Here is a 57671-nt window from a genome sequence, read left to right as displayed (position 1 = left end):
GTCCTGGGTCCGGCTGACATTGTCACAGACCCGTTCCAGCATGGCCCGGCTGCGGACGAAGGGCAGCAGATCAGGATGATAGACACCGCCGCGCTGCGACCAGGCCAAATGCTCGGACATCAGAAACGGCTGATAGCGATCGGACAGGGCTTTCAGCCGCGCCAGATGATCCGGGTCCGGGGCCTCATCGGCCGCCAGCGACAGCCCGACCCCGTGCAGCGACAGCGGCTTGTCACGGCGTATCGCCTCCAGCCAGGCCAGCCGCGGTCCGCCCTCGACCATGTAGTTCTCGGCATGGACCTCGAACCACAGACCGACCGCCGGACAGGCCAGCGCCTCATCATAATGCCGGGACTTGAGTCCCAGCCCGGCGCTGACCTCGGGGGAGGCACCGACGGTCGGTCTGCGGGTCATCGTTGATCCGCCGTCTAGCGCGCGACCGGCGTCAGCGAGCCGTTGCCGGCCGGCGTACTGATCGATGTGCAGGTCCCGGCGGGAACATGCTTCCAGGCATTACCCTGATAATCACGGACCGACGTTCCGGCGCAGGTGGTACCCGGCCCGGCGGCACAATCGTTCTTGCCGGCCAGGGCCACGCCGTAGCATTTCTCCATCGCCGGCTGGGTCGACTGCATGTCGTGGCTTTGGGCGTGGGCCAGGCCCGCACCGGCCGTCAGGGCAAGAGCGGCGGCACCGGCAGCGGTCAGGTGAACTCGGTTCATGGTCGTCTCCATCGGGGGAATGCGGTCACAATGACCGGACACCAGACCATTCGCCCCGGACCCCGGGTGAGTTACAGTGACGCTGTTCGATTTTGACGGGAGGCGCGCGACCACGCGTGACGCACACCTCAAAGCCTTGGTGCTACGCGACCTTCAGAGCGACGTCGGGAATCCGGATCGCCCGTGCTGGAGTCCCGGTCCGCCCGTTGATGCACCGGCTTGATCGAATGCGTCAGATTGAATGCTGAATTGACCAGACCGACATGTGAAAAGGCCTGCGGAAAATTGCCGGTCAGTCGACCTGCCACGGGGTCGTATTCCTCGGCCAGAAGCCCCAGGTCGTTGCGGAGCGCCAGCAACCGCTCGAACAGGGCTTCGGCCTCGGCGCGCCGTCCGGTCAGCAACCAGGCGTCCACCAGCCAGAAACTGCAGGCCAGAAAGGCCCCCTCCCCCTCCGGCAAACCGTCGTCGCTGTTTCCGGAATCGTAGCGCAGCAGCAATCCGTCCCGCATCAGCACCCGCTCGACGACCTCGACGGTGCCGCGATAGCGGGGGTCGTCTCCCTCGAGAAAGCCGACCGATGCGAGCAACAGCAGGCTGGCGTCCAGTTCCGGCCTCCCGAACGCCTGGGTGAAACTTCCCAGACCGGTGTCGAATCCCTTCTGGCAGATTTCCGCATGCATCCGGTCACGCAAGATCCGCCAACGGTCAACCGGCCCGTCCAGGTCGAACATCTCGACCCCCTTCACCGCCCGATCGACAGCGACCCACGCCATCACCTTGGAAAAGGTGAAATGCCGACGCTCCCCACGCACCTCCCACATGCCGTCATCCGGCTGGTCCCATGTCGCCTCGACATGATCCATCAGCACCTTTTGCACCTCCCAGGCCGCTGCGCTGGGGGGCAATCCCCCCTTGCGGGCCTGATGCAGCGCATCCATCAGCTCGCCGTAGACATCCAGCTGGAACTGGTTGTGGGCCGCATTGCCGATGCGAACGGGCGTCGCCCCTTCATAGCCGGGCAACCAGTCGGCGACCCACTCCATCAGCCGTCGTTCGCCGCCCAACCCGTACATGATCTGCATCTGCTCGGGAGCCCCCGCCACGGCCCGCAACAGCCAGTCGCGCCAGGCCAGTGCCTCCTCGAAACAGCCCGCGTTCATCAGGGCCAGCAGGGTCAGGGTGGCATCCCGGATCCAGCAGTAGCGGTAGTCCCAGTTCCGCACCCCACCCGGTTGTTCAGGCAAGGAGGTCGTGGCGGCGGCGATGATCCCGCCGGTCGGTGCATGGGTCAGGGCCTTCAGCGTAATCATCGACCGCAAGATGGGGTCGGCGTAGATCCCCGACACATTGGTCCTCCCGATCCAGTCGGACCAGAAGGCTTCGGTGTCCGCCAGGGCTGCTGTTGCATCAACGGCCCGGGGTGGCTCGAGATGCGAGGGGGCCTGCGTCATCACGAATGGCACCGTCTCACCCGCCTCCACGATGAACTCTGCAGTCGTGGTCATGCCCTCCCCATGCAGGTCGACCGGCGTCCGCAAAACGACCCTGTCGGGTCCCGCCACAGCGCTGAACGTGCCGTCGTCGAGGGTCGTCACCCACGGCACCACACGGCCGTAACCGAAACGCAGCGTCAGATCGACCCGCATCGACACCTGCCCACGCTCACCGATCAGGATCCGGATCAGGTCGGACGCCTCACCCCGCGGGGGCATGAAATCTACCAGTCGAACCCGCCCGTCGGCCGTCTCGAACACCGTCTCCAGGATCAGGCTGTTGGGGCGATACCGGCGGGTAATCGTCACGGAATCGGCGACGGGAGCGATCTTCCACCTCCCGTTCGATGGATCCCCCAACAGGGCGGCGAAACAGGCGTCCGAATCGAACCGTGGCCAGCACAGCCAGTCGATCGACCCGTCACGCCCGACAAGCGCCGCGGTCTCGCAATCCCCGATCAGTCCATACTCCTCAATCCAGCCGCGCATCATGCGGTGGCCTCGAAATCGATGACCACCTTCACGTCGTCAGGCTGTCGCTGATACGCCTCCCGCCAGCGCGTCAACGGCACGCGTCGCGAGATCACCCGATTCAGCCAGGCTGGCTCCGCCCCGGCCAGGGCTTCGGCGGCCAGTTCATAATGCGTACGATTGGCGTTCACCGATCCGAATATCACGTCGTTCTCCAGCACGAGCGATCGGTTCAGACCGGCGGCATCCAGTTCTATTTTGCGCCCCCCCGAGGACAATCCCGTCAGACAGACAATGCCATTGCGCCCGGATATCTGCATCATGGCCAGCACCACCGGACCTGCCCCGGTACACTCGACCACAATATCCGGAGCCAGCGGGGTCAGCGCTTCCAGACCGTCATGATGGTAGGTCGCCCCCAGCTCCCGCACCAGCGCCGGTTTCAGTCCGTCCTCGACCCGATCATAGACATGGGTGTCAAATCCCCGCTGCCGCGCCAGCAATGCGGCCAGCAGCCCCACTGGACCCGCACCGGTGATCAGGACACGCCGCGGGGCCCAGGACCGGGTCCGGTGACCGATCCGGTCGATGTGATCCCAGGCCTTCGCCACCACACTGGTCGGCTCGAGCAGAACCCCCGACAGACCCAAGCCGGGGTCGACCTTCACCGCAAAGGCCGGGGCGAGCCGGAACCGTTCCGCACCGTATCCATCGCGCCCCTTGATGCCGCGTTCGCTGTAGAGCCCATTCTCACACATGTCCCACTCACCATGGCTGCAGGCACGGCAAGGAACGGGGTCAGGTCGCCGAACGATCCCGACCACCCGGTCACCCGGTGAAAAGCCGCTATCATCCGGCGCTTCCAGAACCCTGCCCAGGGACTCATGTCCCAACACCATCCGCTCCCGCCCGGGCGGGGAAGCCCCGTGTGATCCGTTCAGGATCTCCGCGTCGGTTCCACAGATTCCCAGTGCGACCGTCTGCACCAGCAAGCTTCCATCGACGGGATCGGGTTCTGGCAGATCGTCCAGACGTTGAGAATCCCGTTCGCCGGGGGCGACAGTAATGGCGCGCACGGACTTGCTCCTTTGCGACCTGTCCCCTCCTGTAAACAACGCGCGGGCCGTAAAATAGCTTCACAGATAACGATCCAGACACGGGACAACCCCACCGGTCCCCATCCACGCCTCCGGTCACCCTGTCCGGCTCATGGCGCATTCGCGCCGGGACGGAAGAAGGTTAAGCTGACGCACGCCGTTTTTTCGACGTTCCTGCCCTTTAGCTGTAACCTTTGGCCTTGAACGACGAATGACGGGAGACGCGTGACCGACCGTGAAACCCATCTCAAATCCCTGATGCTACGTGGGCTGGATGGCGACGCGTTGGCTTGGCGCGTGCTGCTCACCGAAACGGGCGCGCACCTGCGTCCCTTTTTCACGCGCCGCCTGTTCGACGGTGGCGCAGACGCCGAGGACCTGGTGCAGGAAACCCTGATCGCCATTCACGCCAAACGGGCCACATGGGACCGGCATCAAGCCTTCACGTCTTGGGCCTTCGCCATCGCACGCTACAAGCTCATCGATCATCTGAGGCGGCAGGGTCGACGACCCACGGCCCCCCTCGAGGATGCCGCCGAGCTGATCGCCGACCACACAGTCGAGGACGGAGCCACCCATCATGACCTTGGACGTTGTCTGTCGTTGTTGCCGGCCCGACAGCGCGCCCTGATCGAGGATGTTCGTCTTAGAGGCCTGTCGGTGGCCGAGGCCGCCGCACGTCACGGCTATTCCGTTTCCGCCGCCAAGGTCAGCCTGCACCGCAGCCTGAAGAGCCTGATCGCCCACTATGCTCCCACGCCCCTCGATGTCGGGAGTTCCGCCGATGAAGACTGATGACCTGATCGCAGCCTTGGCAGTCGAGCTCCCCCCCGCCCGGGCCGGCCAGATCGAGCGCCACCTGCTGCTGATGATGGTTCCGGCTGCGGGCCTGGTTCTGGTTGGCGTCGTCTTGTGGCTAGGCGTGCGCGGCGACCTCGCAACCGCGATGACAGGCCCCGTTTTCTGGAGCAAGGCGGCCTACACGACCCTAATCGCCGCGACCGGTTTCTGGTTGCTGGACCGGCTGGGACGCCCGGACGCGGATGTCCGGCCGCCCCTGATCCTGCTGGCCGCCATTGGATCGACGGCCCTGATCCTGGCGGGGACCCTCTTCGCGACGGCCGCCGCCGGCGATCGGATGACTCTGCTCATGGGCAGTTCGGCCCGGGTATGCCCAACCAACATCCTGGTTCTGAGTGCCTTGGCCGCACCTTTTATCTTTGTCGCAGGACGGCGATTCGCTCCGGATCGTCCAATGGCCGCCGGAGCCGCCGCGGGCCTGCTTACCGCCGGACTGGCCGCCACCCTGTATGGTCTGCATTGTGCCGAGGTCTCGGCCGTGTTCGTAGCGGTCTGGTACAGCCTCGGCATGACACTGGCTGCGGGTGTCGGCGCGATCCTCGGGCGGTTCGCCTTCCGCTGGTAGGTTCCGTTCCGACGATCACGGCCATCAAACCGCCCTTCCCGGTCTCTACGATTTGCCCAAACCGGGCGTGGCGGCTACATCCCGCGCCTAACTCCCCCCACCGATCAGACGACAGGGCGCACCGCACCTCATGGCGCAGCAATATATTTTCCAGATGCAGGGTCTCACCAAGACCTTCCCCGGCGGCAAGAAGATCTTCGAAAACATCTGGCTGAGCTTCTATGCCGACGCCAAGATCGGTGTTGTCGGCGTCAACGGCTCGGGCAAGTCGACCCTGCTGAAGATCATGGCCGGGCTCGACAAGGAATTCGTCGGCGAGGCCAAGGCCGCCGACGGCATCAAGCGCGGCTACCTCGAGCAGGAGCCTCACCTCGACCCGACCAAGACCGTCTGGGAAAACGCCATCGCCTGGTGCGAGGAAAAGCAGCTGGTCGACCGCTTCAACGCCGTCGCCATGGAACTCGGTGAAAACTACACCGACGAGCTGATGGAGGAGATGACCGCCCTTCAGGAGAAGATCGACGCCGGCGACCTGTGGGACATCGACAGCCGCGTCGAAATGGCCATGGACGCCCTGCGCTGCCCGCCCAACGACTGGGCGGTCGACAACCTGTCCGGCGGCGAGCAGCGTCGTATCGCCCTCGCCCGCCTGCTGCTGTCCAAACCCGACATGCTGCTGCTCGACGAACCGACCAACCACCTCGACGCCGAGTCCGTGGCCTGGCTGCAACATCACCTCGAGGCCTTCCCCGGCTGCGTCATCCTCGTGACCCACGACCGCTACTTCCTCGACCTCGTCACCAAATGGACGCTGGAACTCGATCGCGGCAAGGGCATCCCCTACGAGGGCAACTACTCCAGCTGGCTGGAGCAGAAGACCAAGCGCGTCGTGCAGGAGCAGTCGGAATCCGAAGCCCGCCAGCGCGCCCTGACCCGCGAACTGGAATGGGTCCGCTCGGGAGCCAAGGCCCGTCAGGCCAAGTCCAAGGCCCGTCTCGCCGCCTATGAGCGCATGGTCACCGAACAGGAAGGCCAGCGCGGAGCCCAGACCCACGCGGTCATCCAGATCCCGCCGGGCCCGCGTCTGGGCAATGTCGTGCTGGAAGTCGAGGGGCTGGAGAAGTCCTACGGCGACAAGCTGTTGTTCAACAACCTGACCTTCAAACTGCCGCCCAACGGCATCGTCGGCGTCATCGGCCCCAACGGGGCCGGCAAATCGACCATGTTCAAGCTGATCACCGGCCAGGAACAGCCTGACGGCGGCACCATCAAGGTCGGCGAGACGGTCAAGCTGGCCTATGTCGACCAGAGCCGCGACGCCCTCGATCCCAACAAGACCATCTGGGAAGAGATCTCGGGCGGCACCGATGTGATGATGGTCGGCAAGCGCGAGATCAACACTCGCGCCTATGTCGGCAGCTTCAACTTCAAGGGCGGCGACCAGCAGAAGAAGGTCGGCCAGCTGTCCGGCGGTGAGCGCAACCGCGTCCACCTGGCCAAGACCCTGGCCACCGGCGGCAATTTGATCCTGCTCGACGAACCGACCAACGACCTCGACATCGAGACGCTGCAGAACCTCGAGGAGGCGCTGGACGGCTTCGCCGGCTGTGCCGTGGTCATCTCCCACGACCGCTGGTTCCTCGACCGTCTGGCGACCCACATCCTCGCCTTCGAGGGTGACAGCCACGTCGAATGGTTCGAAGGCAACTTCGAAGCCTATGAGGAAGACAAGAAGCGCCGCCTCGGCGTCGAGAGCCTGATCCCCCACCGGATCAAATTCCAGAAGTTCGGGCGCTAGACCGCTCCGGACCGGCTGGCCGTCTCCCTGCGAGATGGTCAGCCGGTTCTTCACGCGATCCGCGTTCGAAATCTGATTTGCTAGCAGGCCCCGGGGCTGGTGTAGGATCGCTCCATGACCCACCGCCCCGCCATCCTGATCATGCAGCGGCACCTGGCACCGCTGACCTCCTTCCTTGAGGCGACCTATACGGTATACCGCTTTTGGGAAGGCCCGCCGGTCGAGGCCCGCGACGATATCCGGGCCATGATCGTGGCCGGCGAATATCCGCTGGACAAACACCTGATCGAGAGCCTGCCTAACCTGCAGCTGCTGGCCTGTTTCACCTCGGGCTATGACGGCATCGATATCGACTGGTGCCGCGCCCGCGGCCTGCCGGTGACCCACGCCCCCGGCGTCAATCACGAAGACGTCGCCGACCACGCGGTGGGACTGATCCTGGCCGCGCGCCGCCAGATCGTGGCCGGGGACCGGCAATTGCGTACCGGCGGCTGGGTCGCCGATACCCGGACCATCACGCCATCGCTCAAGGGTCAACGGGTCGGCATCGTCGGTCTGGGTTTGATTGGTCAGGCCGTGGCCCGCCGTCTTGTTTCCCTGCGCATGCCCATCCAGTGGTGGGGACCGCGCGACAAGCCCGCCGACTGGCCGCGCGCCTCTTCCCTGCTGGAGCTGGCCCGCGACAGTGATGTGCTGGTCGTGGCCTGCAAGGCCGATGACAGCAACCGGGGCCTGATCTCACGCGAAATCATTGATGCGCTCGGTCCCGATGGCCTGCTGGTCAACGTCGCCCGCGGTCAGCTGGTCGATGAAACGGCGATGATCGAGGCCCTGCACACAGGACGGCTGGGCCAGGCGGCTCTGGACGTCTTCGAGCAGGAGCCCACCGACGCCGCCCGCTGGGCCAATGTGCCCAATACTGTGCTGACCCCGCATACAGCCGGGGCCACGACCGAAGGGGTCCAGGGCATGCTGATGCTGCTGCTCCAGAACCTGCAGGCTTCCTTTGCCGAAGAGCCCCTGAAGTCACCGGTCCCGGACTAGCGGTCACCCGCAAAAAACCAACGCACGGAATTTCCTTGCGCGGTCATATAAGGATATCTTTATATGATTGCCTGTAAGCAGGGACCCATGACACTGACCGCTGACCAGATCGTAGACATTTTGCGCGCCGCCGGGGAGCCGACCCGCCTGCGCGTGCTGTCGCTGCTGGCCGGTGAGGAGCTGTCGGTGATGGAGCTGTCACGCATCCTGGATCAGAGTCAGCCCCGGGTCTCGCGCCATCTGAAACTGATGACCGAGGCCGGACTAATCGAACGTTTCCCCGACGGCGCACGCGTCTTTTACCGCCAGTCGTCGGACCCCGACGCCCGCCTGCTGGTGGATACGATGCTGAATTTGCTGGCAGATGAGGCTGGTGAAGGCGACCACGCCCGCCTGAATGCCGTTCACCGTCAGCGCGAAACCGACGCGGCCGCCTATTTCGAACAGGTCGCGCCCCAGTGGGATCACCTGCGCTCTCTCTACATTTCTGAAAATGCGGTCGAGGCCGCGATCGAGCGTGCCGCGGGCCCGGGTCCCTTCGACCGGGTCGTCGATCTGGGTACCGGTTCGGGCAGGATGCTGACCCTGCTGGGCCGAAAAGCCAGGATGTCGATCGGCCTCGACCTGAGCCAGAGCATGCTGAACATCGCCCGCAGCAACGTGGCACGGTCCGGGCTGGACAAGGTCGAATTGCGTCACGGCGACATCTTCGCCACCCGCTTGCCGCAACAGAGTGCCGATCTGGTCGTGGTGCACCAGGTGTTGCACTACCTCGCCGACCCTGCCGCTGCCGTGACCGAGGCCGCGCGTCTGGTGGCCCCCGGCGGTAAATTACTGATCATCGATTTCGCCCCACACGAGATGGAACAGCTGCGCGAGCAGCACCAGCATCGGCGCCTGGGCTTTAATGACGCGGAGATCCGGGACTGGATCGTCGACGCCGGACTCGAACCCTCTGACTCCATCGCCCTGCCCCCTGAATCGGCGGGTCTGACCGTAACCATCTGGACCGCGGTGCGCGCCGCAAGGGCCAAAAGGAAAGTCGCCTGATGGCTACCCTCTCTGAAGCCCGCGCCTTGCTGCTGTCCCCGCTGGGGCCGGTGGCCCGCGCCGGTCAGAACGACAGTCCCGTGCGGGTCTCGTTCGAATTTTTCCCGCCCAAGTCGGATGAGGCCGAGGCCACCCTGTGGAAGGCCGTGCGCCGGCTGGAACCGCTAAACCCGGCTTTTGTCTCGGTCACCTACGGGGCCGGCGGCTCGACCCGCGAGCGCACCCATCGCACGGTCCAGCGCATGATCACCGAGACCAGCCTGCGTCCGGCGGCCCATCTGACCTGTGTCGAGGCCAGCCGCGACGAGGTTGATGAGGTGATTGCGGGCTACAAGGCCATCGGGGTGGATCACATCGTGGCCCTGCGCGGCGACCCGCCTGGCGGGCACGAAAGCGCCGGCGGCATCGGCGGTGCTTATCAACCGCGCGCCGATGGCTATGCCAATGCGACCGAACTGGCCCGGGCCATCAGCCAGGTCGGTGGCTTCGAGATCACCGTCGGGGCCTATCCCGAGAAACACCCGGAAAGCCCGTCGATTGACCACGACATCGATGTGCTGAAGGCCAAGATCGACGCCGGGGCGACACGGGCCGTCAGCCAGTTCTTCTTCGACATCGACGCCTTCCTGCGCTTCCGCGACCGGATCCGCGCCGCCGGAATCACCATCCCTCTGATCCCCGGCATCATGCCCGTGTCCAATTTCGCGGCCCTGCAGCGCATGAGCGCCAGCTGCGGCACTGCCGTCCCCGCCTGGCTGGCCAGCCATTTCGATGGCCTCGACGACGACCCCGAGACCCGCAAGCTGCTGGCCGCCTCGGTCGCCGCCGAAACCTGCGCCCGGCTGCAGGAAGAAGACTTCGCCGACTTCCATTTCTACACCCTGAACCGCGCCGATCTCGTCTATGCGATCTGTCGGGTTCTGGGCGTGCGGGAGAAAACCCAATGACGTCCACATCCCCTTCCTTCCCCCTTCACGGGGGAAGGTGGCTCGCGCAGCGAGTCGGATGGGGGCCGCTGTTCGCCCGCGACACCCCGACCCGTCGCGCAACCAAAAGACCCCCCATCCGTCAGGCGCTGCCTGACACCTTCCCCCGCGAGGGGGGAAGGATGGTGTCGACATGACCCGTGCCGACCGCATCGCCGCCCTGCATGCCGCCGCCAAGGCCCGCATCCTCGTCCTCGACGGAGCCTGGGGCGTGATGATCCAGCGTCAGAACCTGTCCGAAGAGGATTTCCGCGGCGACCGCTTCACCGCCCACACGGGCCAGATGAAGGGCAATAACGACATCCTGTGCCTGACCCGGCCCGACGTCATCGCCGACCTGCACGACCAGTATTTTGCCGCCGGGGCCGACATCAGCGAGACCAACACCTTCAGCGCCACCGTCATCGCCCAGGACGACTACAAACTGGACGCCCGGTCGGTGTGGGACATCAATCTGGAGGGGGCCAAACTGGCCCGCGCCGCTGCCGACCGCTGGACGGAGAAGGAGCCGCACAAGCCGCGCTTCGCCGCCGGGTCGATCGGGCCGCTGAACAAGATGCTGTCGATGTCGTCGGACGTGAACGACCCTGGCGCGCGGCTGGTCACCTTCGATCAGGTCTATGACGCCTATCGCCATCAGGTGCAGGCCCTGAACGAGGGCGGTGTCGACCTGTATCTGATCGAAACCATCACCGACACGCTGAACTGCAAGGCGGCGATCAAGGCCATCAAGGACCTTGAGGACGAGGGAATGGAGGCCCTGCCGATCTGGATTTCGGGCACCATCACCGACCGCTCGGGACGCACCCTGTCGGGCCAGACGGCCGAGGCCTTCTGGAACAGCGTGCGCCACGCCAAACCGTTCGCCGTCGGCTTCAACTGCGCCCTCGGCGCCGACCTGATGCGGCCCTTCATCGCCGAACTGAGCCGGGTGGCCGACACCCTGGTCGCCGCCTATCCCAACGCCGGTCTGCCCAATGCCATGGGCCAGTATGACGAGGAAGCCCACCAGACCGCCCATTTCCTCGAGGAATGGGCCGCCTCCGGTCTGGTCAACATCGTCGGCGGCTGCTGCGGCACCACGCCGGATCACATCCGCCACACGGCCGAAGTGGTGGCCAAACTGCCGACACGCGCGATCCCGGAACGGCCGGTGGCCATGCGGCTGTCGGGGCTGGAACCGTTCGAGTTGGTGGCGTGATGTCGGCGCTACTGACGCAGGCCGCCTCAGCAGAGGAGGCCGATGATATGGTCGCCGCCTCGCGACTCTACGCTGAGGCCCTTGATGTGGGCGAGGTCGGTGACGCGGACATCGGCATGCGCGCGGCACTCACATTCTTTGAGGCGAAGGACGGAGGGTCACCGTCAATAGACTGCGACGCCTGTTGGTATTTCGATCGCTGGATTGCGCAGGCCGCGATGTGGGGTGCGGGGCTGAACACGATCTACTGGCAGGCTTACGACGCGATGATTTACGGGGACGGTCCCGAGATCACCGACCGCGCGCGCGCGTGGTACGCCCAAGGTTGCCAAGACGCACTTCTGACGCTCGCGGTATACCACCCTGACGAATTCGGAATTCAAGCCAGCGCGTTCGCAGCTGAGCTTCGGCCCCGACGTACCTATCGACAGCGATACCTCTATTCCATCCTCGGTCATCGCTTCGACAAGGTCACCTGATGCGTCCCACCTTTATCAACGTCGGCGAGCGGACCAACGTCACCGGCTCGGCCAAATTCAAGAAGCTGATCATCGACGGCGACTACCCGGCCGCCCTGTCGGTGGCGCGGCAGCAAGTCGAGGCCGGGGCCTCGGTCATCGACATCAACATGGACGAGGGCCTGCTCGACTCGCAGGCCGCCATGGTCACCTTCCTCAATCTGATCGCGGCCGAGCCGGACATCGCCCGGGTGCCGGTGATGATCGACAGCTCCAAATGGGAGGTGATCGAGGCGGGCCTGAAATGCGTCCAGGGCAAGCCGATCGTCAATTCGATCTCGATGAAGGCGGGCGAGGCCGAGTTCCGGCAGCAGGCGGTCAAATGCCTGCGTTACGGGGCCGCCGTGGTGGTTATGGCCTTTGACGAACAGGGCCAGGCCGACACCGCCGCGCGCAAGATCGAGATCTGCACCCGCGCCTATCGCATCCTCGTCGACGAGGTCGGTTTCCCGCCCGAGGATATCATCTTCGATCCCAACATCTTCGCGGTGGCGACGGGGATCGAGGAACACGACAACTATGCCGTCGATTTCATCGAGGCGACCAAGGTGATCAAGGCGACCCTGCCCTGGGCCCGGGTCTCGGGCGGGGTGTCGAACGTCTCGTTCAGCTTCCGCGGCAATGAGCCGGTGCGCCGGGCGATCCATTCGGTCTTCCTGTACCACGCCATCCAGGCGGGCATGGACATGGGCATCGTCAACGCCGGCGACCTGCCGGTCTATACCGACATCGATCCAACCCTGCGCGAGGCGGTCGAGGATGTGATCCTCAACCGGCCCCAGCGGACCAATGTCTCCAACACCGAGCGGCTGGTCGACATCGCCCCCAACTACAAGGGCGACAAGGGCGTGGCCCGGGTCGTCGATCTGAAATGGCGCGACGGCCCCGTCGGCAAGCGCATCGAACACGCCCTGGTCAACGGCATCACCGACTGGATCGTCGAGGACACCGAAGAGGCCCGGCTATCGGTCGAACGCCCGCTGCATGTGATCGAGGGCCCGTTGATGGACGGGATGAATGTGGTCGGTGACCTGTTCGGCGCGGGCAAGATGTTCCTGCCCCAGGTGGTCAAGTCGGCCCGGGTGATGAAGCAGGCGGTCGCCCACCTCGAGCCCTTCATGGAGGCCGAAAAGGCCGGCAAGCCGCGCGAACAGGCGGGCCGGATCCTGATGGCCACGGTCAAGGGCGACGTCCACGACATCGGCAAGAACATCGTCGGTGTCGTGCTGCAGTGTAACAACTACGAGGTCATCGACCTCGGGGTCATGGTCCCGGCCGACCGGATTCTCGACGCCGCCGTTGAGCACAAGGTCGACATCGTCGGCCTGTCGGGCCTGATCACCCCGTCGCTGGACGAGATGGTGTTCGTGGCGCGTGAGATGGAGCGGCGCGGTTTCGACATCCCCCTGCTGATCGGCGGGGCCACCACCAGCCGCACCCATACGGCCGTCAAGGTCGAGCCGGGCTACAAGGCCGGGTCAACGACCTATGTCGTCGATGCCAGCCGCGCCGTCGGCGTGGTCGCCGGCCTGCTGTCAAAGGACGACCGGGCGAAGAACGAGGCCGTCACGCGCGAGGACTATGTCCGTATCCGCGAACAATATGCCCGGGGCCAGGAGGTCAAGGCGCGCGCCACCCTGCCCGCCGCCCGCGCCAACCGCTTCCGGCCCGATCCGGCCACGCCCCTGCCGGGCGCGCCGTCCTTCCTCGGCGTTCGCGCTTTCGACAACTGGGATCTGCAGGATCTGGCCGACCACATCGACTGGACCCCCTTCTTCGCCAGCTGGGAGCTGATCGGCCGCTATCCGATGATCCTCGAGGACGAGATCGTCGGCACCGCCGCGACCGACCTGTTCGCCGACGCCCAGGCCATGCTGAAGCGGATCATCGACGAGAAATGGTTCACGGCGAAGGGCGTGGTCGGCTTCTGGCCCGCCAACGCCGACGGTGACGACATCGCCGTCTATGCCGACGAGAGCCGCAGTGACGAGATCGCCCGCTTCCACACCCTGCGCCAGCAGATCAAGAAGTCGAACGGCAAGCCCAATCTGGCCCTGTCCGACTTCGTCGCTGAAGACGGCAACGACTATATCGGTGCCTTCGCCGTCACCGCCGGTCACGGCGAGCTGGAGGTGGCCAAACGGTTCAAGGACGCCGGGGACGACTATTCATCGATCCTCGCGACCTCACTGGCCGACCGGCTGGCCGAGGCCTTTGCCGAGGCCCTGCACAAGCGGGTCCGCACCGAACTGTGGGGTCATGCTGCGGACGAGGCGCTGAGCGTCGATGACCTGATTGCCGAGAAATATCAGGGCATTCGTCCGGCTCCCGGCTATCCGGCCCAGCCCGATCACACGGAAAAAGCCACCCTGTTCCGTCTGCTGCAGGCCGAGGACAACGCCGGTATGGCCCTGACCGAGAGCTTCGCCATGACGCCCCCGGCCTCGGTCTCGGGCCTGTATTTCGGCCATGCCGAAAGCCACTATTTCGGCGTCGGCAAGATCGATCGCGATCAGGTCGAGGACTATGCCCGGCGCAAGGGCTGGGACCTGGCGACCGCCGAACGCTGGCTGTCGCCGATCCTCAACTACGATCCGGCGGGTTGAGGCCGACCCTCATCCTCATCAGCTGACGGGATCTTCCAGCCCGACGTCGGCCGGGGTGGCCGGCGGGGTCGTGATCCCCTCGCGGATTCGACGCGCCGCGTGCTCGCAACGGCCCGGCAGACCGAAGAAGAGACCAAAGGCCTGACTGCGCACGGCTTCGTCCTGAACCATCAGCGGGGCCCAGCGAGCCGTGGCCTCGGCGGCAGCGGCGCGGGCAGCGGCCCGGGTCGCGGCAGTCTGGCGCGGCGCGGCCGTGCTCAGCGCGGCGCGGAAGTCCGCCGCCTCCAGCTTGCCCAGACGGATGATGTCGAGATCCAGCGGATCGGCATTGGTCAGGCTCTCGCCGATAGCGACATGGCCCGACACCAGGGCGTCGCACCAGGCCACCAGCGGATAGTCGGCCGTCGGCGCGCCGCGCGGCATCGGATTGGCATAGGCCACAGCCTCGCGATAGCGCACGGTATCGGCGCTCTCGAGCGGAGCCGCATTCGTCACCACGAGACCGTCGGGATCCTGCCCCCCGAACCCGAGCGCGGCGACGGCGAGAAAAGCGACAAGCATGGGCAATCCTTATGGGTCTGTCAGGCGAAACCAAACTGTCGTCCCGCTTGCCGCCCGTCTATGGCCATTTCACGGCACCACACCCCCACGGAGAGGCACAAAAAAATGCCGACGCTTTCGCGCCGGCATTGATTTGATCAAGAGGTGAACTCCAGATCAGAACGAGAAGCGTACGCCAAGGTAAGCGCGACGCGGCGCGACCCAGTCATTCGCTTCCTGGTAGGCGTACACACCGTCACCGGCGAGCAGCTTCTGCACAGACGTCGGGCTTTGCTTGTTAAGAATGTTAAAGACGTCGAGGAAGAATTCCGCGTTCCCGATCGGCAGCTGGTGCTCATATTTAAAGCGCATGTCGAGCGTGAAGTACGACGGAGTCGTCTCCGAACCAATGAAGCCCGGCGACAGATAGGTGTCGGTCACGCCATTGTACTCATAAGGCGCGTCCATCGGCGCGAAATAACGACCGTAGATCACCTGCGACGGGGTATAGAGCGCCCCGCTGTTCCAGTTAAACACACCGGCGACCTGCAGACCGAAATCGAAATCATAGGCACCGTAAGCCTTAAACTGGTGCTCAATGTTGCCCGGCTGTTTGGCGTACAGGTTCGGCGCCCGGGGATCGAGCGCGATCCAGTCGCCCTGGAAGTCGGCGTTGCTGTCCGAGTTCGAGTTACCCTTGGCCGCGTTGTGGGTATACGAGACTTGCCCGAACCAGTTATCGACCTTGTACTTCGTCAGGGTGATTTCAAAGCCCGTATAGTCCCGCTTGGCACCGGGCAGAGTGCCGATGACATAGTTCGAGTTCGGGGTCGTGTCGTAACCGAAATACGAAAGCGGGATGTAGAACGGCGAGCCGGGGAAGGCGTAGCCATCAGCTCCATCCGCCGCGGTCGCGTTCGGGTCCGAATACAGGGCCAGATCGAAGTCTTCGAGAATGTCCCGGGTCGCGCGGTGGGTCACTGAGGCCGACAAACCGATACTCGAACCGAAAGTGGTCGAATAGCCGAGCATATATTCATCGGTGTACGGGGTCTTGGTGGTCGGCGCGAACAGGGCGTCCGGCGTCGTGGCTCCACCGCGCACGCGGTAGGTGAGCCATTCCCCGTAGACATTGATCTGCTCGTTAGTGACCGGACCCGTCAGGGCCCCGGCGAAGTCGGACATGTTGTTCCGGACCGGATCATAATAGCGACCGGCGAAACCGAAGACCTTGCTGCGACCATCGTTGAACAGGTCATAGACCACGCTCAGGCGGGGAGCCACATCCCAGTCAAAAGTCGCGACTTTCGAGTCGTCAGAAGCAAAATGCTCCCACTTCTCGGCACGGAGACCCGCGTTGATGGTCAACTGGTCCAGCGTCCAGGTGTCTTGCAGATAAACGGCCTGGCCTTCACTCCGGACTTGGTATGCGCCCTGCACCGCTTCCACGTTGCGAGAGGCGTTCACCATGCCGTTGGGATTTCCAGCAGTGCTGGAGAAGGTGATCGCGTCAACTTCGCTGGCTTCAATAATGCCGTTGAGGTTGGTATCCACCGCAGCCGTAGCCGTCGGGCTGGCCAGGATGGCAGCCTGAATGCGGGCTTGGTCTCCTTGAGCGAACGGCCGGGTCGTCCAGCCACCGACCGAGCTGGTGAAGTCGGCGAAGGTGGCACCTGAATTCGCCAAGGCGATCGAGGTGAAGGTTGCCCCACCCGGGACCGTGCCATTCTCACCGTAGGTGTTGCTCGTGTTCGTATAACCCGCCTTGATCGTGTGGGTGCCGAAGCTGCTGTCGAGGAAATACTCGAAATTGGCACCGTATTCCTCGCGATCGCGGTGAGTTTCGAGATTGGAGCCGGCACCGCCAAGGGAGCGTTGGGCGAGAGTGGAGCCCGGACCGCGATAGGCAACGGTGTTACGGACCGACTGATCGGCAGCCAGGCGCGACACTTCGCCCCCATGCTGGAACCAGTAGGCGTTGACCAGCAGGTCGCCCCAGGTGTGCGAATAATCGACCTTGTAGTTGTCGCCACCCTGAATCTGACGCGAGTCACGATTGTTCAGAGTGGTCGGGGAGGACGAGCCGCTGATTTCGGTCGGGTCACTGAACCAGCTGACCGACAGACGGTCGTCGTTGGTGACCTGCCAGGTGGCCTTGGCGAACGAATATTCGGCGTCGTTCGTAACCGAGCGCAGCAGGGCACCGGTGGTGCCGTCCAGAACTTCATCCTCGCGGTGCTTCTTCTGATACGAACCGAAGATCCACAGCCGATCTCTCAGGATCGGCCCACCCAGGGTGAAGGCGGAGTCATAGGTCGAAAAGCCACCGGACGTGTTGTGATCGTCGGTAGCGACCAGACTGTCGTTCTGGAGGTAGTAGTTGAGCGAACCGTGCCATTCATTACCGCCCGACTTGGTCACCACCCGCGAGATCAGGCCCGAACCACCGGCGTATTCCGCCGGCACGCCGCCGACGATAACCTGTTGTTCCTGAATGATCTCGGAGTTGAAGTTGGAGCCGAAAGTACCGGTGGCCGGGTCCGTAACGTCCACGCCGTCGAGGTAGTAGACGTTGTCGGTCGAGGTACCGATCCGGCCGCCGACGTCGGAATAGTTGACGCCCGAGCGCGACGAGGGGTTGCCGTCGCTGGGCTTCACGCCCGGGACCAGCTGCAGGTAGCTCTGATAATTACGGCCGGTCGGCAGTGATTCGACCGTTTCCAGCGTCAGCGTCGTACTGACGGTCGCCGAGGTCGTGTCCACGGCGGCCAGCGAACGACCGGTAACAACCACATCGGCCACGGACGTCGCGCCGCCGGTCGTACGGCCCAGGGCGTAACGCAGGCTGAGATCCCGGCCACTGACCACCGCGACGTCATCGGCGGTGAAGTCGGCGTAGCCGGGGGCGACCACCTGAACCGAATAGTTGGTCGAGGGATCCAGGCCCGACAGGCGGGCGCGGCCCGATGCGTCGGTCACGGCGGTCTTTGATACCAGACTGTCCGGCGAACTGACGGTCACGGTGGCACCGGACAGCGGCTGGCCTTCCGTTCCGGTGATGCCGATGGTCAGGGTACCCGTTTGCGACTGCGCAAAGGCGCTCGTCGGCGCAACAACCAGCGTCAACGCCGGGACGGCGGCCAGGGCCATCAGGGCCGCGCCACCGATCATGGTCGACTGCAACAGTCGTTGCTTGATCATTTGAGTTCTCAAAATACATTCCTCCTGGTCATTACGGCATCAGGTCGATGGGAAACGGCTGCCCGCCGAATGAATCCGGGAATCACTTGAGTCCCGAAACATGCCCCCTGCCCGTACCCAGGGACCGTACCCATGCCAAACAAGCTTCCGCCATAAGAATTACGCGTCCGTAACAAACTTGCCCCCGTATTGTCGCATTCCAGCCACGGTTGAACGTTTACGGTTTTTATGTTTTCGCGACGAAAGTTGCCGTCTCGGGCTGCCCCGGAGGGCGGATGTTCGCGCCAGTGGATCGACATCGGGCAAGCTTCACCGGTCGCAAACTGCGCTGACCAGAGCGTCACATCGGAACACCAGGGAAGATAGCCGCCGTCCGTGGCGGCCCACCCGTGACGGCCCGTCCGGACGGGCGAATCATATGCCCCGGTCCGAAGGGGCCTTCGGGACGCCGGCCCGTTCCTGACACCAATCGCCCAAGAAAAAAGGCGGCGGGGTTTCCCCCGCCGCCCTCAGTCTTGAGTTCCAGATCGAGATCTAGAAGCGCATCCGTGCGTTCAGGGAGAACGTACGACCCAGGACACGATAGACCTGCGGGTCGGTGTTGCCCTGCGAGAAGATGCCGTTCAGCGTTTGCGGCGGCTGCTCGTCCAGCACGTTACCGACGAAGGCCGAGATCGCGACTGCATCGGTCACGTTCCAACGTGCGGACATGTCGATATAGGAAGCGACCGGCTGGTAAGGCGTGATGGTGAAGCCGAAGCCCGGATCATCAGACAGCTTGGGCAGGTAGCTCCAGCGCGTCATGAAGGTCCAGTCGTTGATATCATAGAACGCGGTCAGAGTGTTCTTGAAGTCGAACGTCGCGCCACCGATACCGGCACTGGTGGTGCCGACAAACTCGGAGCCGTTGATCGTGTACGAGTCCACGAAGCTGGCCAGTTCACTGATCCGCAGACGGCCGGCGAGGCCGAGATCGGTGAGATCAACCGAGTATTCCATGGTCAGGTCGACACCGTTGGTGGCGAGTTCACCCTGGTTGCCACGCGAGGTGTTCACGTAGTCGACCTGGCCGTTGGCCGGATCACGAACGACGCGGGCGCAGGAAGCGGCGACGTTGTTCGTGTAGCAATCGTTGATGAAGAACTGGGCACCAAACGACCGGATAACATCGGTGATTTTGATGTCGTAGTAATCCACCGCCAGGCTCAGCTTGCCGATCGGCAGGAAGTCCGGCTGGGCCACGAAACCAGCCGTAAAGGTCTGGGCGTTTTCCGGCAGGAGGTTCGGGTTACCGAAGGCGAAGGCTTCGACCTGGGAGTTGCTCTGGTTAAAGGTGGCCCAGGAAGCAGGCAGGATAGCACCACCGGTTTGGGTCGAGCAGAACGCAGCAGCCGGGCCGGTCGCACCGTTACAGGGATCGATGTAGCCCGGGAAACCCTGGTCACCGTTCTGGAACAGTTCGAACACGTTCGGAGCCCGCGTGGCTTCGTTGTAGACGGCGCGGAAACGGAGCCAGTCAACCGGCGCAAATTCCAGACCGACCTTGCTGGTCCAGACTTTACCGATCGAGGAGTAGTCCGAGTAACGCAGGCCCAGCTCGAGGCCGAGGTAGCTGGCGTAGGGCAGGTCCGCGAGCAGCGGCACCGAGATTTCGGTGTAGAGCTCTTGAACATTGACCGCGCCGGCCTGGTCCTGGGTCGCGTTGAAGCCGAAGATGTTACCGGTACGCTGTTCGTTGTCGACGCGGAACTGGGCAGAGGTTTCACGATATTCGAAACCGAAGACCGTCGCGACCGGACCAGCGGGAAGCTGGAGCAGGTTACCGCGGGTGAAGCCGGCGATCCGCGTCTCTTCCACGTCAGTGGCGGAGAAGGTGTTGACGCGGACGAACGACTGCATGGCGGCGGTCATGGTGCCTGCACCGAACAGATCGATCGGTACGCAACCCGGCAGGGCGTTGACACCGAGCGAAAGGCCGCTGGTGGCGTCCTGGCAGCCGGCGAGGCCTTGCGACAGAGCGGTCGCATTGACGCTGTTTTCGGCACGGCTGTCGAACTTGTTCGAGCCGAACGAAGCGGTCAGGCTCCAGTCCCAGGCGGGGCTGAACTCACCTTCAAGCGTCGTCAAAAGGTAGAACGAGTTGTTCTCGTTAAACGCGTTGCGGGTACCGACTTCGTTCATACGACGGTTGATGCCGAACGAAGCAAGCGGGGTCGGACGCGACTGCAGGGCAGCCCACAGATCCGGGTGGCCGGTCGAGATCAGCGCCTGCATGGCCGGGGTCAGCGAAACGGTCAGACCGGTCGCCGGCGTCGGAGCCAGTTGAACCTGCGAGGTGCTGTTGACGTAGTTCAGGTGAACCTTGGCCCGCAGGGTGTCGGAGAAGTCGTAGGTGCCGATGGTGGTGAAGTTGACACGCTCGGCCGGGATGATCAGGAAATTGTCCGGCGCATAGTTGTAGCGCGAGGACCCTGCGGCACGATCCGGAACACCGCAGGCGCCCGCAACGTTGCGGGGCTCGAGCGAGCCGGCGTCGTTGAACGACAGGTTGCGGTTGGAGCTCGACCCATAGGCCACATTCGGCGTCGCCGGGTTACAGTCGTGATCGTAGCTGGCGAACTGGCCCGCAGTCAGCGGGTTGGCATTGAGAGCCGCGGGGTTGAACGGGTTGGCAGTAGAGTTAGCGATCCAGCCCCAGGCCGGCGTCGCCGAACCACCCGAGAACAGTACACCACCGCCGGCAGCGGCAGCGGCAGCGGCTTCAGCCGCCGTGTCGCAGACATAGGCTTCTTCAAAGTCAGGACGGTTCGAGCAAAGCGCGCCCGAGGTCCGCGAGAAGTCGAAATCACCCTGGCTGGCCGAACCACGGTTATAGTAGGCGGCGTAGGCGGTCATGTTGCCACGACCGTTGGCGAAATTGCCGCCCATCAGGCCGTTGACTTCCACTTCCGGCGCGTCGCCGTTCCACGAAGAACCGTAGGTCACCGACATCTCGGCACCTTCGTAGTTGTCCTTCAGGATGAAGTTGACCACGCCCGAGATGGCGTCCGAACCGTAAACGGCCGAGGCACCACCGGTCACCACTTCGACGCGCTGCACCAGCGAGGCGGGGATGGTGTTCAGGTCGACCGTACCCGAGGTCGAGGACCCGGGGATGCGCTCGCCGTTGACCAGCACGAGGTTACGGTTTGCACCGAGGCCGCGCAGGTCGATGGTGGCGAAGTCTTCGCCGCCCGAGTTGTTCGAGGTGCGCATGTTACCCGGAACGACCTGGGGCAGCTCGTTGAGAAGCGACTCGACCGTAAGGGTCTGGGTCAGCTCGAGCTGCTCCTGACCGACGGTAGTGACCGGGCTGATCGCGGTGAAGTCCTGACGGACGATACGCGAACCGGTGACGACGACATCCTCAACCTGGGAGGCGGCCGGCTGCGTCTGCGCCATTACGGGCGCGGCGAATGCGACGAGGCCGCCGATGATGGTGGTTGCCAGCAACTGCTGGCGGATGGTGTGAGCTTTCAAAGCTTGTTCCTCCTGGGATTCGACGTCGGACCGGTGGGCCTCAGAGCCGAAATGACAGACATGATCTACAGTTCACCGTGGCGACACATACACCGCAGTTCGAGGCAAACTATGCGCTTCGCCCCCATTTAGGCCACTACAATTGCACATCCGTAACAAACTTGCCCCCGGACTGTCGTATTCCGGCCACGTTCGCGCAGCGGGCGATCTCTGGCGAGCAGGATCATGTTCATGCATAAAGAGGGGGCGCGCGCGTCCCGCGTGCTCTCGAGCGCCCCAGCCATGACCCGACCGATCCTTATCCGCCTCTCGACTGTCGCGATCCTGAGCCTGTCAGCCGCCACGCAAGTCGCCGCCCAGCCTGCCCAGACGGGGGTCGGCGGCCCTGCCGGCGAGCGGGCGGGCCTGCTGGCCGAGCTGGTCGCCTGTCGCTCCCTCGGCGATCCCGCGGCGCGCCTGAGCTGCTTTGACGTCGCCGCCGGCGCGCTGGACACGGCGGAACGCCAGGGGGACGTCGTGGTCGTCGATCGCAACCAGATCAGCACCGCCCGCCGCGAGAATTTCGGATTCCATCTACCGTCCCTGCCGAATCTGTTCGAGCGCAACGGGCAGCCCGAATCAGTGACGTCGATCGAATCAACCCTGGCCAGCGCGACCGAGAACTGGGAGGGCCGCTGGACCTTCACCCTGACCGACGGCAGCGTCTGGCAGCAGATCGACACGGCCTATGTCAGCTTCCGCAACCGCGGCAATCCACCGGTGACTGTGCGCAGCGCGGCGCTGGGCAGTTTCCTGCTGGTCGTCGGCGACAGCCGTTCGGTCCGGGTGCGTCGGCAGTAGGCGCGGGGGACCGCTCTACTCTCTAGCGCTGGATCATGACGCGCGTGGCATAGGGCACGGGCTCGGGCGTGCAGGAGGCCGCAACCAGTTGCGTCGCCATGAGACACAACAGGGCCGCGGCGACCGGCAGAAGCCGATTTGATACAGCCAAGGCTATGGAAACGGCCATGACAGGCACTCCCGAACAGATTTACGAGAGATTAACGCAAGGGTCGGGCCGCCACCGGCACCGGAAGCCTTGCCGGTCTTGGAGCGCGCCTTGATCCCGTTCGTCCGCCAGTTCGACTTTGCCTATGGCCGTGCGGACCGGGTCTCACCGCTGATCCGGCGGGTGATCGCCGACAATCCGGGCCCGTTCACCTTCACCGGGACCGGAACCTATATCGTCGGCCGACCCGACCCGGGGGCGCGCGTGGCGGTGATCGACCCGGGTCCGGCCGACGACGCTCATCTGCAGGCCCTGTTACGCACGGTCGAGGGCCAGACCGTCAGCCATATTCTGGTGACCCATACCCATCTGGACCACGCGCCGCTGGCTCGTCCCCTGGCCGAAGCGACCGGGGCAACGATTCTGGCCGCCGCGCCCTTGGTGGGATCGCACGATACGGCGGTGGCGATTGAAGAGGATGATGACGACGACTTCCAGCCCGACCAGATCCTGGCCGACGGCGAGGTCGTGGCCGGCGACGACTGGACGCTGGAAACCCTGGCCACGCCGGGCCACGCCTCGAACCACCTGACCTTCGTCCTACGCGAGGAGAACGCCCTGTTCAGCGGCGACCATGTGATGGGCTGGTCGACCACGGTGGTGGCCCCGCCGGACGGCAGCATGGTCGCCTATATAAAGAGTCTGGACGCGGTCATCGCCCGGAACTTCACGACCCTGTGGCCGACCCATGGCGCGCCGGTCACCGATCCGGGCCCCTTCCTGGCTGCCTATCGCGCCCATCGAATCGCGCGCGAACAGCAGATCCTGGATCGATTACAGGCAGGTGACCGCACCATCGCCGCCATGGTGCCGATCCTCTATGCGGCCGTGGACCCACGACTGTGGCCGGCGGCCAGCCTGTCAGTTCTGGCCCATCTGGAGAAATTGGTCAGCGAGGGGCGGGTGGCCGCCGGACCGGGACCGGCGCTGGGCGCGACCTACGACCCGGCCTGAAGCCCGGCGACGATCTTCGCGGCCAACCGGCAGGCGGCGTCGCCCTGGGGGCGGCTGTCGCGGGCCGAGACACGAACATCGGTACGGCCCGGACGAATCCGGATCACGGCGTCATGGCGCAGGCCGAACCAGAAGCCCGCGTGCACGCCCTCGGACTGGAACAGCCCGGCCTTGCTCACCTGGAAGCCCGCGTCCTCCAGCGCCGTCGTTGCCGTCCCGGCGCGGATCTGGCGCGGAACGGAGTCCAGCCCGGCACAGGTCTGCGGCGCATTCGGGGCCTGCGCAGCCGTCCGCAGGGCGAAGGTTTCAGGAATAAAGCCCGGCGGGTCTTCGGCATTGGTGGTGGCATCAAGCGGCGACACCATGGCCAGCCGGGCCTGCTGGTGCAACATCACACCGACCGTCCCCGCCGCGATCAACAGGGTAGTCAGGGCCATGAGTCCCAGCCGCCGCAGGTCCCGGAAGGCCAGAACCACGGCCAGGGTCCCCGCGGCCAGGCCTGCCAGCGCCACCCAGCGCCCAATCTGCAGAGCCAGAAGGTCGCGGCCCACATCCTGCGACCACAAGCCGAACCGGGTTCCCAGAACGGCGACGAACACCAGCAGCGGAGCCGCCACCGCGGCCAGCGCCAGCCAGCGCATCATGGCCCGCGGGGATTGCCGCGCCCGTCTGTCAGATCCGGCCATGGTGGTGCCCTCCCCGCGTCAGCCCGCGCCGGGCAGACGATAGTCCTTCATCTGCTCGCGCAGCCCCTTCTTGTCGATCTTGCCGGTGGCCCCCAGCGGAATATCGTCGACGAAGACCACATCGTCAGGCGTCCACCATTTGGCGATCTTGCCCTGCAGGAAGTCGAGGTGTTCCTGCTTGTTCTGGCTCTGGCCGGGCTTGAGCTTGATCAACAGCACCGGACGCTCGTCCCATTTGGGATGGGCCGCGCCGATCACGGCAGCCAGCTCGACCTTGGGGTGGCCGACGGCGATGTTCTCGATCTCGATCGAGCTGATCCACTCACCGCCAGACTTGATCACGTCCTTGGCGCGGTCGGTGATCTGCATGAAGCCCTGTTCGTCGATGGTCGAGACGTCACCGGTGTCGAAGAAGCCCTCGGAATCCAGGATACTTCCGCCCTCATCCTTGAAATAGGCTCCCGCGATCGTCGGGCCCTTGATCATCAGACGGCCGTAGGTATGCCCGTCGTGCGGCATCTCCTGACCGGCGTAGTTCTTGAGCTTGAGCTCGACGCCCAGCGGCGGCGTGCCCTGTTTGACGCGCCATTTCATCTGCTCGTCGTACGGCAGGGCGGCCAGTTCGGGCGGCAGGTTGGACAGGGTCCCGATCGGCGAGGTTTCGGTCATGCCCCAGCCCTGCAGCACCTCAATGTCGAACTCATCATGGAAGGCACGGATCAGGCTCTCGGGCACAGCCGAGCCGCCGATCAGCACCCGCTTGACCGTGGGGATCTTCAGATTGTGTTCGCGCAGATGGGCCAGCAGTCCCTGCCAGACCGTCGGCACGGCGGCCGAGAAGGTCACGCCCTCGGTCTCGATCAGCTCATAGATCGAGGCCCCGTCCATCTGCGCTCCGGGCAGGACCAGTTTGGAACCCGCTCCCGGGCCGCCGAAGGCGATACCCCAGGCGTTGGCGTGGAACATCGGCACCACCGGCAGGATCACCTCGCTGGGGCTGGCCCCCAGCACCGTGGCCTGCAGGCCGAGCAGCGTATGGATGAAGTTGGAGCGGTGCGAATACAGTACCCCCTTGGGATTGCCGGTCGTGCCCGAGGTATAACAGAGGCCGCAGGCGGTCTGTTCGTCGAACTCTCCCCAGGCTGCGTCCCCGGTCGCCTCGGACAGCACCTGCTCATAGCATTCGGCGGCGGGCAGCTTGGTCGCCGGCATGTGCCATTCGTCGGTCATGACGATGACCTTCTCGACACAGGGACAGTGCGGCAGGATCGCCTCGAGCAGGGGCACGAAGGTCAGGTCGACGAAGATCATCCGGTCTTCGGCGTGATTGATGATGTAGATCAGCTGTTCCGGAAACAGGCGCGGGTTCAGGGTGTGGCACACCGCCCCGATGCCCATGATGCCGTACCAGACCTCCATATGGTTGCCGGTATTCCAGGCCAGGGTGGCAATACGGTCGCCGGGCTTCACCCCCCAGGCCAGCAGGGCGCTGGAGACCCGTTTGGAACGATCGTGAATCTGGCCGTAGGTGGTGCGGACAATCGGCCCCTCGACCGAGCGGGTGACGACCTCACGATGACCGTGCCAATTTTTCGCATGATCGATGATCTTGTCGACCGTCAACGGCCAGTCCTGCATCAATCCAAGCATCGATATCCCTCGCCTGCGTCTGCTGATCGAAACGCTTGAACCCACGCTATCGGGGTGATTGGCGATAAGCAACGTGACGCAAGGTCAGCTCCGGGCGCATCGCACATGGCCTTTCCGTCCGGGTCCCCCTAGAAATCCGGACAGGTCCAGGCGGAGTCACACATGAGTATTCTGATCGGCATTACCGGCGGTTCGGGGTCCGGCAAGAGCACCCTGGCCGAAACACTGGTCTCGGTCCTGCCTGACGGAGTCGCCGTACTGCTGCGCGAGGACGCCTATTATCGCGACGCCGCCGGGCTGGTCGATTTTGACCCGACCACCTTCGATTTCGACGACGTCAGCGCCCGGGACCATACCCTGATGATCGCCGATCTCTCGGCCCTGAAGGCGGGACAGGACATCATCGCCCCCATCTATTCCTTCATCCACCACGGCCGCGAGCCGGGCGGGGAACCCATACCCGCCGCCGAGGTGGTGGTGGTCGAGGGGACCCACGTCCTGTGCACGCCCGAGCTGGCAGCCCTGTTCGATATCCGGGTGTTTGTGGACACGCCCGCCGACATCCGTTTCATCCGCCGCCTGCTGCGCGACCAAACCGAACGCGGTCGCACCGCCGATTCCGTCATCGCCCAGTACCTGTCCACGGTGCGACCCGGCCACGAACGTCTGACCGAACCGTCCCGGGTCAGGGCCGACTTCATCGTCGCCGACGCCACCGCCGCCGTCAGGCTGGAGGATCCCCAGGCGGTGGTGCGGCTGGTCGCCCCCGTTCTGGCCCATCCACTGTTGCACCCGTGGCATCCTGACTGACCATCGATTCACGAACACGGTTCCCGAGACTTGCCCGAAAGAGCCACAAGCTTCAGGGTAGGGGCAGTAAACAGTTGTTGATTGTCCCATGCCCGGCAGCGCCGTTCTCCAGTCGCCTCCCTCCGACGTCCGTCGGGACGCCATCGTCCGGTATGCCCGACAGCAATTCCTGAGCGTCGGCTATGCCGCCACCCGGATCGAACCGATCGCCCGGGAAGCCAGCGTCTCGACCGCGACCCTCTATGCCTATTTCCCCGGCAAGACCCAGCTGTTCGCCGCCGTCATCGCCGATACAGCCGAGGATTTCAGTCAGCGGATGCGCATGGTCCGGACAGCGTCAGGACCGGCCCGGGAGCAACTTCTGCTCTTCACCAGGACCTATGCGGAGTTCATGAGCGACCCGTTCGTGCGCTCGGTTTTCAGTCTGGTCATGGCCGAACGCCCCCGCTTCAAGGCCGTCGCCACCCGCTTCTTCGAAAAGGGTCGGCGGGATTTCGGCGGAGCCCTGATCAGCGCCCTCGACGCCCTGCGCGAAAGCGGCCAGCTCAAGTTCGAAAAATCATCCTGGGCCGCCGGACAGCTAATGGGCCTGGTCGAACATCCGGTGTTCTTCGTGCCGCTGATGGCCGGCGAGGACCTTCCGGCCCGGCGATCCTGTACCCAGATCGCCACCGACGCCGTCGAAACCTTCATGGCGCGGTACGGGGTCTAGCTCCGTCAGGGCCAGAGACGTTCGCGACTCCAGGTCTGACCCTTCCGCTGGAACCGAAGGCGGTCATTCAGGCGAAAGGGCCGGTCGCGCCAGAACTCGACCGTGTCCGGCACCAGCCGCCAACCGGTCCAGTGCTCCGGACGCGGCACGTCCTGATCTGCAAAACGGGCGGTTTCCCGCGCCACCGCGGCCTCCAGCGCCTCGCGACTGTCCAGCGGCCGTGACTGGTCCGAAGCCCAGGCCCCGATCCGGCTCTCGCGGGCGCGGCTGGCGAAATAGGCGTCGGCTTCAGCCGCGCCGACCCGTTCGACCGTCCCGCGCACCCGCACCTGCCGCCGCAGCGATTTCCAGTGGAATACCAGCGAGGCCGCCGGACATGACGCCAGTTGCTCACCCTTGGCGCTCTCGCTGTTGGAATAGAAGGTGAAGCCGCGGGCATCGACGTCCTTGAGCAGGACGATGCGGCAATCCGGCAGACCGTCGGCGTCCACCGTGGCCAGGGTCATGGCATTGGCGTCGCTCGGCTCGGTCCGCCGGGCATCGGCCATCCAGTCGACGAACAGGCCGGTCGGCTCATCGCGTTCGAAAATACTGTCGTCACCATTGGCGGCCAGGGCGGCGGCGTAATCAGCCGCATACTCTTCACGGGTCGGGCTGGGTGGGATCACGGGTGAGGTCATGCCCTGACTTAGCGTGGATCAGCGGGGTCGGGAATGGGCCGCGACCTACGGTCACGGTTAACCGCCCGTTGACCCTGTTCGGCGTTCTAGTGGGAAGATGCATATCCGTTCCCATCCCGAGATTACGTCGATCCATCAGGCCTATGCCCTGCTGGGCCTGGCCGGTCCGGTGGACGGTCCGGGCCTGACCCGGGCCTTCCGGGCCGCCGTCAAGGCGGCGCGGCCGGACCTGCCCGGTGGCGATGCGGACCGGTTCCGCAGGGTCATCGCCGCCTGGCGTCTGATCCAGATCGAAGGCACCCCCCGGCCCGCCCTGGCGGCCCCCGAGGCCCGTCCGGCAGCCCGTCCGGTGGTCGGCATCACCCCGATGGAAGCCCTGAACGGCGGCCGGACCCGGGTGACCCTGGGGGGGCGCACCCTGCGCGTCACCGTGCCGTCCGGCCTGCGCACCGGTGAACATCTGCGGCTGAAGGGGGGAGCCGTCGACGGATCCGACCTGTATCTGGCCGTGCTGATCCGCCCGACCGACGACCTGTCGGTGATGGGCGACGACCTGTTCATGTCCTGGCCGGTGTCGCCGCGGCGGCTGGAAGACGGCGGCCGCATCGAGATCGAGACCCATGCCGGACTCCGTCAGGCCTGGATCGTCGCCGACATGCAGACTCCGGTGCGCCTGCGCCTGCGCGACCTGGGCCTGCCCGCGCGCGGGACCAGGACCCGGGGCCATCTGTTCGTGACCCTGACGCCGAGCAGCGACGTTCCCTCTTCGGCCGAGGATCTGCTGGCCCGTTTCACCCGCGTCTGGACGGCGGACCGTCTGGCGGCCTAAGCCGGAGGCACCATGTCCCACAACACCTTCGGCCATCTGTTTCGTGTGACCACCTGGGGCGAGAGCCACGGGCCGGCGATCGGCTGCGTCATCGACGGCTGCCCGCCCCTGATCCCCCTGACCGAGGCCGACCTGCAGCCGTGGCTGGACCGGCGCAAGCCCGGCGGCAGCCGCTTCGTCACCCAGCGGCAAGAGAGCGATACGGCCCGCATCCTGTCCGGCGTGTTCGACGACGGCAACGGCCCGGTCACCACCGGCACGCCGATCGCCATCCAGATCGACAATGAAGACGCGCGCTCAAAGGACTATGGCGAAATCGCCCGCGCCTACCGCCCCGGCCACGCCGACTTCACCTACCAGGCCAAATACGGCGTCCGCGACCACCGTGGCGGCGGCCGCTCCTCGGCCCGCGAGACGGCGATGCGCGTCGCCGCCGGAGCCGTAGCCCGCAAGGTGCTGGGCCCGGATATCCGCATCCGCGCGGGTGTGGTGCAACTGGGTCCACACCGGATCGCCCCTGAGGCCGTCGACTTCGACGCGGTGTATGACAACCCCCTCTTCGCCGCCTCGGCCACGGTCGTGCCAGCGTGGGAAACCTACCTCGACGGCATCCGCAAGGCGGGCTCGTCGATCGGGGCGGTGGTGGCCTTGGAGGTCACCGGCCTGCCCGCCGGCTGGGGCGCACCGGTCTATGGCAAGCTGGACGCCGAACTGGCGGCGGCCCTGATGTCGATCAATGCGGCCAAGGGCGTCGACATCGGCGCGGGCTTCGACTCCGCCGAACTGACCGGCGAGCAGAACGCCGATGAGATGCGGCTGGGTGACGATGGCCGGCCGGTCTTCCTGTCCAACCATGCCGGCGGCGTGCTGGGCGGCATCTCGACCGGCCAGCCGCTGACGGCGCGGGTAGCGTTCAAGCCGACCTCATCGATCCTGACCCTGCGACAGACCATCACCCGCGACGGCACCGAGACCGACATCCGCACCAAGGGCCGACATGACCCCTGCGTCGCCCTGCGCGGTGTCCCGGTGGTCGAGGCCATGGCCGCCTGCGTCCTCGCCGACGCCATGCTGCGACACCGGGCGCAGGTGGGGTGATCAAGGGAGTCCCGACCCGGGTCTGGCTCACCTACCATCGCGACACCCTCGTCGGTCTCGGCATCATGGCGGGGTTTGCCGCTCTGGCTGCGATTGTCGGAGCGATCCTGCTGATTCCGAATGGACCGACCAGCCGGGAGGTCGGTGTCGTTACCGGGTTCGGAATGCGCGAGACAGAAGAGGGCTCCTACCGGGTTATGTCAGTCCGCATAGGCGATACGGTGGACCGCGTTCGTGCCCCGGCCCGCCCCGATTGCCGTGTTGGGGACCGCGTCACGCTTAGCCGCGTGCCGCACTGGTGGGGGTCGACCCGCGGCATCGCGCGCAGCAATGGCAAGGCTTGCTCCCGCCCAACCGACGATGCGCGCCGAAGCCCCCTTCCGCAACAGTAGATGTTACCTATATGGTTTGCGAACCGACGTCGGGTGCTGTTACGCCGACGTCGCAGGGAGACCGCATCATGATCGACGTCAGACCCTTTGCCAGCCTCGGCGGTGCCGACCACGGCTGGCTCAACGCCAAACACCATTTCTCGTTCGCCGACTATTACGACCCCAAACGGATGAGCTGGGGCCGGCTGCGCGTCTGGAACGACGACGAGATCGCCGCCCAATCGGGCTTTCCGCCCCACCCGCATTCGGACATGGAGATCATCACCTATGTCCGCACCGGGGCCATCACCCATGAGGATTCCATGGGCAACAAGGGCCGCACCGAAGCCGGCGACGTCCAGGTGATGAGCGCGGGCACCGGCGTGCGTCACTCCGAGGCCAATCTGGAGGACGAGACCACCACCCTGTTCCAGATCTGGATCGAGACTGACAAGCCCGGCGCGAAACCCGGCTGGGGGGCGCGCGCCTTTCCCAAGTCCGACCGCAGCGGCCGGTTCTCGGTGCTGGCCTCGGGCGATCCGGCCGACGAGGCCCTGACCATCAACGCCGACGCCCGGGTGCTGGGTGCGACCCTGACCGCGGGGGAAACCGTGCGCTACAGCCTGCCCGCCGGCCGCCGCGCCTATCTGGTGCCCGCCGTCGGTACGGTCGAGGTCAATGGCACCCCCCTGAACGCCCGCGACGGCGCGGCCATCATGGACGAGGCCGAGATCATCATCACCGCCGGCAGCGACGCCGAACTGGTCATGGTCGACAGCCGCTAGCGGCTGGGTCAGGCTCTGTTCATGCTTTCATGATCAGAACGGGATGTCCCCGGAGCGCCCATATGACCCGATCGATCCCCCGTCTCGCCGCCCTGTCCGCCATTCTGGCCGGATCGCTGATGCTGCAGGGCTGTCTGGTCGGGGCGGTCGTGGGCGGGACCGCGGCGGTGATCGGCGGCACGGCCAAGGTCGCCGGATCAGTGGTCGGGGCCGGCTTCGACGCCGTCACCACCTCGGACGAGGAAACCAAAGCCAAACGCGAACGTGAGCAGCGCGACTACGAACGCGAACAACGCCGTTGTGAACAGCGGCAGGCCCGCGGGCGGCGCTGCTGAGCCTGATGGATGGGGCTGACGCCCGGAATCATTGCCGCTGCCGCCTCGCCCGCCCGCACATCGTCACCGGCTAGGGCGAAAAGCGGTCCTCCCGACGACTTAAACGGGTGGACAGCGGAACTCGCCGATAGCAGATTGAAGGGATGCGGAACTTATTCCTCCTCGGTCTTGCTATCGTCACCGCAAGTCCTGCCCAGGCGCAGGAAGCGGAACTGGCTGGCTTCAGCGGAGCGCTGCGTGGATGCGAGGAATGGGTGCTGAACCCGGCCAGCTGGATTGATGGCCCTGCCCCCTTCGAGTCAGCGGTCGGACTCGGAGACAAAATGGGTTTGGTCGCAGAAATAGACCAGGCTTCCCTTCCCCCGCCGGCATTGAGACAGGCTAATCACTACTGGAGGATCAACTCGACAGCCACAACAGGCTACGTCCTCGTGGTGTCTGACCAGCTGCCTATGTGCCATATCTCGGGGGGCGGCGACGCGGACCTGCAGCCGGTCGTGGAGACCGTGCTCGCAACTTCCGATTTTTCCAGCCGCTGGGAGCAAACCAGCGTTGAGGAACACCAGGGTTTGAGGTCAACCATGTTCCGAAGTCGCGTTGATCCGTTGTTTTCCGCGACCGTCACCCGAGCAAAAAACCCCGGCGCTCGAAAAGACCGTGTCCAAGTGCTTGTCACAGCAACCTACGAGCTTGAGAACTGATCGAGGCCGGGCCTGCCAAGTCGCTGCTAATCTAAAGCGTCAGCGTGCAGCGCTCATGAATGGTCGGGCGGGCCACCGTAATCCGGCTCAACCCCGGCCAATCCGGCTTCAGCTGTTCCACGAACCACAGGCACAGGTTTTCGAGGCTGGGCAGTTCCAGCCCGGCCTTCTCGTTCAGCATGCCGTGATCCAGTTCCCCGGCCGCGACCTTCAGGGCCCGGTCCAGCGCGCCCAGATCGGCGACCCAGCCATGCTCGGCATCCAGCGTCGCCGAGCGCACCGTCGCCTCGACCGTGAACGAGTGGCCGTGGACGCGGCGATAGATGCTGCCCTCGGGTTCGTTGGGGAAGTGGTGGGCGGCGTCGAACGTCGCCTGTTTGGTGATCTCGAACATCATCATGTCTAGCGGACGCCAATGTATTTGTGGGTCTGGACGCTGAGGCGCCATTTGGGGTGGGTCAGGCAGTAGTCGAGAGCGGCGGCGGTATTGGCCTCACGCTCGGGGCCATCCATCGGCTGCAGCCAGAAGCGTTCGAACTCCAGATGTTCGAAGCGGTCCGGCATGGCCGTGGCCTGGGGGAAGACCAGCTTCAGCTCCTGCCCTGTGGTCTGAACAACCGGAGCCTCGGCCTTGGGACTGACGCAGACCCAGTCGATCCCGGCCGGAGCCGTCACGGTGCCGTTGGTCTCGACGGCGATGTCAAAGCCGCGCGCGTGCAGGGCGTCGATCAGGGCCGCGTCCAGCTGCAACAGCGGCTCGCCGCCGGTGCAGACCACCAGTTTCGGATCGCCCTCGCGCCCACGCCACATCCCGGCGACATGGTCGGCCATCGCCTCGGCCGTGCGAAACTTGCCGCCGCCGTCTCCATCCGTACCGACGAACTCGGTATCGCAGAAGCTGCAGACGGCGCTGGCCCGGTCGCGTTCCAGCCCGCTCCACAGATTGCAGCCGGCGAAGCGCAGGAAGACGGCCGGGCGACCGGCCTGTCCGCCCTCGCCCTGCACCGTCAGAAAGACTTCCTTGGCCGAATAGGTCATCCGGCCACCCACTGCTGATAGCCGGCGGCCCGCAGCGCGCAGGCCGGGCAACTGCCGCAGCCATAGCCCCACGGGTGGCGCTGCGTGCGATCGCCCAGATAGCAGCTGTGGCTGTCCTCAAGGATCAGCTCGACCAGCGCCTGCCCGCCGATCCGCTCGGCCAGGGCCCAGGTTTCGGCCTTGGTCAGGGCCATCAGCGGCGTCTCGATCACCACCGGACGGTCCAGACCCAGGCTGAGCGCCGTGGCCATGGCGTCGATCGTGTCACGGCGACAGTCGGGATAGCCCGAGAAGTCAGTCTCACACATGCCGCCGACCAGCACTTCCAGCCCGCGCCGGTCCGCCAGCGCCGCGGCACAGGTCAGGAACACCAGATTACGCCCGGGCACAAAGGTGGTCGGCAGGCCGCGCGCGTCCATCTCGATGGCCCGATCCGTGGTCAGGGCGCTCTCGGCGATACGGCCATAGCCGGTCAGGTCGACCACATGGTCCGGCCCCAGCCGCCCGGCCCACTGAGGCAGGGCCCGCGTCATCGACTCGCGCACCACCAGACGGGCCTGCATCTCGACCGCATGGCGCTGCCCGTAGTCGAAACCCACGGTCTCGACCCGGTCATACCGCTCCAGCGCCCAGGCCAGGCAGGTGGCGCTATCCTGCCCGCCCGAGAACAGGACGAGGGCGGACGCGGCAGTATCGGACTGGAAATCGCTCATGACGACCCTGCGGTCGGCCGTCGGCCGCGCGCATGCAAAAAGATGAAAAAGACTAGATCGGCGCGCCTTCTACACCAGCCTGAAGCCGGGCGCAAAAGTCCGGTTTCGGCAGAATTTTGCTGCCGCACAGGGATCGCCTCAAGTTAACGCTTCTGAAAATGGTTCGCCGATAACTTGCAAGGCTGTAATGGAGTGCCGGCGGGTATGCCGACTATCGAAGACCTGACCAAACGGGCAGACCCGATCGGACCGACGACCCTCGGAAGCGAGGTCTTCGCAAGATTCGCCCGCGAACCCGACACCCTGGGCATCGCCGTCGTCGAGGACGACCGGCCGATCGGTCTGGTCGAGCGCGACGCCTTTCTGCTGAAATTCGCCTCGCTCCACGGTCACGCCCGCTATGCCGAACGCCCGATCACCTATGCGATGGATGTCGAGCCGGCGATTGTCGAAGCCGGCGTCAGCATCGACACCTTTTCCCAGGCTCTGCTGAACAGCGGCCCGGGAGCCCTTCTGCGCAGCTTCATCGTCACCCGGGACGGAATTTATCACGGGATCGGCAGCGCCGTTACCCTGACCCAGGGTCTGACCCGGCTCCAGCAGGAGCAAAACGCGACGTTGCTCGAACAGGCCCGGGAGTTCAACGATTCCCAAACCCAGGCCCTGACCGCGGCGCGATCCAGAAACCAGTTCCTGACGGTCATGAGTCACGAGTTGCGTACGCCGATGAACGGCGTCCTGGCCGTGGCTGAACTGTTGCGTCGGCAACCCCTGCCGACGACGGCCCTGTCCCACATCAGCACCATCGTTGAATCGTCCGAAAACCTGTTGCAGATCCTGAACGACGCGCTGGACCTGTCCCGGGCAGAGGCCGGTGAACTGGAACTGCATCCCGAACCGACTCCGCTGCGGACCCTGATGGACCAGGTACAGGCTGAATGGAGCCGGCGGGCGGCCGAAGACCGGGTCACCCTGATGATCAGCTATGAGGGCGATACCGAGCTGGGGGCCCTGATCGACGGCCCACGCCTGAAGCAGGTGTTCAACAACCTGATCGGCAACGCCCTGAAATTCACGCGTAACGGCGTGATCGAAGCCAGCCTGAAGGCCTGGGGCGAAGGCGACGAGGTCCGTATGGAGGCACGCGTTCGCGACGATGGTCCGGGTCTCGAAGCCGCTCTGCTCGAGCACATGTTCAAGCCATTCATAGACGGGACGGACAGCAGCAGTGCCGGACTAGGCTCGGCCATCTGCGGCCGCATTATCCAGAACATGGGCGGCCGGATCTGGGCTGAGAACAACACAGGGCGCGGCACCACCTTCGCCTTCGACCTGACGGTACAACGCACGGCGATCGAGGCTCCGACCGTCTCGAACATATCCGAATTCTCGGATGAGGCCTTCGCGCGCACGCCGCACATCCTGATTGTCGACGACAACGCCACCAACCGCGTGGTGGCCCAGGCCCTGTGCGAGATGTTCGGCATCACCTCCGAAACCGCCGAAGACGGGGTCGAGGCTCTGGAAGCCATTCAGGCGCGGGATTTCGACCTGATTCTTATGGATATCAAGATGCCGCGCATGGACGGGATCCAAGCGACCCGGGCCATCCGGGCCCTGACCGGTCCCGCCGCCGGAATCCCGATCGTGGCCCTGACCGCCAATGCCGATCCCGACGACGCGAAGATGTATCTGTCGATCGGCATGTGCAGCGTGGTCGAGAAACCCATCAAGCCGGAACGGCTGCGCAAGGCCATCCACGTCGCCCTGGCCCAACAGGCCTCCGACGCGGCGGTTCCGCCGGTAACGCTGAACCAGTCGATCGCCTGACGCCGGCGTCCGGCACCGTTCCTGCCTCCCGGGACAATAGGGTCGACGTCACCCGACGGGCCCCCTATTCAGGCGACAGGACGGGCCGCAGGCCGATAACCCAAGGCGAGAATGACGAATTCGTTCATCACCGACCTGCTGCCCCAACTCGCCGGGGGGGCGGCCCATACGCACGCGCTGGGCTTCACCTTCGAAGGGCTTGAGGCGGACCGTGTCCGTATCCGGGTACCTTACCGTGCCGATCTGGTCGGGGATCCCCAGACCGGAGTCCTGGCCGGCGGGCTGGTCACCACCCTGCTCGACCATGTGGGCGGCGCTGCCGTCTGGGTCGGTATCGGGGGTTACAAGCCGATCGCCACCCTGGACCTGAGGGTGGACTATATGCGCGCCGCCGAGGCCGGACTTGACCTGATCGCCGAGGCCCGCTGCTTCAAGCTGACCCGTTCGGTCGCCTTTGTCCGGGCCTGGGCCTTCGAAAACAGTCCCGACGATCCCGTCGCCGCCTCCCAGGCGGCCTATGTGATCGATTCGGACGGCGGACGCCGGGTCGGTGCCAATCTGCGACGCTCGGGGACGACCACGTGACCCCCCTGCTCGACACCCTGCCCTATGCCCGGTTCCTCGGCCTCGAGACCCGACTGGACGGGGACGATCTGACAGTGGTCATGCCGTTCGCCGACCGGCTGGTCGGCAATCCGATGCTGCCGGCCCTGCATGGCGGATCGACCGCCGCCCTGCTGGAGATGACCGCCGTGGCCCAGGTCGCGCTGTCCTATCCGCGCCTGCGCCTGCCCCGGCCGATCAATGTCTCGGTCGCCTATCTGCGGTCCGGGCGCCCGGTCGATGTTCATGCCCGGGCCCGAATCACCAAGGCCGGACGCCGGGTCGCCTATGTGCTGGCCGAGGCCTGGCAGGGCGACGAAACCCAGCCGATCGCGACCCTGAGCGCGCATTTCCTGCTGGATGACGACGACAACCGCTAGGCGATTTTCGTTTCTGTCAGACGCCGGAAAAGCGACCTCTCCCCTGCGGCGCTAAGGTCGGGCCCTGATTGACGCCGTCATCCGGGGGCGGTTTCAGACGGCGCGTTCGGGCCCGACAGGGCGTGGGCGGCGGTACAGAGGCCGCGACCGGAAGCCTGACCCGATCACGGATGCATCACTTGCCCGCGATCTCGGGCCAGGCGCATTGATCCCCAGGGACCACCACAAGCGACTGCCGCGCCGCCTGTCCAGGCCCTGTCTGCAAATATCCGCATAACCGCCCCGACTTTAAGAGTTAACAAAACGCTACCGACCTCCCGCAATACGTGTTAAGCTTTTCTTCACTTGTACCAGTTGGAGGATTCTCGTGAACAAAGATCAAATCATCGCCAGCGTTGCCGGCGAAATGAATGCGACCGAACTTGCCGTCGATACCGCAATCACCCAGGCCACCACCCTGGTGCAGTCGATGATCGGTGCTCGCACCGCCTTGTCGGTTTCGCCGGTCGCCGGTGCCGCTGCGCAATCGAAAGCCATGGAGGCCATCGCCGCCCTCGCGACCGCTCGCGACGCCATGGTCGCCTGCCACACTGAGCTCGGCAAGGACCACCGCCGGATGGGCTGGGGCACCTACGCTGCCGGTGTCCTGGACAAGCCCGCGACCGGAATGCTGGAAGACAGCACGGCACCTGCAGCGAGCCATCTGCGCGCCGTCTGAATTCGACGTAATATACGACGCGGGGCATTTCGAACCGCATCAAATACATGCATTATCGCCCCCATGTCTTTTGACGTGGGGGCGATGTCATGCCGGTGACCCTGATCGGCCAAATCGGTGCAGTGTGCCTTGTTTTGGCAGTCACTTTCGCCATGCTGAAGGGCGACGAGCCGGAACGGATCGGTGGCGGCAGCTTGGCCCTGACCTGGTTCGCCAGCATGCTGATCCAGGGGGCCGGGAATTGGAACGGCACTGACTGGGGCCTGTTTGCTCTTGACCTCGTCCTGCTCGCTATACTGTGCGGCCTCGCCTGGAAGTCATCACGGGCATGGCCGGCCTGGGCCTGCGGATTGCAGCTGCTCGTGATCATGAGCCACATCATGACGCTGACCGATGTGCGCCCCCCGATCGAGGCCTTCTATATCGTCTTCAACATGGCCGGATTCGGCGTTATGCTGGCCCTGGCGATCGGCACCTTCTGGGCTTGGCAGGATCGCCGCGCGGCCGAGATGAAATAGGTGGATATTCCTAACGCCCGGAATTAAGCTGTCGCCGGTTCGGCCGTAGCGGTCGTCTGAGGCGCAGTTCATGGCCCTGTCCCATTCGCAGCTCTGGAAGGCGATCGATGGCCTGGCGCGGCGCGAGGGACTGAGCGTCTCGGGTCTGGCGCGACGGGCCGGGCTGGACGCCACCAGTTTCAACCCGTCCAAACGTTTCAGCCCCGGCGAGCCGCCACGCCCGCGCTGGCCCTCAACCGAGAGCCTGACGCGCATCCTCGACGCCACCGGCCTGTCGCTGGGGGGGTTCGCGGCCCTGGCCGGAGACGCGCCGCCGGGGGCCACCGTGCCGATGCTGGGCCTGGCCCAGGCCGGTCAGGACGGCTTTTTCGACGACGCTGGCCTGCCGATCGGCGACGGCTGGGACCAGGGCGCGCTGCCGCAGGCCAGCGACAGCCTGCTGGGCCTGCGCATCACTGGCGATTCCATGCTGCCCCTGTACCGCGAGGGCGACCGGATCATCGTCGATCGCGAGGCTACCGATGTCCGCAAGGGCGACCGCGTGGTGGTGCGCACCACCGGTGGTGAGACCCTGGCCAAGGTTGTAACCGCCCTCGGCTCCGCCGACGTCACCCTGGGCTCGATCAACCCCGCGTATCTGCCGCGCAGCGTGCCGCGCCGTGACATCGTCTGGATGGGCCGGATCCTGTGGGTCAGCCAGTAAATTGGGCCGCGGTCAGAAGGCTCCGCCTTCTCGACCCGACGTGGCTGGCGCTTCGCGCGGTGCTCAAGTAGCGAGCCGCCGCATGGCGAGCGGTAGCGCCCAAAAGAAAGGGCCGCCCCTTGCGGAGCGGCCCTCGCCGGTCATGACTTCTGCCGGTTAGTTGGCGGCGACGTAGTGGGCGCTGACCCAGCCGCCGTTCGACAGCTGGACCCACTCGCCCTGCGAGGTCGTGGCCTGGAAGCGTTCGCCGGCCCTCAAACTGCCGACCTGGCGATAGCTGGTGCCGGGACCCGAGCGAACCCGCAGGTTCGACGTGGCCCGATAGCTGTTGGCTTCATACTGGTAGCTGCTGGAAGCATACGGGGCGTTGGCATTGGCCCGGGCGCGCTGCTGGTTGCAGCCGATATAGGAACCGGCGGCGGCACCGGCCCCGGCACCGACGACGGCACCAAGCGTAGGCTCGTTCTTGGCCACGGCATTGCCGGCGAGGCCGCCGATCACAGCCCCGATCAGGGCACCGGCCTGCTGGCGACCGCCGGGGGCGTCGCAGTTGGTGACACCGTTTGACTGGGCCTGGGCGGCCAGGGGCGCGGCGGAGATGAGGGCTGCCAGGGCGGCGGCGGTCATCGTGAATTTGGTCATGTTCGACATAGGCTGTCCAATCATCGAGGGTGGTCGATGGAGTGGTAATGCGCCAGTCGACCTGAAGGCTCCCCGCGTCCGGTCGTTGTTTTCAGTTCATCTTCGTGAACGGTTCAGGCGGCCAGATCACCCGCCGCCCCGGCCTCGATCAGGGCGATGGTCTGGGGCAGGCCATAGATGGCGGCGAACGAACCGAAGCGCGGCCCCTGGGACGCGCCCAGCAACACTTCGTACAGGGCCCCGAACCAGCCACGCAGCGGCTCGAACGCGTGTTCCTTGCCCACGGCATAGACCTCGGCCTGGATTAGTTCGCCGTCGGTAGTGTCGGCCGGCAGGGCCTTCAGCCGCCCCGCCAGGTCCGCCAGGGCGGCCGCCTCCTTCTCCGTCGGCAGCCGGTACGACTTGGCCGGCTTCACGAAGTCCTCATAGTAGTTGAGGGCATGACCCATCAGCCGGTCCAGCAGCGGCTCGTTCTCCGGCGTCGCCTCGGGCAGGTAGTTGGCGAAATAGGCCCACAGCTGATCCTTGGTCGAGGCATTGGCGACCCCGACCAGATTGAGCAGCAGGCCGAACGACACCGGCGAAGTGTGGGTCGGCGGCGTGCCCGCGTGGATCGACCAGACGGCATTGTCGATCTGCTTGGCCGGTTCCTGGGTCTTGTAGGCCTCGATGGCTGCCAGGTAGTCGTCGATGGCGCGCGGGATCACGTTGAAATGCAGGCTCTTGGCCGATTTCGGCGACTGGAACATGTACCAGCTCAGCGACTCCGGCGTGCCGTAGCGCAGCCATTCGTCCATCGTCAGGCCATTGCCCTTGGACTTGGAAATCTTCTTGCCCTCGACGTCGAGGAAGAGTTCGAAGTTGAAGCCCTCGGGCGGCACCCCACCCATCGCCCGGCACAGCTTGGACGACTCGCGCACGCTCTCGATCAGGTCCTTGCCCGACATCTCGTAGTCGACGTCCAGCGCGGTCCAGCGCATGGCCCAGTCGGGCTTCCACTGCAGCTTCACATGGCCGCCGGTGACGGGCAGTTCGGTGCGGCCACCGGCCGGGTCGTCAAAGACGATAGTGCCACGCTCGACGTCGCGTTCCAGCGTCGGCACCTGCAACACATGGCCGGTGACCGGGCTGATCGGCAGGAACGGCGAATAGGTCTCGCGCCGTTCAGGGCCCAGGGTCGGCAGCATGATGGCTTGGGCCGCGTCGAACCGCGCCAGCAGGGTCAGCAGCGTCTGGTCGAACCGGCCCGAGCGATACTGTTCGGTCGAGGAGAAAAATTCGTACTCGAAGCCGAAGCCGTCGAGAAAGGCGCGCAGACGGGCGTTGTTGTGGGCACCGAAGCTGTCATGGGTTCCGAACGGATCGCGCACCACCGTCAGCGGCTTGTGCAGGTCCTCGGTCAGCATCTCCGGATTGGGAATGCCCTCGGGCACCTTGCGCAGCCCGTCCATGTCGTCGCTGAAGGCGATCAACCGCGTCGGCCAGTGGTCACCCGTCAGGGCACGAAAGGCGTTACGCACCATGGTCGTGCGCGCCACCTCGCCGAAGGTGCCCATATGCGGCAGACCCGACGGGCCATAGCCGGTCTCGAGGATCACCGGGCGGCGCAAGGCCTCGAACGTCGCCAGCGCCTCGTCGGCCTTGCTGCGGGCAATCAGGGTCGCGGCCAGATCCCGCTCGCCATCCGTCAGCCGCTTCTTCAGCACATGGGCCAGCAGGTTGCGGGCCTGTTCAAACGGCCAGGACTTGGCCTCACGCGCGAGGGTTTCGAGGTTCTGCAGCATGGGCGTGGGTTTGCAGCCTCGGGTGCCGGGGGTCAACCGGTCACGGCCATCACGCCTGCAGCGCCCGGCTCAGGGACGGGGCTGACGAAGCGACGAATAGACCGCATCAAAAACGTCCAGGCCGCTCGTGTCCGGCAGTACGCCCGCTTCCAGACTGTCACCGATCCTCAGCACCTGTTCGTCGCCGACGGTGAACGGCGGCCATTCGGGCCGGCTCCCGCCGTTCGGATCGCCGTCTCGCGCGAATGAGACCCAATAGTCCGCCATCGCCTCTGATGTCGCACGGTCCGCTGCGGTCCACGCCCAGGGTTGCTGGCCCAGATGATCGAACATGTACCAAAGCTCGCTGAAGTGGCTCGCGCCCCAGTTCTGCTGAACGGACCCCTCCGGATAGGGTGGGGTTTTGCTGAAGTGATAGACGTGAACCGGGTTGCGCCCGTGGGTGGCCTGAAGTCTGGCCCAGGCCCGCACGTCCCATCCGAAACGCAGGTCCCGTTCGAAATCCAACCGCGCCTTTCGGGCCTCCTCATCGGTGACGAATGCATAGGGTGCCAGCAAGGGCGGCGGCAGTTGACCCCATGTTCGTTCCAGCTCGGCCGCAAAATTCATCGCCGTTATGCCGGACACGTCGGCAAGGGAACGCGCCTCGTCGGCATTGAACCCGACCAGCAGGGGCACATCGTTCTGCTGTCCCGCCACAAAGGCGTCATAGGGTGGCAGGGGCAACAGCCGGGGTTCGATCACCGGATGGACGATCCTTCCGGCTCCGTCGCCCAGCAAGCGCTCGACCGGCAGAGCCCGCAGCTGCGCCAGCGTCTGGGCTCCCAGCGAGGCAGCATAGGCGACACCGTCGATCTCGGCATTGGCCAGCAAATATCGCGGGGCCAGTTCGACAGGCTCGAACATGCCACCGCTTTGGCCAATCGCCCGCTGGAACAGACCCCGAGCTCGCGGCGAGGCCATCAGGATGCTTACCGAGGTCGCCCCTGCGGATTGACCGGCCAGAGTGACCCGACGGGAGTCGCCGCCGAAGGCCCCAATATTGTCCTGCACCCATTCCAGCGCCGCGACCTGATCCATCAGACCGTAGTTTCCCGATCCGCCCGCCTCGGCTGTCAGGTCCGGATGCGCCAGAAAGCCAAGTGTGCCCAGGCGATAGGCGACGGTGACCACGACCGCCCCGCGCCGCGCCAGCTGCGCGCCGTCGTACAGCGGAATGGAAGTTGAGCCGTTGGTCAGGCCTCCGCCGGGAATCCACACGATGACCGGCAACGACCCGGCCGCCGCACCTGCCGGTGCCCAGACGTTCAGGTACAGACAGTCTTCATCGGTCGGCGAAGGGGGCTCGCCGGGCATGGAAACACCCGTCTGGGGGCAAGCGGGCGCGAACACACGCGCGGAGCGAACACCCGTCCAGGCCGGAACCGGCTGCGGATCGCGCCAACGAAGATCGCCGACCGGTGGCCTCGCGAAAGGCAGCCCGCGATAGACGTTGATTCCCGCATCGGACACGCCGCCCAGAACGCCCGCTTCCGTCCGGACGATGGGGCCGGTGCCCGCCGTTCCGGGCGTCGCGATGATCGAAATGGCGAGAGTCAGGACCAAGGCGAATGCATTGCGGGTCATGTCCGGTGTCCTGATGGCGGTCGGCTTACTAGGGCGGCTGGAACACCCTTCTCCTAGTTACAACGCTGCAATGTCAGTCGGCTCGAACGGGGTGGAGCGGCCAGCCGCCCACCTCGCCTCATGAAGACGGCCGATTTCGATCTTGACCTTCCGCATGATCGCATCGCGCCCCGAAGGGCCGAGTCGCGCGATCCCATGGGTTGCTTCTGACCGCACCTGAATTGCCCAAGACGTCGGCCGCACGAACCGCCCGGTTCGCGGATCGGTCCAGACGGTCAGACCCTGATCCGGGCTGCAGGAAACCCTCGGGTTTTCGGCATGAACGGCGGGCGCGGAGTCAGGGGCGGCGAACCGCCGATCGCGGTCGAGGCGCTCCAGTCGGCCGGCCGGTCTCAGAAATACGGAGCGTCCGCCAGCCTCTGGGAAATCCACCAGATGTTTCCGCCACAGTCAGCAACGCCCCCCTGCCTGTCACCATAGGGCATGTCATCCACACCCATGACGTGGGTTGCACCCGCCCCCAAAGCCCGGGCCATCGCTGCATCAGCGTCATCGACATACAGATAGAAGGCCGCTCGGCTCGCCGGAAACCGGGGCGAGGCCTCGCTGACCATAAGGGTCGTGCCGGAAAACCGGATCTGCGCATTGGCGATGCGACCGTCGGGCATCACACTGCGTCCGATCTCCTCACCACCGAAGGCCGCGCCGAGAAATTCGAGATAGGCCGGAGCATTCTCAGCAAAGATATACGGCGTCACCACACCAAAACCGGCAGGAACATGCATCGACGGCCTCGCGAACCACGAATTGCAGAATTCGGGCACGCTACCGGGAGGTTAGCCACGTTGCAAATTTGCTCCGGGTCTTGACCAGCCTCCGCCCTCATGGCCTTTGCCCCGCCTCATGAAGACCGCCGATTTCGACTTTGACCTGCCCGACGACCGCATCGCGCTCCGCCCCGCCGAGCCGCGCGATTCCGCGCGCCTGCTGGTGGTGCGCGACGGGGCGCTGAGCGACCACGTCATGCGCGACCTGCCCGACTTCCTGCGCCCCGGCGACGCCCTGGTATTCAACGACACCCGGGTGATCCCGGCCCGGCTGTCCGGCGTGCGTCAGCGGGTCGGACCCGAAGGTGAGACCCTGACGGTGAACGTCGAGGCCACCCTGCACCACCGCGACGCGCCCGACGTCTGGTCGGCCTTCATGAAGCCGGGCAAGCGGCTGAAGGCGGGGGACAGGGTCCGGTTTACGGCTCCCCTTCCCCTCGAGGGGGAAGGGGCCAGGGGATGGAGTGGAGCCCCCCCGGCTCCGGTGACGCTGCAAGACTCCGACGGAGTCTCCCCGATCAACGACAACGCCCCTGCCTCCCCCCCTCCCAACCCTCCCCCTCGAGGGGAGGGCTTGAGTGCCGACTCCGCCTGCCTGCTGGGCCGCCTCGACGCCACAGTCGAGCACAAGGACGAGGACGGCCTGATCACCCTGCGCTTTGACCTGTCGGGCCCGTTCCTCGACGAGGCCATCCGCGACGTCGGGGTCATGCCCCTGCCCCCCTATATCGCCGCCAAACGGCCCGAGGATGATCGCGACCGCTCAGACTATCAGACCATGTTCGCCCACTGGGACGGTTCGGTCGCTGCCCCGACCGCGGGCCTGCATTTCACCCCATCCCTGCTGGCGGCGATCAAGGCGAAAGGCGTCTCGACCCACGCCGTCACCCTGCACGTCGGGGCCGGCACCTTCCTGCCGGTCAAGGCCGACGACACCGCCGACCACAAGATGCACTCCGAGTGGGGCGAGGTCAGCGCCGGGACCGCCGCGGCCCTGAACGCCACCCGCGTCGCCGGGGGCCGCATTGTCTGTGTCGGCACCACCAGCCTGCGCCTGCTCGAAAGCGCCGCCACGCCGGACCGGGTCATCCACCCGTTCCACGGCGACACCGCCATCTTCATCACTCCCGGCTACGATTTCCGCGCCGCCGATGTGCTGATGACCAATTTCCACCTGCCGAAATCGACCCTGTTCATGCTGGTCAGCGCCTTCGCCGGGCTGGAGACCATGCGGGCCGCCTATGCCCATGCCGTGGCCGACGGCTATCGCTTCTACTCCTATGGCGACGGCAGCTTGTTGTTCCGGACCCCCTGATGCCCTTTCCCTTCGACATCACCGCCACCGAAGGCCGCGCCCGCACCGGCGTGCTGAAAACCGCGCGCGGCGACATCCGCACCCCGGCCTTCATGCCGGTCGGCACCGCCGCCACGGTCAAGGCCATGACCGTCGACCAGGTGGCCCAGACCGGGGCCGACATCCTGCTGGGCAACACCTACCACCTGATGCTGCGCCCCGGGCCGGAGCGGATGCAACGGCTGGGCGGGCTGCACAAATTCATGGGCTGGAACAAACCCATCCTGACCGACTCCGGCGGCTTTCAGGTCATGTCCCTGGCGGGGATATCGAAGGTGAAGGAGGAGGCGGTGACCTTCTCCAGCCATATCGACGGTTCCAAACACGTGCTGACGCCGGAACGGTCGATCCAGATCCAGGCCGACTGCATCGGGGCCGACATCTCGATGCAGCTGGACCAGTGCGTCGCCTGGCCGGCCGAGGAACCCGCCGCCCGCGCCGCCATGGAGCTGTCGGTGCGCTGGGGCGCGCGCTCGAAGGCCGCCTTCGGCACGCGCGAGACCCAGGCCCTGTTCGGCATCCAGCAGGGCTCGACCTTCGAAAACCTGCGCCGCGAGTCGTCCGACCGGCTGCAGGAGATCGGCTTTGACGGCTATGCCCTCGGCGGCCTCGCCGTCGGCGAGGGCCATCAGGCCATGTGCGAGGTGCTGGACTATGCGCCGGAGATGCTGCCCGCCGACCGCCCCCGCTATCTGATGGGGGTCGGCAAGCCGGTCGATCTGGTCGAGGCGGTCTGGCGCGGGGTCGACATGTTCGACTGCGTCCTGCCCACCCGGGCCGGACGCCACGGCCAGGCCTGGACCTGGGACGGGCCGCTGAATCTCAAGGGCGCACGTTTCGCCGAGGATCAGGACCCGCTGGACCCGAACAGCACCTGCCCGGCCTCCAGCGCCTATTCAAAGGCCTATCTGCACCATCTGGTGCGGACCGACGAAATTCTCGGCAAGATCCTGATCAGCTGGCACAATATTGCCTTCTACCAGACGCTGACGGCCGCCATGCGCAAAGCCATCGCCCACGGACGGTTCGAAGCGTTCAGGCGCGATTTCCACGCCCGGCACACCTCGAACTAGCGTCGGCCGGTGACGGTCGGCTGGAACCAGCTGGGCGCGGCCGGCGGAGCGCAGTTGCGCTGCATGCCCATGCCCTTGAGGAAGGCTCGACGCATGCGCCCGGCCTGGATGGCGGACTGGACGTCGCGCTCGTGCTGGGCCGCGCCGCTGAGCCGCCGGATCCAGCTGCGCCCCGGAATGAAGTCGGTGGCCGTATCGCGCACAGCCCCCAGAGCCGCCTCGGCCGTCGCATCCGCCGCCCGCTCGCTCATATAGCGCCCGTCGACCGGCGGCGGCTCATCCATATCGGGGCCCAGCGCTTCATCCAGTCGCACAATCTCGGTCCCGATGGTCGAGCAGCGGCTCATGTTGCGCATGTCATAGGGGTTGGCCTGGGCCTGAAGCAGCACCGTGGGAATGACTTCCGGGCGCAGGTTCAGGACATCCATCGGGGCCGTCGCGGCCTCGCCAAAGCCCGCGCCGAATTGTTCGGCCCCCTGCATCGCCGAATGACCGGCATTACAGCCTCCGGCGACGAGACAGGACAGGACGATGATGACAGTTGGCGTACGCATTCGCGCGTTACAGCACGGCCGCGTGGCGATCGGAAGACTGTTCACACGGTCGTTTCGCACCCGCGTCCGGGCACGGCCCATGAAACGGAAACAGGCGGCCCTCCCCCCCTGTTTCCGGGGGGCAGCGCCGCGCCACAAGGGCCACGCCAGGCCAACGCTGAACGGCAGGCGTGCCGCAGACGATGAAACCCGTCCCGAGCCGGGGCGGCAGGATCTGCAACGGATGGAAAGGAAGGTGGTGGTACGCCCCCCCGGGCTCGAACCGGGGACCCTCTGATTAAAAGTCAGATGCTCTAACCAACTGAGCTAGGGGCGCACATCAGGTTCGCGCTTTGCGAACCACCAGACGGCGCCTTCTGTTGCATCCGGGCTTTGCGGTCAAGACCACCTGTGCATCCAAATGCTCGACGATCGGGTTTTCGCCCCCTAATCAGGACCGATGAAGCCCCTTTCAGGCCTGCGTATCATCGAATTCGACGGACTCGGCCCCGTCACCTTCGCCGGCATGGTGCTGGCCGACCTCGGGGCCCAGGTGTTGCGCCTGACCCGCAGTGCCGCGGCCGGAACCGCAGCCTTCAGCGAGGTGGGCGGCGAGGTCCTGCATCGGGGCCGTCCGGCCGTGGAGGTAAACCTCAAGGATCCCGCTGACCACGCCCGGGTCATGGAGCTGATCGGCGCGGCCGATGCGGTGATCGAAGGCTTCCGACCCGGTGTGATGGAGCGGCTCGGCCTGGGGCCCGAGGTCTGCGCCGCGGCCAACCCGCGCCTCGTCTATGGCCGCGTGACCGGCTGGGGCCAGACCGGGCCAATGGCGCAGCAGGTCGGCCACGACCTCAACTACATCGCGCTCAGCGGGGCGCTGCACGCCACCGGCGAGCCCGACCGACCGCCGCGCCCGCCGCTGAATCTGGTCGGGGACTATGGCGGCGGAGCCATGCTGGTCGTAGTCGGCGTGCTGGCTGCCCTGCTGGAGGCGAAAGCCACCGGTCGCGGCCGGGTCGTCGACGCGGCCATGACCGACGGCTCGGCCCTGCTGATGAGCCTGTTCCATGCCCTGCAGGCCCGGGGTCTGTGGAGTGACACCCGCGGGGCCAATCTGCTGGACGGCGGAGCCCCCTTCTATCGCTGCTACACCTGCGCCGACGGTCGCTTTGTCGCCGTGGGCGCGCTGGAACCCCGGTTCTATGCCGCCCTGATCACCGGCCTCGGCCTGACGGCGGACGAGGCCCCGCAGTACGACATGGCCGGTTGGTCCGCCCTGCACACGCGGTTCGAGGCCCTGTTCGCCAGCCGCGACCGCGACGACTGGGCCGCCCATTTCGCCGGGACCGATGCCTGCGTCACCCCGGTCCTCAGCCTGGCCGAGGCCCCGTCACATCCACACAATCAGGCCCGGAGGACCTTTTCCGGCACCCCGGTCCAGCCCGCGCCCGCGCCGCGTTTTGATGGCAACCCGGCCACGCCGGTTCCGCAGCCGGACACCCTGTCGCTGGACGTGGCCGTCAGGGCCTGGTCCAGACCCGGCTAGGCTACAGCTGCCGAACCGTCGCGCCGCCCGTCTGCACAGGCTCTGGCCAGGGCTGTGGCCAAAGCCTCCGGGTCGATCGGCTTGGTCAGGAAGGTATGGACCCCCGCCGCCTCCCAGGCGTCGCGGTGGGTCTCCAGGGCATTGGCCGTCAGGGCGATCACCGGCGTGTCCATATTGGCCCCGCCCAGACGCAGGTGCCGGCTGGCCTCAAGCCCGTCCATCACCGGCATCTGCATATCCATCAGGATGGCGTCGAAAGGTTCGACTGCCGCGATTTCGACAGCTTCGGCCCCATTCTCGGCCAGGGTCAGACGGCAGCCGTGGGGTTCCAGCAGGAGCTTGAGAATCCGGCGATTCACCTCGTGATCGTCAACCGCCAGAATCGACCGCCCGACCAGACTCCCGACGTCCGGCGTGACCGGGCGGGAAGCAGGCACTGTCTGGGTCACGGGCTGAACCGGCAGCGTCATGGTGAAGACCGAGCCCTCGCCCTCGACACTCTCGACGGTCAGCCGCCCTCCCATCAACTCGATCAGACGCCGGCTGATCGTCAGCCCCAGGCCCGTCCCGCCAAAGCGGCGGGTGGTGCCGGCATCGGCCTGTTCGAAACTGTTGAACACTTCGGCCAGTCGTTCGGCAGGAATCCCGCAACCACTGTCCCTGACCCGGATCGACAGGGACTGGGTCCCGGCATTCCAGTCCGCCGACACCAGAATTTCGCCCTCACCGGTGAATTTCACGGCATTGGACAGCAGGTTGAAAAGGATCTGCTGGACCCGCAGCGGGTCGGCGAGAACACAGGCCGGAACCTCAGGGGCTACGACCACCTTCAGCTGGACGCCATTGGCCGCCGCGCGAGGCTCCCACAGGCGACCCAGCAGATTCAGGCGCTCACGGACGTCCATTTCGGACATCTCGAGCTGCATCTTGCCGGCCTCGATCTTGGAGAAATCCAGCACATCGTTGAGCAGCCCCATCAGAACATCGCCGGCATCCGCCAACATGGTGACGTGTTCACGCTGTCGGCCATTCAGACGGGTGCGGCGCAACAGGTTGGCTGCCGAGATGACGGCGTTCATGGGGGTGCGGATTTCGTGACTGACCACGGCGAGGAATTCAGATTTGGCGGCACTGGCGATCTCGGCCTTGCTGCGCTCCTCACAGGCCTCAAGGGTGGCGTCCTGCAGAGACCGGGTCGTCCGCGAGCTCTGTTTGATGGCCACCACCAGATGGGCAAGGTACAGGAGTCCGCCAACCGGCAGCAGCAGCTGGTGCCAGTTCTGACTCTGGAACGCCCCGATCAGGGGCAGGCCGAGGAAGTAGGTCGCGTGAGGAATCACCGCCGCATAGAGTAACGCTCGCGCGTGATGCATATGCAGGCTGACGTGCAGCAGGCCGCCGGTACACTGGACCATGGCGAACATCTGGCCGATCTGTCCGCCCTGGAACCACAGATAGGCGGTGATCCCGGCATAGACGACGACATTCAGGAAGGTCGTCACACCGCACAGGATCTTGTAGGCTAGGCTCACCGGCCTTTCGGGATTGAGCCGGAGCGGGCGAAACACGGCCATGTCGATGAGCTGGGTCACCAGCACGGCGGCAAACCACCATAGTGGCCACAAGGAGGGCGCGATCAGCCACGCGGTCACGCCGATGAAGGCGGCCAGCGCGATTCGGGTCTTCAATTCCCGGAACCGAACCTGAGCGGCCATGGCATACGACGAATCGAACATTCAATTCTCCCAGACCCCGCACCCTGCTCATCAATTGGAAAAGGATTGGTTGCCGAACGGGGATGACCCGGCGCGCGATCGGCCCTATGGATCACAGCGGGCGGGCTGTGTGTTTGAATTCTGACTTCGGGGAGACATCCGATGAAACGATTGATACTGGCCGCCGTCCTGGCAGGCGTCGCCGGGCTGGCGGGTTGCGAGGACCGGCAATATTCCGACGACTATAGCGAGCGCGGGCAAATCGCCGATGAGGCTCCGGTCGCACCGGCAGTCGAGGATTTTGCCGACCCGGCCGCCGATACGGCAGTCGTCGAGACACCTCCGGCCGCGCCCCAGACCGCGCCTCAGCAGCCGCGGACCTCGGCCGAAACGGTTCGCCCGGAAAGTGAAACCTTGTTCTATTGAGTCCTGTGCCGCCCGGCGGTGCCACAGGGTCGCCACAGGCCGTTGCGACGATCAGTGGTGGACCTTAGCCGAAGCCGGTGTCCAGACGCCCGCCCGACGCTGACGAAGGTTCCAGTTTGACGCCCAGGATTCATCTGTTTCTGATCGGCCTGGTGCTGGGGTCGATCCCGGCGGTTTCCGCGTTGGCCGAGCCGCGCGCCCACATTCGGGGCGAAATCAGCGGCGAACTGCGCACCCAGCTGGAGCGGGCCATCGGCGATGTCGACGGGGCCCCCGCCAGTCGCTTCGAGGCCAGACGGCGCGCACGTGCGGGAGTCGAGGCCGCCGAGGCCCTGCTGCGTTCGGAAGGTTACTACCAGCCGGACCTGCAGGATGTCGTCGAAGGTGAGGAAACCCCCGTCGCCATTGTCAGGGTCAGCCCCGGGCGGCGTTTCGTCCTGACGGAACCGACCATCCTGTGGTCTGATCCCGTGCCCGATCCTGCAACCAGCCAGGCCGCTGACGAGGACATCGGGTTGCGCGCAGGCGCGCCCGGTCGAGCCGTAGACGTCATCGCGGCCGAAGGCCGGATCGTGGCCGGACTTACACGTCGGGGCTATGCCGATGCCAGGACCGAGCCCCGCCGGGTGGTCGTTGATCACGCGACCTTCACGATGCAACCGGAATTCCGCATCGTCGCCGGTCAACTGGTACGGCTGGACGGCGTGAAACTGGAGACCAGCGGCCGGACCAACCCCGCCTGGGTCACGGGGCTGGCACCCTGGACAGCAGGTGACCGCTACGACCCCGAGAATGTGGCCGAGCTGGAACGCCGCCTGCTCGAGACCGGAGTCTATGAGGGCGTAGGCGTCGCCCTGTCGCCACAGGACCAGAATGTGGAGGGTTTACGACCGATCATCGTGACCCTGACCGACCGGCCGCGCCGGATTCTCGAGGCCGGGGCCACCTTCTCGACGGCGGAGGGGTCCGGTGTCGATGTCATCCAGACCCACTACAACCGGTTCGGACGCGCCGACACCCTGCGGTATCAGGCCCGGCTGGCCAATATCGACAGTCGCATCGGGGCCGACCTCAGCCTGCCACACTGGCGTCGCCCCGGCCGGACGCTGACCTTGTCAGGAGCGCTGGTCAACGAAGATACAAATGCCTACAGGCGCACCGCAGCCACCATATCGGCCAACCTGCGTCAGCGCTTGGGACGAACATCGTGGATGAGCTACGGCGTCGGCCTGGATGCTGGCAGATATGATGAAAGCCGTTTCGATCCCCTGACAGCAGCCCCGATCAATTTCAACCGCGATCTGGTGATTCTGACCGGACGGGCCAGCGCCTATATCGATCGCTCCAACAATCCGCTGGACCCGACCAAGGGCTGGCGCATGTCCATCTCGGCCCAGCCGACTGCGGTGTCGGGTCAGGGTACGACGGGCTTCCTGCGCACCGAGGCCCAGGCAACCGCCTATATGCCGCTGCAAGCCGACGGGCGCACGGTGCTGGCCGGACGCCTGCGCCTGGGTTCGATCCTGGGCGGTCAGGAACTGGCCGTGCCATCGGACCGTCTGTTCTTTTCCGGCGGCGGCGGTTCGGTACGCGGCTATGCCTACCAGGGAGTCGGTCCCAGATTGCCTGACAATACGCCGCGCGGTGGCCTGTCCCTGTTCGAGTCATCGGTGGAAATACGCCGCGACATCGGCAACAACATCGGGATCGCGGCCTTCGTCGACGCCGGTTCCGTCGGGTTCCAGACGGCCCCGGACCTCGCCAATCTTCGCTACGCCGCAGGCATGGGCGTACGCTACAAACTGCCCTTCGGGCCGATCCGCGCCGACATCGCCTTCCCGCTCGACAAGCGTGCCGGCGACGCCAGTTTCCAGCTCTACATCAGCATCGGCCAGGCATTTTGACCGACCCAGGCCCACCCATGCCTGAACCGGCCGTGGCCGACAGTCCGGCCGAAACGGCCCGGAAGAAGCGTACACGCCTGCAGACCATCGGCTTTCTGGCCGGGATCGTCAGTACGGTCCTCGTGGTCCTTGCCGTCATCGGCCTGGTCGGCGGACGAATGTATCTGCTGTCGGAATCCGGCCGAAACCTGGTCACCAGCTTCGCCGCAGGCAAGAAGCTGGGCCGGTACGGCCGCATCAATGTCGAGGGGGTCAAAGGTGACCTGTTCGACGACTTCACCGTGGACCGCGTCACCGTCACCGACGCCAGCGGTGTCTGGCTGGAAGCGCGCAATGTTCACGTCGACTGGTCCTACTGGGCACTCGTCAGTCGACGTTTTCATGCGACGGAGGTTACGGCCGACGTCGTCCGCCTGATCCGCCGACCCGAACTCGAACCCTCGCTCGAACCGCCCGGCCCGGCCCCTCTGGCCATCGACATCGACAGCTTCTCGGCCAATATCGAACTGCTGGAAGGGTTCAGCAAGGAATATGGCCGCTGGCGTCTGGCAGGCGAGGCCAACGTCCCCCGCGTCGGCACCAAAACGGCCAGCGTCAATGCCTACAGCAACAGCCGCAAGGGTGACTTCCTCCGCCTGACCGCCTCCTTCGGCGGCAAGATCGAAGAGATGCGCATCAACCTGCGCGCAAGTGAAGCCAGTGGCGGACCGATTGCCGGCTCTCTGGGTTATTCGCCGGACAGGCCGTTTTCAGCCGTCGCCATCGTCAACGGCGAGATCGTCAATGTCGTCATGCGGACAGGTGATTTTACGCCCCTGGCCGTCAGGGGACACTATGGCGACGACGGAACCCGCATCAGCGGTTTCGCCGATTTCTCCGGCTCGGATCTGATGCAGCCCTTCATCGCCCGGATCGGGCGTACCGCGCGTTTTGGTCTGGCAACCCTCCCGGACCCGCGGCGCGACGGCTATCAGGGCGTGGCCTGGCGGCTGATATCGGACAATCTGAACGCCAGCGCCCGCGGCCTCATCCGTCCCGCCGACCGGAATGCCGGAAACGGGATCCGGATCGCGGCCTCGACCCCGTCGCTCAGCCGGTTGCTGGGCCAGACCACCGGAGGTGCAGCCGCCTGGAACGGCGTGTTCCGGGGCGATGCCGGCAGCTGGACCCTGAACGGGGCCACCTCCCTGCTGCGGGCCGAGCTGATCGGCTATCGCGCGGCCAGGGTCAGCGGTGCGCTCAATGTCCGAAGCACCAAGGGCGGTTTCATCGTCGACACCGACCTGCGGGCGACCGGAGGGGCGAGTGCCGGAATTATCGGAACCCTGCTCGGGGCCACGCCACGGGTCCAGCTCAAGGCGACCCGATCGGCCGACGGGGCCCTGTTGCTGGAGCGGATCAAGGCCGAGGGGCAGGCCCTGGATCTCAACGGTACCGGCGCACGCGGCCTGACCGGCGGCATGAGTTTCCGGGGGCGAGCAGCGATCACAAACCTCGGTCGTATTCAGCAGGGCGCGCGCGGGGTGCTGGGCGGGTCCCTGACGGCGATTTCATCGAAGTCGGGTGCCCCCTGGAATTTCACTTTCGACGGACGCGGGCAAAGGGTCACCACCGGCATGGCCGAGCTGGACCGCCTTCTGGGTCCGGTTCCGCGTTTGCGCCTGAACGGTGCCCTGAAGGATGGTCGCACCGAAATCGAGTCGGCACGACTGACCGGTGCCGCCGGAAACGCCGGTGCCCGCGGCCTGATCGAGGGAGACGGCCGTCTGCGACTGGCCCTGGACTGGGATACCCGGGGCCCCTTCGGGGTCGGCCCGGTCGAGGTGGATGGTGCCATGACCGGCGACGGAGCCCTGACCGGCACCGTGAACCTGCCCCGCGCGGACCTGCACGCCCGGTTCGACAATGTGTCGTCCGGCGCGTTGAACCTGACCGATGCCGATCTGATCCTCAGCTTCCGTCGGGGGGTCGACGCGTCTGACGGACGTCTCGCCATCACCGCCGGATCCAAATACGGCCCCGCCGCCGTGTCGGGCAATTTCTTCTTCGGCCGCAATCAGATCCGTCTGACGGATGTGGACATGAACGCCGGTGGCCTGTTGTTGAAAGGGGCGGTCACCCTGTCCAGTCTCGTTCCGTCCAGCGCCGATCTGACCTTCACCGCCCGCCAGGGAGCCTTTCTCGCCTCCGGTACGGCCGACGGACGCATCCGGCTGACCGACACCGACGGTGACGACGCCGCCATCCTCAACGTCACAGGTCGCAACGTCCGCCTGTCCGGGTCCGCCTATGTCATGCGTTCGCTTGATCTGAACGGACGCGGAACCCTGAGCAACCTGCCCTTCACCCTGTCGACCGACATCTCCGGCGCGACCCCGGTTCAATTCAACGGAGCCGGCATCTATTCGCGTCAGGGAGAGGCCCAGTCCATTGTCCTGCGCGGCGGTGGCCGGGTGCGCGATATCGCCTTCAGCACCCGCAATCCGGCCGTCGTGGCCCTGTCCGGTGACGGCCGTATCGTGCGGTTCGACCTGGGTGTCGGCGGTGGTGTGTTGCTGGGTGAGCTGCGCCAGGATTCCAATGCCGCGATCCTCCAGGCCGACCTGACCAGTGTCGAGCTGGGTTCGCTGGCCCCCAATATGCGCGGTCGGGTTACCGGTCGGGTCGCCCTGCGCGGGACCGGTGACGATCTGTCGGGCTCGGCCAATGTCACCCTGCAGAACGTGCGCAGTATCGATGCCCCGCGCGGACTGGCCATAAACGGCGCACTGAACGCCCTGCTGGTCGACAACACCCTGCGAATCCAGGCCAACGCCCGGGACGAGGGCGCGGTCGAGTCGGTCGTCGACGTGATGCTGCCGGTCGAGGCTTCGGCCGTGCCGCTCAGACTGGCGATCGCCCGCAACCGGCCGATGTCGGGCAATGTCTCGATCAAGGGGCAGATCCAGCCGATCTGGGATCTGTTCCTGGGCGGTGAACGCTCACTGGCCGGCCAGATCGATGTCGAGGCCGCCCTGGCCGGAACCATCAATGAGCCGCGCCTGAACGGTCGTCTCGATCTCGAGCAGGGGACCTTCCACGATACCATCACCGGAGTCCGCCTCGCTGCCATCTCGCTGGCCAGCCGTTTCGATGACACCACCGCCCTGATCGAGACCTTCAGGGCGACCGACGGGTCGGGCGGCACGGTCAGCGGCGACGGTCGCATCGGCCTGCGGCAGGGTTCCGGGTCCAGTTTCCAGCTGGCCCTGACCCGGTTCCGCATCATCGACAACGACATCGCCAGAGCCCGTGCCTCGGGCCCCTTGACCGTGGTCCGCGCCGCCGACGGCAAGATCCAGCTGACCGGGCGGATCGACATTGACGACGCCCGGATCGAGGCCACCGTGCCCGGCTCTACCGGAATCGTCCGCATGGACGTGGTCGAGGTCAATCGCCCGGGCGGCGACCCGGTGGTGCCACGACAGGCGAACTCCGGCGGGCTGCAGATCGGCCTCGACATCGCCCTGCGCTCGCCCGGTGGCGATATCCTCGTCGTCGGCCGCGGCCTGAATGTGGAAATGAGTGTTGATGCCCGGGTCACCGGCTCCATCGCCCAGCCGATTCTGAGCGGAGAGGCCCGGGTCATCCGCGGCGACTATGATTTCGCGGGCAAACGCTTTGTCTTCGATGATCGCGGAACCGTGTCCCTGTCGACCAATCCGGCCCGTATCCGGCTGAACCTGTCAGCCGTGCGCGAGGACCCGGCCCTGACCGCCACCATCCGCGTCACCGGCACCGCGGCCCGACCGCAGATCGCGCTCACCTCGGCTCCGGCCCTGCCACAGGACGAGATTCTGGCCCAGGTCCTGTTCGGACGATCGGCCTCGCAACTGTCACCGTTTGAAGCGGCTCAGCTGGCCGCCAGCGTGGCGTCACTGGCCGGCGGCGGCGGTTTCGACGTCATCGGCAATTTGCGGGAGCTGGCCGGACTGGACCGGCTGTCGTTCGGGGGCGAGGCCTCGGCTCTGACCGTCGCCGGCGGGCGCTATCTGTCCGACAACGTCTATCTGGAGGTCATCGGCGGCGGTGTCGGCGGGGCGGCGGTCAATGTCGAATGGCAGGTCCGGCGCAATCTGACCGTCAGCTCGAAATTCGGCGGACAGGGCGACGCCAGCCTGTCGATCCGCTGGCGTCGTCAGTCGCGGCCGCCCGTTGCGTCAACCGACGAACGCCGCCCGAACCGGTGAGTGGCCGGAGCCGTTCGGGGCGGCCTGGGCCGTAGCCTCGGTCAGTTTCGCCAGTGTGCCGAGATAGACCACCAGCAGGGCCGGGTCCCTTGCCGCTGTCAACCACAGCACCACGGCCGACATGCCCGCCGCCACGACCGCATCGGCCGTGGTTTCCTTCATGCCCAGCTTCACCTTTGGCCCCGGTCCCGCTAGGGTTCACCGGCATGCAAATTTCTCCTCACGACCAGACCGCGCTCGACCACGTCGCAGCGCGCGAAACCACGATCATCGGGCGCACTCTCGCCTGGGCCGCGATCAATTCCGGCAGTCGCAATGCCGACGGCCTGAACGCCATGCTGACCGTGCTGGAGGCCGAGGCCCGGACCCTGCCGGCCGAGGTTGTGCGCATCCCGACCGAGGGCTCGACCACCGTCGGCGACGACGGTTCGGTGCACACCGAGGCCCATGCCGACGCCCTGAAAATTATCTGCCGCCCTGATGCCCCGATCCAGATCGTCCTGACCGGCCATTATGACACCGTCTTCCCGGTCGACAGCGCCTTCCAGACCGTGGTTACCCGCGCCGACGGCGCGCTGAACGGCCCCGGCGTCGCCGACATGAAGGGCGGCATCTCGGTCATGCTGGCCGCGCTGGAAGCTTTCGAGACCCACCCCGACCGTGAGCGCGTCGGCTGGACCGTGCTGCTGTCACCGGATGAAGAGATCGGCTCGCCCGCCTCGGCCCCGCTGCTGGCCGAACTGGGCGCGCGCGGCCATGTCGGCCTGACCTATGAACCCGCCATGTCCGACGGCTCCATGGCCGGGGCCCGCAAGGGCAGCGGCAATTTCCACCTGATCGTCTCGGGCAAGGCCGCCCATGCCGGACGCGCCTTCCACGAGGGGGCCAACGCCGTGGCCGGGGCCGCCATCCTCGCCGCGGTCCTGCACGCCCTGAACGGCCAGCACGAGGGCGTCACCGTCAATGTGGCCAAAATCTCCGGCGGCGCACCGCTGAACGTCGTGGCTGACAATGCCGTGGTCCGCTTCAATGTCCGGGTGCCCGACAAGGCCGCCGCCGACTGGACCCTGGCCACGGTGAAGGCTATCGCCGCCACCCCACCCTTCGCGGGCCTGACCCTGGACCTGCACGGCGGCTTCACCCGCCCGCCCAAACCGATGGACGCGTCCCAG

General features: G+C 65.7%; 52 protein-coding genes and 1 tRNA gene (2 of these 53 running past the window's edge). 31 read left to right on the top strand and 22 right to left on the bottom strand.

What is annotated here, in order from left to right:
• The 4 genes from AAC050_RS10745 to AAC050_RS10730 form a co-directional block, all read right to left on the bottom strand.
• On the bottom strand, positions 1-414 hold the start of the coding sequence (locus tag AAC050_RS10745; protein ID WP_339915080.1) for a DUF692 domain-containing protein. 453 nt of this gene lie to the left of the window's left edge; only the first 414 of its 867 coding nucleotides appear in the window; it begins with the start codon at positions 412-414; the stop codon falls past the left edge of the window.
• Positions 415-428: 14 nt separating this feature from the next.
• Positions 429-722 carry a DUF2282 domain-containing protein gene (locus AAC050_RS10740; RefSeq protein ID WP_339915079.1) on the bottom strand — a complete coding sequence of 98 codons (294 nt, stop codon included), beginning with the start codon at positions 720-722 and terminating at the stop codon, positions 429-431.
• A gap of 128 nt (positions 723-850) precedes the next feature.
• Positions 851-2710, bottom strand: a complete 1860-nt coding sequence (locus tag AAC050_RS10735) for a glycoside hydrolase family 15 protein (protein WP_339915078.1) — start codon at positions 2708-2710, stop codon at positions 851-853.
• A complete protein-coding gene (locus tag AAC050_RS10730) occupies positions 2707-3675 on the bottom strand; it encodes a glucose 1-dehydrogenase (RefSeq protein WP_339915086.1) in 969 nt (322 codons plus the stop codon). Before AAC050_RS10730 ends, AAC050_RS10735 begins: the two co-directional genes overlap by 4 nt.
• Before the next feature lie 336 nt (positions 3676-4011).
• Between AAC050_RS10730 and AAC050_RS10725 the strand changes: the two genes are divergently transcribed.
• The 9 genes from AAC050_RS10725 (at position 4012) to metH (ending at position 14415) form a co-directional block, all read left to right on the top strand.
• Positions 4012-4581, top strand: coding sequence for a sigma-70 family RNA polymerase sigma factor (locus tag AAC050_RS10725; RefSeq protein WP_339915077.1), 570 nt, complete (start codon positions 4012-4014; stop codon positions 4579-4581).
• Positions 4571-5212, top strand: coding sequence for a DUF1109 domain-containing protein (locus tag AAC050_RS10720; RefSeq protein WP_339915076.1), 642 nt, complete (start codon positions 4571-4573; stop codon positions 5210-5212). The genes AAC050_RS10725 and AAC050_RS10720 overlap by 11 nt, the downstream gene beginning before the upstream one ends.
• 130 nt (positions 5213-5342) lie before the next feature.
• Positions 5343-7010 carry an energy-dependent translational throttle protein EttA gene (gene ettA / locus AAC050_RS10715; RefSeq protein WP_339915075.1) on the top strand — a complete coding sequence of 556 codons (1668 nt, stop codon included), beginning with the start codon at positions 5343-5345 and terminating at the stop codon, positions 7008-7010.
• A gap of 114 nt (positions 7011-7124) precedes the next feature.
• Entirely contained in the window at positions 7125-8054 is a 930-nt protein-coding gene (locus tag AAC050_RS10710; protein WP_339915074.1) for a 2-hydroxyacid dehydrogenase, read from the top strand.
• Between the two features lie 87 nt (positions 8055-8141).
• Complete coding sequence (locus AAC050_RS10705; RefSeq protein ID WP_339915073.1) at positions 8142-9104, top strand: metalloregulator ArsR/SmtB family transcription factor; 963 nt, start codon at positions 8142-8144, stop codon at positions 9102-9104.
• Positions 9104-10051 carry a methylenetetrahydrofolate reductase [NAD(P)H] gene (gene metF / locus AAC050_RS10700; protein WP_339915072.1) on the top strand — a complete coding sequence of 316 codons (948 nt, stop codon included), beginning with the start codon at positions 9104-9106 and terminating at the stop codon, positions 10049-10051. The genes AAC050_RS10705 and metF overlap by 1 nt, the downstream gene beginning before the upstream one ends.
• Positions 10052-10223: 172 nt before the next feature.
• Complete coding sequence (locus AAC050_RS10695; protein WP_339915071.1) at positions 10224-11291, top strand: homocysteine S-methyltransferase family protein; 1068 nt, start codon at positions 10224-10226, stop codon at positions 11289-11291.
• Positions 11291-11770, top strand: coding sequence for a hypothetical protein (locus AAC050_RS10690; RefSeq protein ID WP_339915070.1), 480 nt, complete (start codon positions 11291-11293; stop codon positions 11768-11770). The genes AAC050_RS10695 and AAC050_RS10690 overlap by 1 nt, the downstream gene beginning before the upstream one ends.
• Positions 11770-14415 (top strand): methionine synthase, encoded by a 2646-nt coding sequence (metH, locus tag AAC050_RS10685; RefSeq protein WP_339915069.1) that lies wholly within the window; start codon positions 11770-11772, stop codon positions 14413-14415. Before AAC050_RS10690 ends, metH begins: the two co-directional genes overlap by 1 nt.
• An 18-nt stretch (positions 14416-14433) precedes the next feature.
• Here the strand turns inward: metH and AAC050_RS10680 are convergent, their stop codons facing one another.
• From AAC050_RS10680 to AAC050_RS10670, 3 genes are all read right to left on the bottom strand, one after another.
• On the bottom strand, positions 14434-14976 hold the full coding sequence (locus tag AAC050_RS10680; RefSeq protein WP_339915068.1) for a hypothetical protein: 543 nt from the start codon (positions 14974-14976) through the stop codon (positions 14434-14436).
• Between the two features lie 156 nt (positions 14977-15132).
• Complete coding sequence (locus tag AAC050_RS10675; RefSeq protein ID WP_339915067.1) at positions 15133-18156, bottom strand: TonB-dependent receptor; 3024 nt, start codon at positions 18154-18156, stop codon at positions 15133-15135.
• 534 nt (positions 18157-18690) lie between these two features.
• Positions 18691-21675, bottom strand: a complete 2985-nt coding sequence (locus tag AAC050_RS10670; protein ID WP_339915066.1) for a TonB-dependent receptor — start codon at positions 21673-21675, stop codon at positions 18691-18693.
• Positions 21676-21957: 282 nt separating this feature from the next.
• On the opposite strand from AAC050_RS10670, the gene AAC050_RS10665 reads away from it, so the two are divergent.
• Positions 21958-22515, top strand: coding sequence for a hypothetical protein (locus AAC050_RS10665; protein WP_339915065.1), 558 nt, complete (start codon positions 21958-21960; stop codon positions 22513-22515).
• A 22-nt stretch (positions 22516-22537) separates the two neighbouring features.
• On the opposite strand, the gene AAC050_RS10660 is transcribed toward AAC050_RS10665, so the two are convergent.
• Positions 22538-22684, bottom strand: a complete 147-nt coding sequence (locus AAC050_RS10660) for a hypothetical protein (RefSeq protein WP_339915064.1) — start codon at positions 22682-22684, stop codon at positions 22538-22540.
• 90 nt (positions 22685-22774) lie between these two features.
• Here AAC050_RS10660 and AAC050_RS10655 point away from each other — a divergent pair, with 90 nt between their 5' ends.
• On the top strand, positions 22775-23677 hold the full coding sequence (locus AAC050_RS10655) for an MBL fold metallo-hydrolase (protein ID WP_339915063.1): 903 nt from the start codon (positions 22775-22777) through the stop codon (positions 23675-23677).
• Here AAC050_RS10655 and AAC050_RS10650 read toward each other — a convergent pair.
• On the bottom strand, positions 23662-24363 hold the full coding sequence (locus AAC050_RS10650; protein WP_339915062.1) for a hypothetical protein: 702 nt from the start codon (positions 24361-24363) through the stop codon (positions 23662-23664). The genes AAC050_RS10655 and AAC050_RS10650 overlap by 16 nt on opposite strands.
• A gap of 18 nt (positions 24364-24381) precedes the next feature.
• The gene (locus AAC050_RS10645; RefSeq protein ID WP_339915061.1) at positions 24382-26013 is read right to left on the bottom strand and encodes a long-chain-fatty-acid--CoA ligase; all 1632 of its coding nucleotides are present in this window, start codon (positions 26011-26013) and stop codon (positions 24382-24384) included.
• A gap of 162 nt (positions 26014-26175) precedes the next feature.
• Between AAC050_RS10645 and udk the strand changes: the two genes are divergently transcribed.
• The gene (udk, locus tag AAC050_RS10640) at positions 26176-26823 is read left to right on the top strand and encodes a uridine kinase (protein ID WP_339915060.1); all 648 of its coding nucleotides are present in this window, start codon (positions 26176-26178) and stop codon (positions 26821-26823) included.
• Positions 26824-26911: 88 nt separating this feature from the next.
• Positions 26912-27535: a TetR/AcrR family transcriptional regulator gene (locus AAC050_RS10635; protein ID WP_339915059.1), complete on the top strand. Its 624-nt coding sequence runs from the start codon at positions 26912-26914 to the stop codon at positions 27533-27535.
• 5 nt (positions 27536-27540) lie between these two features.
• On the opposite strand, the gene pdxH is transcribed toward AAC050_RS10635, so the two are convergent.
• Positions 27541-28215: a pyridoxamine 5'-phosphate oxidase gene (pdxH, locus tag AAC050_RS10630; protein WP_339915058.1), complete on the bottom strand. Its 675-nt coding sequence runs from the start codon at positions 28213-28215 to the stop codon at positions 27541-27543.
• A 97-nt stretch (positions 28216-28312) separates the two neighbouring features.
• On the opposite strand from pdxH, the gene AAC050_RS10625 reads away from it, so the two are divergent.
• The 5 genes from AAC050_RS10625 (at position 28313) to AAC050_RS10605 (ending at position 32334) form a co-directional block, all read left to right on the top strand.
• Positions 28313-29044 (top strand): DnaJ C-terminal domain-containing protein, encoded by a 732-nt coding sequence (locus AAC050_RS10625; protein WP_339915057.1) that lies wholly within the window; start codon positions 28313-28315, stop codon positions 29042-29044.
• Between the two features lie 12 nt (positions 29045-29056).
• Positions 29057-30142 carry a chorismate synthase gene (gene aroC, locus AAC050_RS10620; protein WP_339915056.1) on the top strand — a complete coding sequence of 362 codons (1086 nt, stop codon included), beginning with the start codon at positions 29057-29059 and terminating at the stop codon, positions 30140-30142.
• A gap of 460 nt (positions 30143-30602) precedes the next feature.
• The gene (locus AAC050_RS10615) at positions 30603-31298 is read left to right on the top strand and encodes a pirin family protein (protein WP_339915055.1); all 696 of its coding nucleotides are present in this window, start codon (positions 30603-30605) and stop codon (positions 31296-31298) included.
• A 62-nt stretch (positions 31299-31360) separates the two neighbouring features.
• Entirely contained in the window at positions 31361-31633 is a 273-nt protein-coding gene (locus AAC050_RS10610) for a hypothetical protein (RefSeq protein WP_339915054.1), read from the top strand.
• 143 nt (positions 31634-31776) lie between these two features.
• On the top strand, positions 31777-32334 hold the full coding sequence (locus AAC050_RS10605) for a hypothetical protein (RefSeq protein WP_339915053.1): 558 nt from the start codon (positions 31777-31779) through the stop codon (positions 32332-32334).
• Positions 32335-32365: 31 nt separating this feature from the next.
• Here the strand turns inward: AAC050_RS10605 and AAC050_RS10600 are convergent, their stop codons facing one another.
• From AAC050_RS10600 to queC, 3 genes are read right to left on the bottom strand one after another with little or no spacing between them, the layout of a single operon-like run.
• Entirely contained in the window at positions 32366-32734 is a 369-nt protein-coding gene (locus tag AAC050_RS10600; protein WP_339915052.1) for a 6-pyruvoyl tetrahydropterin synthase family protein, read from the bottom strand.
• Positions 32735-32736: 2 nt separating this feature from the next.
• Positions 32737-33372: a 7-carboxy-7-deazaguanine synthase gene (gene queE, locus AAC050_RS10595; protein ID WP_339915051.1), complete on the bottom strand. Its 636-nt coding sequence runs from the start codon at positions 33370-33372 to the stop codon at positions 32737-32739.
• A complete protein-coding gene (gene queC / locus AAC050_RS10590; RefSeq protein WP_339915050.1) occupies positions 33369-34085 on the bottom strand; it encodes a 7-cyano-7-deazaguanine synthase QueC in 717 nt (238 codons plus the stop codon). The genes queE and queC overlap by 4 nt, the downstream gene beginning before the upstream one ends.
• 204 nt (positions 34086-34289) lie before the next feature.
• Here queC and AAC050_RS10585 point away from each other — a divergent pair, with 204 nt between their 5' ends.
• The 6 genes from AAC050_RS10585 (at position 34290) to AAC050_RS10560 (ending at position 38837) form a co-directional block, all read left to right on the top strand.
• Complete coding sequence (locus AAC050_RS10585) at positions 34290-35915, top strand: response regulator (RefSeq protein ID WP_339915049.1); 1626 nt, start codon at positions 34290-34292, stop codon at positions 35913-35915.
• Between the two features lie 111 nt (positions 35916-36026).
• Positions 36027-36500 (top strand): PaaI family thioesterase, encoded by a 474-nt coding sequence (locus tag AAC050_RS10580; protein WP_339915048.1) that lies wholly within the window; start codon positions 36027-36029, stop codon positions 36498-36500.
• The gene (locus tag AAC050_RS10575) at positions 36497-36898 is read left to right on the top strand and encodes a PaaI family thioesterase (RefSeq protein WP_339915047.1); all 402 of its coding nucleotides are present in this window, start codon (positions 36497-36499) and stop codon (positions 36896-36898) included. The genes AAC050_RS10580 and AAC050_RS10575 overlap by 4 nt, the downstream gene beginning before the upstream one ends.
• Before the next feature lie 367 nt (positions 36899-37265).
• On the top strand, positions 37266-37616 hold the full coding sequence (locus AAC050_RS10570) for a hypothetical protein (RefSeq protein ID WP_339915046.1): 351 nt from the start codon (positions 37266-37268) through the stop codon (positions 37614-37616).
• An 89-nt stretch (positions 37617-37705) separates the two neighbouring features.
• On the top strand, positions 37706-38134 hold the full coding sequence (locus AAC050_RS10565; protein WP_339915045.1) for a hypothetical protein: 429 nt from the start codon (positions 37706-37708) through the stop codon (positions 38132-38134).
• A 70-nt stretch (positions 38135-38204) separates the two neighbouring features.
• The gene (locus AAC050_RS10560; RefSeq protein WP_339915044.1) at positions 38205-38837 is read left to right on the top strand and encodes a helix-turn-helix transcriptional regulator; all 633 of its coding nucleotides are present in this window, start codon (positions 38205-38207) and stop codon (positions 38835-38837) included.
• A gap of 156 nt (positions 38838-38993) precedes the next feature.
• On the opposite strand, the gene AAC050_RS10555 is transcribed toward AAC050_RS10560, so the two are convergent.
• From AAC050_RS10555 to AAC050_RS10540, 4 genes are all read right to left on the bottom strand, one after another.
• Complete coding sequence (locus AAC050_RS10555; protein WP_339915043.1) at positions 38994-39479, bottom strand: SH3 domain-containing protein; 486 nt, start codon at positions 39477-39479, stop codon at positions 38994-38996.
• Between the two features lie 113 nt (positions 39480-39592).
• Positions 39593-41263 (bottom strand): lysine--tRNA ligase, encoded by a 1671-nt coding sequence (locus AAC050_RS10550; RefSeq protein WP_339915042.1) that lies wholly within the window; start codon positions 41261-41263, stop codon positions 39593-39595.
• A 69-nt stretch (positions 41264-41332) separates the two neighbouring features.
• Positions 41333-42889: a carboxylesterase family protein gene (locus tag AAC050_RS10545; protein ID WP_339915041.1), complete on the bottom strand. Its 1557-nt coding sequence runs from the start codon at positions 42887-42889 to the stop codon at positions 41333-41335.
• A 392-nt stretch (positions 42890-43281) separates the two neighbouring features.
• Positions 43282-43674 carry a VOC family protein gene (locus AAC050_RS10540; protein ID WP_339915040.1) on the bottom strand — a complete coding sequence of 131 codons (393 nt, stop codon included), beginning with the start codon at positions 43672-43674 and terminating at the stop codon, positions 43282-43284.
• A gap of 118 nt (positions 43675-43792) precedes the next feature.
• On the opposite strand from AAC050_RS10540, the gene queA reads away from it, so the two are divergent.
• Both queA and tgt read left to right on the top strand, forming a co-directional pair.
• The gene (queA, locus tag AAC050_RS10535) at positions 43793-45031 is read left to right on the top strand and encodes a tRNA preQ1(34) S-adenosylmethionine ribosyltransferase-isomerase QueA (RefSeq protein ID WP_339915039.1); all 1239 of its coding nucleotides are present in this window, start codon (positions 43793-43795) and stop codon (positions 45029-45031) included.
• A complete protein-coding gene (gene tgt, locus AAC050_RS10530; protein WP_339915085.1) occupies positions 45028-46143 on the top strand; it encodes a tRNA guanosine(34) transglycosylase Tgt in 1116 nt (371 codons plus the stop codon). Before queA ends, tgt begins: the two co-directional genes overlap by 4 nt.
• On the opposite strand, the gene AAC050_RS10525 is transcribed toward tgt, so the two are convergent.
• Both AAC050_RS10525 and AAC050_RS10520 read right to left on the bottom strand, forming a co-directional pair.
• Positions 46140-46697, bottom strand: a complete 558-nt coding sequence (locus AAC050_RS10525; RefSeq protein WP_339915038.1) for a hypothetical protein — start codon at positions 46695-46697, stop codon at positions 46140-46142. The two genes, tgt and AAC050_RS10525, sit on opposite strands and share 4 nt — an antisense overlap.
• 239 nt (positions 46698-46936) lie before the next feature.
• Positions 46937-47013, bottom strand: a tRNA-Lys gene (locus AAC050_RS10520).
• A 123-nt stretch (positions 47014-47136) separates the two neighbouring features.
• Here AAC050_RS10520 and AAC050_RS10515 point away from each other — a divergent pair.
• Complete coding sequence (locus AAC050_RS10515) at positions 47137-48225, top strand: CaiB/BaiF CoA-transferase family protein (protein WP_339915037.1); 1089 nt, start codon at positions 47137-47139, stop codon at positions 48223-48225.
• Here AAC050_RS10515 and AAC050_RS10510 read toward each other — a convergent pair.
• On the bottom strand, positions 48222-49961 hold the full coding sequence (locus AAC050_RS10510) for an ATP-binding protein (RefSeq protein WP_339915036.1): 1740 nt from the start codon (positions 49959-49961) through the stop codon (positions 48222-48224). The genes AAC050_RS10515 and AAC050_RS10510 overlap by 4 nt on opposite strands.
• 141 nt (positions 49962-50102) lie before the next feature.
• On the opposite strand from AAC050_RS10510, the gene AAC050_RS10505 reads away from it, so the two are divergent.
• The 3 genes from AAC050_RS10505 to AAC050_RS10495 all read left to right on the top strand — a co-directional run bounded on the left by AAC050_RS10505 (position 50103) and on the right by AAC050_RS10495 (position 56499).
• Positions 50103-50366: a hypothetical protein gene (locus AAC050_RS10505; protein WP_339915035.1), complete on the top strand. Its 264-nt coding sequence runs from the start codon at positions 50103-50105 to the stop codon at positions 50364-50366.
• Positions 50367-50482: 116 nt separating this feature from the next.
• A complete protein-coding gene (locus tag AAC050_RS10500) occupies positions 50483-52270 on the top strand; it encodes an autotransporter assembly complex family protein (protein WP_339915034.1) in 1788 nt (595 codons plus the stop codon).
• A 17-nt stretch (positions 52271-52287) separates the two neighbouring features.
• Complete coding sequence (locus tag AAC050_RS10495; RefSeq protein ID WP_339915033.1) at positions 52288-56499, top strand: translocation/assembly module TamB domain-containing protein; 4212 nt, start codon at positions 52288-52290, stop codon at positions 56497-56499.
• Here AAC050_RS10495 and AAC050_RS10490 read toward each other — a convergent pair.
• Positions 56470-56661, bottom strand: a complete 192-nt coding sequence (locus tag AAC050_RS10490; RefSeq protein WP_339915032.1) for a hypothetical protein — start codon at positions 56659-56661, stop codon at positions 56470-56472. The two genes, AAC050_RS10495 and AAC050_RS10490, sit on opposite strands and share 30 nt — an antisense overlap.
• Positions 56662-56705: 44 nt before the next feature.
• Between AAC050_RS10490 and AAC050_RS10485 the strand changes: the two genes are divergently transcribed.
• Positions 56706-57671: the 5' portion of a hydrolase gene (locus AAC050_RS10485; RefSeq protein ID WP_339915031.1), read on the top strand. Its footprint extends 285 nt past the window's final position; 966 of the gene's 1251 nt are visible here — the first part of the coding sequence; the start codon lies at positions 56706-56708; its stop codon lies beyond the right edge, outside the window.

The sequence above is a fragment of the uncultured Brevundimonas sp. genome (genome assembly GCF_963974615.1).
Lineage (GTDB): Bacteria > Pseudomonadota > Alphaproteobacteria > Caulobacterales > Caulobacteraceae > Brevundimonas.
The sequence above is the reverse complement of the archived record's forward strand: the minus strand, read 5'-3'. Positions and strand labels throughout refer to the sequence as shown.

Coding starts and splice junctions, on each gene's coding strand:
- AAC050_RS10505 (WP_339915035.1), top strand. CDS start 50,103: ATGAAACGATTGATACTGGCCGCCGTCCTGGCAGGCGTCGCCGGGCTG.
- AAC050_RS10540 (WP_339915040.1), bottom strand. CDS start 43,674: ATGCATGTTCCTGCCGGTTTTGGTGTGGTGACGCCGTATATCTTTGCT.
- aroC (WP_339915056.1), top strand. CDS start 29,057: ATGTCCCACAACACCTTCGGCCATCTGTTTCGTGTGACCACCTGGGGC.
- AAC050_RS10650 (WP_339915062.1), bottom strand. CDS start 24,363: ATGGCCGGATCTGACAGACGGGCGCGGCAATCCCCGCGGGCCATGATG.
- AAC050_RS10565 (WP_339915045.1), top strand. CDS start 37,706: ATGCCGGTGACCCTGATCGGCCAAATCGGTGCAGTGTGCCTTGTTTTG.
- AAC050_RS10560 (WP_339915044.1), top strand. CDS start 38,205: ATGGCCCTGTCCCATTCGCAGCTCTGGAAGGCGATCGATGGCCTGGCG.
- ettA (WP_339915075.1), top strand. CDS start 5,343: ATGGCGCAGCAATATATTTTCCAGATGCAGGGTCTCACCAAGACCTTC.
- AAC050_RS10705 (WP_339915073.1), top strand. CDS start 8,142: ATGACACTGACCGCTGACCAGATCGTAGACATTTTGCGCGCCGCCGGG.
- udk (WP_339915060.1), top strand. CDS start 26,176: ATGAGTATTCTGATCGGCATTACCGGCGGTTCGGGGTCCGGCAAGAGC.
- AAC050_RS10510 (WP_339915036.1), bottom strand. CDS start 49,961: ATGTTCGATTCGTCGTATGCCATGGCCGCTCAGGTTCGGTTCCGGGAA.
- AAC050_RS10490 (WP_339915032.1), bottom strand. CDS start 56,661: ATGAAGGAAACCACGGCCGATGCGGTCGTGGCGGCGGGCATGTCGGCC.
- AAC050_RS10680 (WP_339915068.1), bottom strand. CDS start 14,976: ATGCTTGTCGCTTTTCTCGCCGTCGCCGCGCTCGGGTTCGGGGGGCAG.
- AAC050_RS10665 (WP_339915065.1), top strand. CDS start 21,958: ATGACCCGACCGATCCTTATCCGCCTCTCGACTGTCGCGATCCTGAGC.
- queA (WP_339915039.1), top strand. CDS start 43,793: ATGAAGACCGCCGATTTCGACTTTGACCTGCCCGACGACCGCATCGCG.
- AAC050_RS10605 (WP_339915053.1), top strand. CDS start 31,777: ATGCGGAACTTATTCCTCCTCGGTCTTGCTATCGTCACCGCAAGTCCT.
- AAC050_RS10740 (WP_339915079.1), bottom strand. CDS start 722: ATGAACCGAGTTCACCTGACCGCTGCCGGTGCCGCCGCTCTTGCCCTG.
- AAC050_RS10495 (WP_339915033.1), top strand. CDS start 52,288: ATGCCTGAACCGGCCGTGGCCGACAGTCCGGCCGAAACGGCCCGGAAG.
- queE (WP_339915051.1), bottom strand. CDS start 33,372: ATGACCTATTCGGCCAAGGAAGTCTTTCTGACGGTGCAGGGCGAGGGC.
- AAC050_RS10625 (WP_339915057.1), top strand. CDS start 28,313: ATGCATATCCGTTCCCATCCCGAGATTACGTCGATCCATCAGGCCTAT.
- AAC050_RS10515 (WP_339915037.1), top strand. CDS start 47,137: ATGAAGCCCCTTTCAGGCCTGCGTATCATCGAATTCGACGGACTCGGC.
- AAC050_RS10660 (WP_339915064.1), bottom strand. CDS start 22,684: ATGGCCGTTTCCATAGCCTTGGCTGTATCAAATCGGCTTCTGCCGGTC.
- pdxH (WP_339915058.1), bottom strand. CDS start 28,215: ATGACCTCACCCGTGATCCCACCCAGCCCGACCCGTGAAGAGTATGCG.
- metH (WP_339915069.1), top strand. CDS start 11,770: ATGCGTCCCACCTTTATCAACGTCGGCGAGCGGACCAACGTCACCGGC.
- AAC050_RS10635 (WP_339915059.1), top strand. CDS start 26,912: ATGCCCGGCAGCGCCGTTCTCCAGTCGCCTCCCTCCGACGTCCGTCGG.
- AAC050_RS10690 (WP_339915070.1), top strand. CDS start 11,291: ATGTCGGCGCTACTGACGCAGGCCGCCTCAGCAGAGGAGGCCGATGAT.
- AAC050_RS10580 (WP_339915048.1), top strand. CDS start 36,027: ATGACGAATTCGTTCATCACCGACCTGCTGCCCCAACTCGCCGGGGGG.
- metF (WP_339915072.1), top strand. CDS start 9,104: ATGGCTACCCTCTCTGAAGCCCGCGCCTTGCTGCTGTCCCCGCTGGGG.
- AAC050_RS10695 (WP_339915071.1), top strand. CDS start 10,224: ATGACCCGTGCCGACCGCATCGCCGCCCTGCATGCCGCCGCCAAGGCC.
- AAC050_RS10600 (WP_339915052.1), bottom strand. CDS start 32,734: ATGATGATGTTCGAGATCACCAAACAGGCGACGTTCGACGCCGCCCAC.
- AAC050_RS10645 (WP_339915061.1), bottom strand. CDS start 26,013: ATGCTTGGATTGATGCAGGACTGGCCGTTGACGGTCGACAAGATCATC.
- AAC050_RS10545 (WP_339915041.1), bottom strand. CDS start 42,889: ATGACCCGCAATGCATTCGCCTTGGTCCTGACTCTCGCCATTTCGATC.
- AAC050_RS10675 (WP_339915067.1), bottom strand. CDS start 18,156: ATGATCAAGCAACGACTGTTGCAGTCGACCATGATCGGTGGCGCGGCC.
- AAC050_RS10710 (WP_339915074.1), top strand. CDS start 7,125: ATGACCCACCGCCCCGCCATCCTGATCATGCAGCGGCACCTGGCACCG.
- AAC050_RS10720 (WP_339915076.1), top strand. CDS start 4,571: ATGAAGACTGATGACCTGATCGCAGCCTTGGCAGTCGAGCTCCCCCCC.
- AAC050_RS10610 (WP_339915054.1), top strand. CDS start 31,361: ATGACCCGATCGATCCCCCGTCTCGCCGCCCTGTCCGCCATTCTGGCC.
- AAC050_RS10550 (WP_339915042.1), bottom strand. CDS start 41,263: ATGCTGCAGAACCTCGAAACCCTCGCGCGTGAGGCCAAGTCCTGGCCG.
- AAC050_RS10525 (WP_339915038.1), bottom strand. CDS start 46,697: ATGCGTACGCCAACTGTCATCATCGTCCTGTCCTGTCTCGTCGCCGGA.
- AAC050_RS10555 (WP_339915043.1), bottom strand. CDS start 39,479: ATGACCAAATTCACGATGACCGCCGCCGCCCTGGCAGCCCTCATCTCC.
- queC (WP_339915050.1), bottom strand. CDS start 34,085: ATGAGCGATTTCCAGTCCGATACTGCCGCGTCCGCCCTCGTCCTGTTC.
- AAC050_RS10735 (WP_339915078.1), bottom strand. CDS start 2,710: ATGATGCGCGGCTGGATTGAGGAGTATGGACTGATCGGGGATTGCGAG.
- AAC050_RS10585 (WP_339915049.1), top strand. CDS start 34,290: ATGCCGACTATCGAAGACCTGACCAAACGGGCAGACCCGATCGGACCG.
- AAC050_RS10615 (WP_339915055.1), top strand. CDS start 30,603: ATGATCGACGTCAGACCCTTTGCCAGCCTCGGCGGTGCCGACCACGGC.